This window comes from Microvirga sesbaniae (assembly GCF_025460805.1).
Lineage (GTDB): Bacteria > Pseudomonadota > Alphaproteobacteria > Rhizobiales > Beijerinckiaceae > Microvirga > Microvirga sesbaniae.
In genome coordinates this window covers 1-55,096 of sequence record NZ_JAMXFJ010000013.1, presented here as the reverse complement: position 1 = coordinate 55,096, position 55,096 = coordinate 1, and the positions used below count along the sequence as shown (strand labels likewise).

The window sequence follows — 55,096 nt, the reverse complement described above, 5'->3', positions numbered from 1 at the left end:
ATCGGCGGGCCCCTGCGCAGCGTCGGCTGGTTCGTGGTCGCGCTGATCGTCGGCAGCGTGGTGGGCGGCTATGTGGCCCTGGCGTCCTTCGTGGTCGACCAGGCGGTGGGCATTTCCATCGTGATCGCCCTGCTGATCCTCGGCATCGCATTCGCCGACGAGTTCATCGGCGGCTCCCTGCGCGGCCAGACCCGGCTCGCCACGGCGCTCCAGGCCAATACGGGCCTGCGCCGCCGCTCCCTGGAGCAGATCGGCATCCTGGCCAGCGGCATCATGCGGCTGGCCCTGATCGTCATCGCGGTCCTGCTCGTGCTGCTGCCCTGGGGCATCGAGTCGGCCGACGTGACGGGATCGCTCCGGGCCCTGTTCTTCGGGTTCAACGTCGGCGACGTCACGATCTCCCTGTCGTCGATCCTCATCGCGGCCGTGCTGTTCGCCGCGGGCTTCGCCGTCACGCGGGTGATCCAGCGGTGGCTCAACAACACCTTCCTGCCGGCGACCGAGCTCGATGCGGGTCTGCGCAACTCGATCAGCACGGCGGCGGGCTATGTGGGCATCATCATCGCGGGCATGATCGCCTTCACCTATCTGGGCCTCAGCCTGGAGCGGGTGACCATCGTGGCCGGCGCCCTGTCGGTCGGTATCGGTTTCGGCCTGCAATCCATCGTCAACAACTTCATCTCCGGCCTCATCCTCCTGTGGGAGCGCCCCATCCGGGTCGGCGACCTCGTGGTCGTCGGCGACGGAGAGGGCTATGTCCGCCGGATCAACGTGCGCTCGACCGAGATCCAGGCCTTCGACCGCTCGACGATCATCGTGCCGAATTCGAACCTCATCTCCGGCATCGTGCGCAACCGCGTGCGCAACGACCGCGTGGGCCGCGTGCTCGTGTCGATCCCCGTGCCCCGGGCGTCGGATCCGGACCAGGTGGCGGAGATCATGCGCAAGGCGGCCCTCGCGCACCGGGAGGTGATGAGCGAGCCGGCGCCCCGGGTCCTGTTCAAGAAGGTGACCGAAAACACCATCGATTTCGATCTCATCTGCTTCGTGGACGATATCGATGCGGCCGGGCGGGTCTCGAGCGACATCTATTTCGAGATCTTCCGCGGCCTGCGGAAGGCCGGCGTCGGGGTTCCCGCGCCGGCTCCCGCGCCCGAACCGGCCGAGGAGCCGCAGGACAAGGCCGCGAAGGCGGAGGAGAAAGAGGACGAAACCTTAACCCTTCTCAAGGATAAGACGCCCGCATGAAGCGTCTCATCCTCCTGATCCTTCCCGCCCTCGCTCTGTCCGCCTGCCAGAGCGAGAAGCCCGTCCAGCGCAGCCAGACCCCGAGCTTCTACGTGTCGATGGCCCGGGCCGACGCGGTCGTGGACGCCGCCATGGCCCGCGACATGATCGGGGCGTATCGCGGCAACAACGGCCTGCGGCCGCTCACCCTCGATCCCGACCTGCAGGCGGCCGCCCAGGCGGAGGCCGACGCCATGGCCCGGGCCGACAAGCCGAGCTCCGCCGAGGCCTTCAAGGCCCGCCTTGCCTCGGCGGGCTTCACGGGGCCGGCCGCCAACCTGTCCGCCGGCTACCACACCCTGGCCGAAGCCTTCTCCGGCTGGCGCGAGAGCCTGCAGCACAACCGGGTGCTCCTCGATTCCAGGGCGACCCGGATCGGGATCGCCACGGCCTATGCGCCGAATTCCAAGTACAAGGTCTATTGGGCTCTGGCGGTCGCGGCCGACCGCCGCTGACCGCTGCGGCGCTCCGGACAGGGGTCGGATCGGAACTTAACGTATGTGAACGCGCTTTAGCTTGAGGAACTCTCAAGCTCACCGAGTACGCGTTCGACCGATGCCGGATTTCGATCCCAAACTGGGCAAGCAGCTGCCCCCGCCGCCAGCGGTGGGGAGCGATCAGGAGGTCGGTCCCGGCCAAGGCGCCACCCTGGCGAAGGAGGCCGCCATCGCGGCCGCCCATCCTCCCGAGCCGCCCCATGCGCAGGAAATGGCCCCGAGCATCCTCCGGGAGCTGTATCAGCTCTTTCGCGACATGCTCCGGAACGGGAAGGGCTGGCCCATGCTGCGGCTGGGGGCGGCCATCCTTGTCATCCTGGTCGGCAACATGTTCGGCCAGGTGCGTCTCAACCAGTGGAACGGCGCCTTCTTCGATGCCGTCGAGAAGCGGGATTCAGCCACCTTCTTCCATCAGCTCCTGGTCTTCCTGGTCATCATCGCGGTCCTTCTGGCCCTCGTGGTGGCGCAGACCTGGCTTCAGGAGCGGCTCAAGATCCGGTTGCGCCAGCGCCTGACGCAGGTGCTGCTCGACATCTGGCTCATGCCGAACCGGGCCTACCAGATGGGCTTCATGGGCGAGAACAGTGCCCAGCCCGACCAGCGGATGCAGGAGGATTGCCGCCTTTTCTCCGAACTCTCGACGGAGCTCGGGGTCGGCATGCTGCAGGCCTTCCTGCTGCTGGTCAGCTTCATCGGCGTCCTGTGGGCGCTGTCGGGGCCCGTGAGCTTCACGTTGGGCGGCCGCGAGATCACCATCCCGGGCTACATGGTCTGGGTCGCGGTCGGCTACGCCGGGATCGGATCCGGGCTGACCTGGCTCGTCGGGCGTCCGATGATCCGCCTGAACACCCTGCGCTATGCCCGCGAGGCGGAGCTGCGCTTCGCGCTCGTGCGCGTGAACGAGAGCGCCGAGAGCGTCGCCCTCTACAACGGCGAGCCGGACGAGCGCCGAAACCTCGACGAGTTCGTCGAGGCGGTCCTCAAGGCGTCGCGGCGCCTCTCCGGCGGCCTGGCGCGCCTGACCTGGATCACCTCGGGCTATGGCTGGCTCGCCATCGTGGTGCCGATCCTCGCGGCCGCGCCGGACTATTTCGCGGGACGCCTGTCCTTCGGCGAGATGATGATGGTGGTCGGCGCCTTCAATCAGGTGCAGTCGGCTCTGCGCTATTTCGTCGACAACTTCCCGAAGATCGCCGATTGGCGCTCCGCCGTCCTGCGCGTCGCGACGTTCCGGCAGGCCGCCATCGATCTCGACGAGGTCACGGCCGAGAGCCGCAAGATCGAGATCGGCCCCCACCCCAAGGGCTGGCTGAGCTTCGAGGCCGTCTCGATCGCGCTCAACGACGGCAGCATCCTCATCGAGGATGCGACGGCCGAGATCCGGCCCGGCGAGCGGGTGCTGATCATGGGCGAATCGGGCGCCGGCAAGAGCACGCTGTTCCGGGCCATTTCCGGCCTCTGGCCCTGGGGCTCCGGCCGCATCCGCATCCCGAAGCCCGAGGAGATGATGTTCCTGCCGCAGCGGCCCTATCTGCCCTTGGGATCGCTCAGAGCCGCCATCAGCTATCCGGCCTCGCCCGAGACCTTCGAGGATGCCGATGTGCGCAAGGCCCTCGAACGCTGCGGCCTGGGCGAGTTCGTCGAGATGCTCGACAGGCACGAGCGCTGGGACCGGAGCCTGTCGCTGGGCCAGCAGCAGCGGGTGGCCTTCGCCCGGGTGCTGCTGCACAAGCCCCGGTGGGTGTTCATGGACGAGGCGACCTCGGCCCTCGACGAGGAGAACCAGGCGTCGATGCTGGCCTTGTTCGAGAACGAGCTGAACGGGGCGAGCGTCCTGTCGATCGGGCACCGGCCCGGCCTCGAGGAGTTCCACACGAGAACCCTGCATATCCGCAAGACGAAGGAAGGGGCCATTCTTCTGGCCCGGCCCCGGTCGCGGGGGAGCGAGCGCTCGTCGAAGCTCGGGCCGAAATGGATCGGGCGCTTCCGCCGGAGCCTGAAGCCGGCGAGGAGCCGCGCATGACGGGACACGGTTCGGGACCTTTCGGCTTTTCAAGCGGGTTGAAGTACGCGACATCCTTTGGAGTTCGCTTCGTTCGCAGGTAGATCCCCATGCGGCTGATCAGGCTTTACATCCGTGTCCTCGGCCAGCTCGGGTCCGACCTGAGGGTCGGCGCGCTGCTCGCCCTGGCCAATATCGCGCTGGCGATCTCGGCTTTCGCCGAGCCCATCCTGTTCGGGCGCATCATCGATGTGCTCACCCGCGCGCAGATGCCGAACGCCGCACCCGTGACCTTCGGGACCCTCACGCCCCTCATCCTCGCCTGGGTGGCCTTCGGGCTGTTCTCCATCGGGGCCGGCGCCCTGGTGGCGCTCCATGCGGACCGGCTGGCGCACCGGCGGCGGCTGGCCGTGGTGGCGAGCTATTTCGAGCACGTGCTCGAACTGCCGCTCGCCTTCCACACCTCGACCCATTCCGGCCGCGTGCTGAAGGTGATGCTCGAGGGCTCGGGCGCCATGTCGTGGCTCTGGCTCGGCTTCTTCCGCGAGCATCTGTCGGCCCTGATCGCCCTCGTCGTGCTCCTGCCGCTGACCGTGTTCCTGAACTGGCGCCTGGGCCTGCTCCTCGTGGCGCTGGTCGTGGTCTTCGCGTTTCTCACCGCCATCGTGCTGCGCAAGACGGAAACCCTCCAGGGCTCCGTGGAGCGCTATCATTCGAGCCTCGCCGAGCATGCCTCGGACGCGCTGGGCAACGTGCCGGTGATCCAGTCCTTCACCCGCGTGGAAGCGGAGAGCCGCTCCCTGCGGACCATCATCCAGCAATTGCTCCAGGCGCAGAACCCGGTGCTGTCCTGGTGGGCGCTCGCCTCCGTGGCGTCGCGCGCGTCGGCGACGATCACCGTCACGGCGATCTTCCTTCTCGGCACCTGGCTTCATCTGAACGGATTGGCGACCATCGGCGAGGTCGTCATGTTCATGAGCATGGCCACCATGCTGATCGGCCGATTGGAACAGGCGGTGAGCTTCATCAACCAGCTCTTCATGCAGGCGCCGAAGCTGCAGGAATTCTTCGAGATCCTGGACACCGCCCCGGTCGTGCACGACCGCGCCAATGCCCGGAACGTGGAGCGCTACCGGGGCGACGTGGTCTTCGACACCGTCAGCTTCTCCTATGACGGCAAGCGCTCCGCCGTGCAGGACGTGTCCTTCACGGTGCAGGCCGGCGAGAACGTGGCGCTGGTCGGCGCCACCGGATCCGGCAAGTCGACGACGCTCGGGCTGCTGCACCGGGCCTTCGATCCGCAATCGGGGTCCATCCGCATCGATGGCCTCGATATCCGCGACGTCACGCTCTCGTCCCTGCGTCGCAATATCGGCGTGGTGTTCCAGGAGCCGATGCTGTTCGCGCGCACCATCCGCGAGAACCTGCAGGTCGGACGCCCGGACGCCACGGATCAGGAGATGATCGAAGCCCTGGAGCGGGCGCAGGCCATCGAGTTCATCTCGCGACAGGCGGAGGGGCTCGACACCGTCATCGGCGAGCGCGGGCGCTCGCTGTCGGGCGGCGAGCGTCAGCGCCTGTCGATCGCCCGCGCGCTCCTGAAGAACCCGCCGATCCTCATCCTCGACGAGGCGACGAGCGCGCTCGACGCCGCCACCGAGCGCAAGCTGCAGCTCGCCCTCGACGAGGTGATGAAGGGACGCACGACTTTCGTGATCGCCCACCGCCTCGCCACCATCCGCAACGCCAACCGGATCCTCGTGTTCGATCAGGGCCGCGTCATCGAGACCGGCACCTTCGACGACCTCGTGGCGAAGGGCGGCCGGTTCGCCGAGCTCGCCCGGGCGCAGTTCATGGCCTCCGAGGAGCCGCCGCCGAAGCGCGTGAAAGTGTCGGCCCACGCATGACCCGGAGCTTCGATCCCGAGACGACGGGCAGCCGCCATCGGGTCGGCGCCGTGACCCTCCATGCGGTGGAGGCGGGCCCCGAGGATGGGCCGCTCGTGATCCTGCTCCACGGCTTTCCCGAGTTCTGGTGGGGGTGGCGCTCCCAGATCGGCCCTCTCGCGGAGGCCGGGTTCCGCGTGCTCGCGCCGGATCAGCGCGGCTACAATCTCAGCGACAAGCCCGCCGGCCGGCGGGCCTACGACCTCGACATCCTGGCGGGTGACGTGGTCGGGCTGGCCGATGCGCTCGGGCGTGAAACCTTCTCCGTGGTCGGCCACGACTGGGGCGGGCTCGTCGCCTGGTGGACGGCGTCCCGCCATCCGGACCGCGTCGAAAAGCTCGTGGTGCTCAATGCGCCCCACCCGAGCGTCGCCGGCGCCTATATGCGCGCGCATCCGAGCCAGATGTTCAGGAGCCTCTATGTGGGGTTCTTCCAGATCCCGCGCCTGCCCGAGGCGATGCTGTCGGCGAACGGTCATCGCAGCCTGAAGGATGCCCTTCGGCGCACGAGCCGTCCCGGCACGTTCTCCGACGAGGATCTGGCCCGTTACGAGACGGCCTGGTCCCGGCCGGGCGCGCTCACCGCCATGCTCAACTGGTATCGCGCGCTGCCGTTCAGGCCGGACATGAAGGATCCTGCGGTCCTGCCGCCGACGCTCGTGGTCTGGGGCACGGGCGACCGGTTCCTCGAACGGGGGTTGGCGGAGGCGAGCCTTGCCCTGTGCCGCTCGGGCAGCGTCCGCTGGATCGAGACCGCCACGCACTGGGTCCAGCACGAGGAGCCCGATGCGGTGAATGCGGCGCTGGCGGACTTCTTGAAGGGGTGACCAGCCGATCTTCCGGTCCATCCCATCTCGTCATCACCGGCCTCGTGCCGGTGATCCCGATCCAGGAGGCGCCGCGCCTCTCCGCATCGGGATGGCGGGACAAGCCCGGCCATGGCGGGCCTGGTTCACCCGGATCCTACTCGGCCCTCGCCCGAACGGTTGTGAGCGGCGTGATCCTGAGCGCCATGATCCGGTTGCGCGACTTGCGCAGCACCTGGAAGCGGAAGCCGTGGAAGGTGAAGATCTGACCCGTGTCGGGAATGGTCTGGGCCTCGTGGATGACGAGGCCCGCGATGGTGGTGGCCTCCTGGTCCGGCAGGTTCCAGTCCATGGCCCGGTTGAGGTCGCGGATCGGCACGGAGCCGTCGACGTTGACCGAGCCGTTCGGCTGAGGCCGCACGCCCTGGACCGAGAGATCGTGCTCGTCCTTGATGTCGCCCACGATCTCCTCGAGGATGTCCTCCAGGGTCACGAGGCCCATCACCTCGCCGTATTCGTCGACCACGAGGGCGAAGTGGGTCTTCTTGGCGAGAAAGGCCTTCAATTGGTCGCGCAGCGACGTGGTGTCGGGCACGAACCAGGTTTCCAGCGCGATCGCCTCGACCTTGAGCCTGCCCGCGTCGCCCCCGACCGCATCGAGCGCCCGCAGCAGGTCCTTGGCATGGAGCACGCCGACGATGTTCTCCTGGCTCCCGCGCCAAAGCGGCATGCGGGTATAGGGCGAGGACAGCACCTCGCGCACGATCTCCTCGGACGAGAGATCCGCGTTGATGGTGCGCATCTTGGTGCGGTGGACCATCACCTCCGAGACCGTCAGGTCCTCGAGGTCGAGGAGGCCGCCCAGCATGTCGCGCTCCACCTTGGCGACGCCGCCCTCCTTGTGCAGCAGGGCGACCTGTCCGCGGATCTCCTCGCTGGCCGAGAGGATCGGGGTGTTCGCCCCGATCCGGATGCCGAAGGGGCGCAGCATGAGCCGCACGATCCGCTCGATGGCGATGGCGAGCGGCCCCAGAAACGCCACCGCCCAGGTCATGGGCCGCGAGAGGGCGAGCGACACGGTCTCGGGTGACGAGATGGCGACGGTCTTCGGCAGCACCTCGGCGAAGACGATCACCAGGACCGACATGATCACCGTGGCGTAGATCGCGCCCTCCTGGCCGAAGATCGCCACGAGCACGCTGGTGGCGAAGGCCGAGACGCCGATATTGACGATGTTGTTGCCGATCAGCACCGTGCCGATGAAGCGCTCGCGCATCTCGAGCAGGCGGTTCACCAGCTTGGCGCGCCGGTCGCCGCCCTTTTCCAGCACCAGCATGCGCGAGCGCGACGCGCCCGTAAACGCCGTCTCGCCGGCCGAGAAGAAGGCCGAGAGCAGAAGGCAGAAGACGACGACCAGGGCCGCAAACCAGAGATCGCCGGAGGAATCTTCGATCATGACCGTGACGGTTCGAGTTCGCTGTCCAGAAAGCTGCGGACCTTGTCGGCCTCGATGCCGGGAGCGATGAAGCTCTGCCCGATGCCCCGGGCCAGGATGAAGGTCAGGGCGCCGCCCTTCACCTTCTTGTCCTGGGCCATGGCGTCGAGAAGCGCGTCGACCGTGCCGCAGCCCCCGGGAACATGGGAGAGGCGCGTGGGAAGTCCAGCGGCCGACAGGTGCGCCTCGACGCGCGCGGCATCCGCCGCCGGGCACAGGCCGAGCGCGGCCGAGAAGCGGAACGCCAGGCACAGGCCGATGGCGACGCCCTCCCCATGGACGAGGCGCGCCGAATCGTACCGGGTGATCCGCTCGAGCGCATGGCCGAAGGTGTGGCCGAGATTGAGGAGCGCCCGGTCGCCGTTCTCGTGCTCGTCGCGCACCACCACGGCGGCCTTGGCGCGGCAGCTCTGCGCCACCGCCTCGTCCCGCTCGGGTGAGCCGGCGAAGATGCCCCGCCAGTTCGCCTCGCACCAGGCGAAGAAGCGCGCGTCGTCGATGAGGCCGTATTTCGCCACCTCGGCGTAGCCCGCACGCATCTCGCGCAGGGGCAGCGTGTCGAGCAGGGCCGTATCGGCCAAGACCAGGCTCGGCTGGTGGAAGGCGCCGACGAGGTTCTTGCCGTGACGCGAATTGATGCCGGTCTTGCCGCCGACCGAGGAATCCACCTGGGACAGCAGGGTGGTCGGCACCTGGACGAAGCGTACGCCCCGGCGCGCCACTGCGGCCGCGAAACCCGCCAGGTCCCCGATCACGCCGCCGCCGAGCGCCACCACGAGATCGCCGCGCTCGATCCTGGCGGCCAGCACGGCGTCGCAGACCTGTTCCAGGCTGGCATAGGACTTGGTGGCCTCGCCGGGCGGCAGCGTGGTCACGGACGCGCGCAGGCCCTGAGCCTCCAGGGCTCCGGCCAGAGCCCCGGCATAGAGCGGCCCCACATGCTCGTCCGTCACAATGGCGGCCGCGCGGGCGCCCAAGGCCGCGATGCGCGATCCGGCCGTCTCGACCACGCCGCGCCCGACCAGGATGTCGTAGGCGCGGTCCCCGAGCGGGACCGGAACCGTGATGAGGGACCGGTCGTCCCTCCGGGAGGCGGGACGCGTCATGGCTCGGCATTTCCCTGGTGTTCGCGGGCGAACCAGTCGCCCAGTGCCTTGATGACGTCGGCGACGACCCGGTCGTGCGGGGCCTCGTGGGAATCGATGGTCACGTCCGCCGTGGCATAGACCGGGTAGCGCAGCTCCATCAGGCGGCGCATGGTGCCTTCCGGGTCGGGGTTCTGCAGGAGCGGGCGGGTCGCCCGCTTGCGCACGCGGCGCATGAGGATGTCGAGGTCGGCCTTGAGCCAGAGCGAGACGCCGTGCTCGGCGATGCGCTGGCGGGTCTCCTCGTTCATGAAGGCGCCTCCGCCCGTGGCGAGCACGATCGGCCCCTCCTGCAGGAGGCGGGCGATCACGCGGCGCTCGCCGTCGCGGAAATGGGCCTCGCCATGGATGGCGAAGATCTCGGGGATCGTCATGCCGGCCGCGGCCTCGATCTCGTGATCGGCGTCGCGGAACGGCAGCTTGAGCGTCTGCGCGAGCCTGCGGCCCACCGTGCTCTTTCCGGCGCCCATGAGCCCGACGAGCACGAGCGATCGCGTGCCGAGCTGGCGGCTGATCGGATGGCCGCGCCGGCTTGACTGGTCTTGCCCGCCGACTTCATCGAGCGAATTGAAGCGGCTGATATTGTTCATGGCCTCAGTCCTAGCACGGGCGCGGCGGCCTGTCACAAGGGCGTTATTCCCCTTTCCCTGGCAAACTTAACCGACGTGAGGGACTTGCCTTCGCGGCCCTGGCATGGTTCTAGCGGTTCAACGTCTCAAGAGGCTCACGTGCCCACCCTGTTCCGGTTCCTCCTCGTCGTCGCCATTCTCGCGGGCCTTGGCTTCGCGGCCATGTTTGCGCTCGCGACCTTCGTCGACCCCAATCCGCGCGAGATCACGGTCCCGGTGCCCACCAGCCGCACGCCCTCGTCCTCATGAGCGGCGCGCGCCACGCGAGCCTCTTCCTCGACATGCTGGCCGCCGAGCGGGGCGCCTCCAAGAACACGCTCGAGGCCTACCGGCGCGATCTCGACGACTACCTCGCCTACCTGAAGGAAACCGGCGGCGAGCCGGACACGGCGGGTTCCGCCACGATCCGGGGCTTCATGGCAAGCCTGGAGGAGCGCGGCCTGAAAGCCTCCTCGGCCGCCCGCAGGCTCTCGGCGGTGCGCCAGTTCCACAAGTTCCTCTACGTGGAAGGCTATGCCCCGGCCGACCCGACCGCCGCGGTTTCGGCGCCGAAGCGGGGACGGGCGCTGCCGAAAGTGCTCTCCGTGGCCGAGGTCGACCGTCTGCTGCAGGTGGCCTATGAGGGCATTCAGCACCCGGAGGCCCCACCGTCCGAGCGTCTTCGCGCCGCCCGCATGGCCTGCCTGCTGGAGTTGCTCTACGCCACGGGCCTGCGCGTCTCGGAGCTCGTCGCCCTGCCGCGCAGCGCCGCCAGGTCCCGCGACCGGTTCCTCGTGGTCCGCGGCAAGGGCGCCAAGGAACGGCTCGTTCCGCTGACCGACGCGGCCCGGGATGCGGCGCGCGCCTATCTGGCCCTGCTGGAGGAGCGGACCAAGGCTGCCGGCCCCTGGCTGTTTCCAGCCGACAGCGAGAGCGGCCATCTCACCCGCCAGGCCTTCGCCCGCGACCTGAAGGCGCTCGCCGGGGCGGCGGGCCTGCGAGCCGACAGGGTCAGCCCCCACGTGCTCCGCCACGCCTTCGCCAGCCACTTGCTCCAGAACGGGGCCGACCTGCGCGTGGTGCAGGAGCTTCTGGGCCATTCCGACATCTCGACCACGCAGATCTACACCCATGTGCTGGACGAGCGCCTGAAGAGCATGGTGCGCGATCTTCACCCGCTTGCGGAGGGGGAAGGGTAGCGCTCTTCCGGCCATCCCGGGCTTGTCCCGATGATCCCGTTCGTCTGGAACGCCGAGCCCTACCATGGGGGACGGCCGGCACGAGGCCGGCCATGACGACGGCCGCGCGTATTACCGCCTCTTCAGCAGGAACACGCCCTGGTCGCCGAGCAGGTTCCACACCCACCAGGGCAGGGTCACCCGGATCGGCTGGCCGCCCGCGTTGAGCGCCACGGCCTTCTCCATCTGGGCGCCGACCTCCCGGCACAGCTCCACGAAGTCCCGGATGGTGCAGAAATGGATGTTGGGGGTGTCGTACCAGGAATAGGGCAGGTTCTCGGTCATGGGCATCCGGCCCCGGACGCCGAGATCGAAGCGCACGCGCCAATGGCCGAAATTCGGGAAGGACACGATGGCCCGGCGGCCGATGCGCAGGAGATGCTCCAGCACCACCCGGGGCTGCCGTGTGGCCTGGATGGTCTGGGACAGGATCACGTAGTCGAAGGCATCGTCCGGGTAATCGGCGAGATCGGTGTCGGCATCGCCCTGGATCACCGGCAGGCCCTTGGCCAGGCACGCGTTCACGCCCTCGCGGGAGATCTCGATGCCGCGGCCGTCGACCCCCCGGCGGTCGCGCAGGATCGCCAGGAGCGAGCCGTCGCCGCAGCCGATGTCGAGCACCCGCGAGCCCGGCTCGACCATGTCGGCCACGAGAAGGAAGTCGAGGCGATGGCCGGTCTCGAGATCGGTCGCCGGAAGGGTCGAGGCGATCATGCGATCCCCCGCACCCGCGCGGCCGCATCGATGAAGCCGCGGACGGCGGCGAACATCTCGGGCTCCTCGAGCAGGAAGGCATCGTGGCCCTTGTCGCTCTCCACCTCGACGAAGCCGACGGAGGCCGCCGCGGCGTTCAGGGCGTGGACGATGGCGCGGGAGTCGGAGGTGGGGAAGAGCCAGTCCGACGTGAAGGAGATGAGGCAGAAGCGCGTGGCAGAGCCCTTGAAGGCCTTGGCGAGCGAGCCGCCATGCTCCGCCGCGATGTCGAAATAGTCCATCGCCCGGGTGACGTAGAGATAGGAGTTGGCGTCGAAGCGCTCGACGAAGGAGATGCCCTGGTAGCGCAGGTAGCTCTCGATCTGGAAATCCGCGTCGAAGGAGAAGGTCGGGGCGGACCGGTCCTGGAAGTTGCGGCCGAACTTCCGGTGCAGGGCCATCTCGGACAGATAGGTGATATGCGCCCCCATGCGGGCCACGGCGAGGCCCTTGGAGGGTCGCGTGCCCTCGGTCAGGTAGCGCCCGCCGCGCCATTCCGGATCGGCCATCACGGCCTGGCGGCCGACCTCGTGGAAGGCAATATTCTGGGCGGAGTGGCGGGCAGCGGTCGCGATGGGCAGGGCGGCGAAGACCCGGGTCGAGTAGCTCACGGCCCATTGCAGCACCTGCATGCCGCCCATGGAGCCGCCGACGACGCAGAACAGGCTCTCGATGCCGAGCTTGTCGATCAGGGCCGCCTGGGCCCGCACCATGTCCCGGATGGTGACGACCGGAAAGTCGAGCGCGTAGGGCCGGCCCGTCGCCGGGTCGGTCGAGGCAGGACCGGTGGTGCCCATGCAGCCGCCGATCACGTTGGCGCAGATCACGAAGAAGCGGTTCGTGTCCACGGGCTTGCCGGGCCCGACCATGGTCAGCCACCAGCCGGGCTTGCCCGTCACCGGGTTGTCGTTGGCCACGTGCTGGTCGCCGGTCAGCGCGTGGCAGATCAGAACGGCGTTCGACCTGTCCGCGTTGAGGGTGCCGTAGGTCTGATAGGCGATCTGCCAGGGGGCGAGCGCGATCCCTGAATCCATCATCAGGGGCTCGTGTGCGCCAAACCGCATGACCAGGCTCGACGGGTCGTCGACCTGGCTTCGCGGTTCGGAGGACAGGGGAGCAAATGACATCATTAAACGGAAGAGTTCGTTCTTTCGAACAATCGGTACTGCGGAGCGGCTGCCGCGTCAACGAACATAACGTCTCGTCCGACGGCTCAGGGATCCCGGGGCGCCGAGGTCGCCGCCCGTCCCGGCCACCCTCCGCCCGTTGGGCCACCCTCCGCGTCATCACCGGGCTCGTCCCGGTGATCCCGATGACGTGGAACGCCGCGCTCTTCCGAATCGGGATGGCCGGGACAGGCCCGGCCATGACGTGGAGGGTGAGGTGCGTGCGCGAGGCGCTGTCCGGCTCTGCCATCACACCCACAAGCATCGAGCCGGGCCGCCCGTCGCGTCACCCTCCGCACGTCATGGCCGGCCTTGTGCCGGCCATCCCGATTGCTTTGAGCGCAACGCCTCACAGAAGCGGGATCACCGGGACAAGCCCGGTGATGACGTGAGAGGGTGACCATCGCTGTGGCGCGACCCTTCCGATCGGAACCGCCGGGCACCGTCCGGTCCGTGAGCCTGACGGTGTTCCTGGGGAGTGCTGACCTCCCGGACGACCGGGCGCGTGATCAATGCGCCTCGTCCCAGTTCTGCGCCGCGCGCGCCTCCACGGCGAGAGGGACCTTCAGGGTGATGGCCGGGAAGGGGGCTTCCGTCATCACGCGGGAGATCACCGGCAGGGAGGCGTCGACCTCGTCGTCCGGCACCTCGAACACCAGCTCGTCGTGCACCTGCAAGAGCATGCGGGCGGAGAGGCGCTCCGCCTTCAGGGCGTCCTCCATGCGCACCATGGCCCGGCGGATGATGTCCGCCGCGGTGCCCTGGATCGGCGCGTTGATCGCCTGGCGCTCCACGCCGGCGCGCTCGGACGGGTTGCTCGACCGGATCTGCGGGTAATGGCAGACGCGCCCGAACAGGGTCGTCACGTAGCCCTTGTCCTTACAGAACCGCTTCGTCTCGTCGATATAGGTGCGGATGCCCGGGAAGCGCTCGAAATACTGCTTGATGAAGGTGGAGGCTTCCGCGTTGCCGATGCCGAGGCGCGTGGCGAGGCCGAAGGCCGAGATGCCGTAGATGATGCCGAAATTGATGGTCTTGGCCTGGCGGCGCAGGTCCGGGGTCATCCGGTCGAGCGGCACGCCGAACATGGCGGACGCCGTCGCCGCGTGGATGTCGATGCCTTCCGCGAAGGCCTCCTGCAATTGCGGAATGTCCGCGATATGCGCCAGCAGCCGCAGCTCGATCTGGCTGTAATCGGCCGAGATGATCTTGTGGCCCTCGGGCGCCACGAAGGCCTTGCGGATCTTTCTGCCCGCTTCCGTACGGATCGGGATGTTCTGCAGGTTCGGGTCGGACGAGGACAGGCGCCCGGTCGTGGTGGCGGCGAGCGAGAACGAGGTGTGCACCCGCTTGGTCTCGGGATGCATGTGCTCCTGCAGGGTGTCCGTGTAGGTGGATTTCAGCTTGGAGAGCTGGCGCCATTCGAGGATCTTGGCGGGCAGCTCGTGGCCGGCCTGCGCGAGCTCGTCGAGGAGCGTCGCGGGCGTGGCCCATTGTCCGGACGGGGTCTTCTTCGCGCCGGGCAGGCCCATCTTGCCGAACAGGATGTCGCCGATCTGCTTGGGCGAGCCGAGCGCGAACTTCTCGCCGGCCATCTCGTGGATCTCGTCCTCGAGCCGCGCCAGGGTCTGGGCGAAATCGCCCGAGAGGCGGCTGAGGATCTGCCGGTCGACCATGATGCCGCGCATCTCCATGCGGGCGAGCGTATCGACCATGGGGCGCTCCAGGGTCTCGTACACGGTGGCGCGCCGCTCCGCCACGAGACGGGGTTTCAGCACCTGCCACAGGCGCAGGGTGACGTCCGCATCCTCGGCCGCGTAGGCGGTGGCCTTGGCGATCTCGACCTTGTCGAAGGTCACCTTGTTCCGGCCCGTGCCGGCCACGTCCGAGAAGCTGATCGGCGAGTGGCCGAGATGGCGGCGGGAGAGCTCGTCCATCCCGTGCGAGCCCTTGCCGGCATCGAGCACGTAGGAGATCAGCATCGTGTCGTCGTAGGGCCGCACCTCGATCCCGTGGCGCTTGAACACGACCCAGTCGTATTTCAGGTTCTGGCCGATCTTGAGGATTGCGGAATCCTCCAGGAGCGGGCGCAGGACGTCGAGCGCCTCGCCGACGGGGATCTGGCCCTGGACGAGGCCGCCCCCGAACAGGTTCGATTCGTCCCGGTGCTGCAGCGGCACGTAGCAGGCCTTTCCGGCCTCGAGCGCCAGGGAGACGCCGACGAGATCGGCCCGGTTGGCGTCGAGATCGCTCGTCTCCGTGTCGACCGCCACATGGCCCTGCTCGCGGGCCCGGGCGACCCAGTCCTTCAGGCGATCGAGGCTCGTGACGGTCTCGTAGGCGGTGACGTCGATGGGCACCGACGCGGCTTCCGTCGCGCGCTTCCCGGCGACCTGCGAGGGCGTGCCGATGCCCTCGACGGGTTTGCGCAGGGTCGCCGTCTCCGGCAGGTCGAGGCCCGCGAAGGGATCGACCTCGCCCGCCGCCGCGTCGGCCTTGCCGAAGAACGGCACCGTGTCGTCGGTGGGCGCCGTCACGCCGGTGCCGTCGCCGTCGCGCTCCCAGCGGATCGCCTCGCCGCCGGGCATCAGGCGCGGGTCGGGCTCGATCGCCGAAGGATCGGCGTCGTAGAGCTCGGCGACGCGCCGGGTCAGGGTGTTGAACTCCATGGCCTTGAGGAAGCCGATCAGGGTCTTCGGATCGGGCTCGGGCAGGCGCAGGTCGTCGAGGGGCACGGGCACCGGGGCGTCGCAGTCGAGCGTCACGAGCTTCTTCGACAGGCGCGCGGATTCCGCGTTGGCGATCAGGGTCTCGCGGCGCTTGGGCTGCTTGATCTCGGGGGCGCGCTCCAGGAGCGTTTCGAGATCGCCGTATTCCTTGATCAGCTGGGCGGCGGTCTTGAGCCCGATGCCCGGCACGCCCGGCACGTTGTCGGAGGTGTCGCCCATGAGGGCCAGCACGTCGCCGATCTTTTCCGGCGGGATGCCCTCCCATTTCTCGATGACGGCGGCTTCGTCCAGGTTGCGCTCGGGCCGGTAGCCCGGCTTGCCCTTGGAGCCCGATTCGAAATCGTAGAAGCACACCTTCGGGCCGACGAGCTGCATCAGGTCCTTGTCGGACGAGATGATGAGCACGTCCGCCCCGCGGGCCTTGGCCTGTTGGGTATAGGTGGCGATGAGGTCGTCCGCCTCGTAGCGCTGCAGCTCCACGGGCTCGAGCCCGAAGGCGCGGATCGCCTCGCGCATGATCGGCATCTGGACCTTCAGGTCCTGCGGGGCGTCGGGCCGATGGCCCTTGTAATCCTCGTAGAGCTCCTTGCGGAACGAGCCCTCGGACTTGTCGAGCACGATGGCCAGGTGGGTCGGCCTGAGGCCGGCCGCCCCGTCGCGCATGAACTGCAGGAGCTTGGACACGAAGAGCCGCACCGCCCCGGACGGCATGCCGTCCGACGAGCGGGCATTGTACTTCTGGTCCTGGTTCATGGACTGGAAGTAGGCCCGGAAGATGAAGGAGGAGCCGTCGACGAGGAAGACGTGGTCGCCGGCTTGGACGGGGCGGGATGAGGGCATCGGCTCGGTCGTGGAGAATGGATCGGCCGAAGATATAGCCCCTCCCGCCCCCCGGGGCTAGCGCCGACGCGGCGACCAGCCACAGACAGGGGTGCAAAACGAGGCCGGGCAAGGGTTTGCGGGGGAGATGGCGCAGCAGACGAGCAGCCGGAGGGCTGACCTGTCCGTTTTCAGTGGAGCAATCGAGGACAACGTCCTCGACTCGTCGACGCAGCCGCCGCACCCCTCCGTGAGCGCGTTCGCCGATGGATCATTCAACATGACATACGACATCGACGGAGTCGGATTCGCTCGATATTTCGGTTCCGCATGGTCGCTGACACCGACCTCATCGACCATGCAAGCGACGTGGTGGTCGAGACTCTCAAGCTCGCCGACGGCAGCGTGGCGACCCATGCCTTTGTAGGAGCAGGCAAAGACACGCTCGAAGGCGGCACGGGCTCGGACAGCCGCGACCGGTTCGTCTTCGACACCAAGATCTCGAAGAGGGACTACAAGGCCAACAAGGACGTCATCAAGGATTTCGGTTCGACGTTCGACGACATCTCTCTCGACCACAACGCCTTCACGAACAAGACGATCGCGGGCTTCCTCAAAAAGAAGCACGGCGCTTCCCTGGACAGGGCCGTGAAGCTCGATGCCCGCTTCGTCAGCCTGGACGGGAAGGCGCATGACGGCAACGACTTTGTCCTGGTCAAGCAGACCAATTCCAGGACGGCGAAGACCTCTTTCGACCAGGATGGAAGCGGCCGCAAATACGCCGCCCTGGAAATCGCCACCGTGACGCTCGCCACCAAGGAGGGAGCGCATCTGACGAAGGCGGATTTCTGGTTCATCTGAGCCCGGCGATCCCGCGCCGTCGACGTTCCAACGGCGGGATCAGGCCGCCTTGAGGCGCGCGAGATCCAGGTCGAGCTCGCGCAGGGCCTGCATGACGACGCCCTCCGTCAGCAGGTCCATGGAGGATTCCACCACATGGATGGCGGCGAGCGCCCGCAGCTCGGGAATGGTCTGCGAGTCGAGCGCCGCCTCGAAGGAGGGGCGCAGCAGGTCCATGGCCCGGGTGCCCGGGCCGCAGATGACGATGTGGTCGGGCTCGAGCGTCTGGATCAGGATCCCGACCGCATCGCCCAGAACCTCGCCGGCGGCCTGGAACAGGTTGAGGAGGGCGGGATCGCCCGCCCGGGCCTGCGCGACGATCGCCCCCATGGCGCCCTCGCTCGGCAGCAGCAGGGTCGGGGCCGGGCGATGGTCGATGAGCTGGGCGTCCCGGTGCAGGGCGTAATCGGCGAGATAGGCCTCGATGCAGCCACGCCCGCCGCAGCGGCATTGCGGGCCGCTGCGGCGGAGCCGCACGTGGCCGAACTCGCTGCCGCCGAACCGGGCCCCGCGGTAGAGCTCGCCCTGGATGAGAAAGCCGAGGCCGACACCGTCGCCCACCATCAGGCAGGCGGTGCGTCCGGACCGCAGGTCCGAGTTCCGTTGCGTGATGGCGAACGCCATGGCGCTGGCGTCGTTCTCGATGAGGACGGGCTTGCCGAGCCGGTCCCCGAGGCCCGAGGCGAGCGGCAGATCGCGGGCGCCGAGGACCGGGCTCCAGGCCACGATGCCGTCCTTCGTGTCCACGTAGCCCTGGCAGGCGAGCCCCACGGCCTTCACGTCGCGGGCCCCGGTCTCCTCGGCGAAGGCCGTGATCGTGCCGGCCAGCACGTCCATCAGCTCCTCCGCCCCGAGACTGCGCAAGGGGCGCTCCACATGGCGGCTGGCGCGGTTGCGCCCGGCGCTGTCCACGAGCCGCAGTTCGATACGATTGAACCCGGTCCAGACGCCGATCACCGAGCCCAGGGTCTCGGCGAAGTACAGGCGGGTCTTGGGCCGGCCCCGAATCAGGCCGGAGGCCGGATCGGCCGTCTCTTCGGCCACCAGGATCCCCTCGTCGAGCAGGCTCGCGGTCAGGTCCGAGACGCTCGCCGGGCTCACGCCCAGGTGCTGGCCGATCTCCACCCGGGCCATGGGGCCCTCCCGGCGCAAGGCGTCGAGCAGGCGCCGGCGCGCCGTTTCGCGGGGGGAGAGGGGGAGCAGGGTCATCGCGGTCATTTCTTCGATCTATGAATAAAACAACTTCCGTACCGATGGGTATCAGACGAAAATATAACCCGATCGGTGCTTGAAGCTGCCAACGGCTGAGATAATTATTTCCGCGCTCGAAATATAACGCATGGCAGAGCGAGCCATTCCGTCGATCCGCTCGGATCGACAGCCTGTCATGAGCGAGGGGCCTGCAAGGGAACGCAAGGTCCAGGAGGAAGCCGATGCTATCGAAGAAACACGCACTCATCTCTCTTGCCGCCTTGGCGCTGTCCGCCACCGCCGCCTTCGCCCAGAAGGGCCCGGTCGTGGGCGTCAGCTGGTCGAACTTCCAGGAAGAGCGCTGGAAGACCGACGAGGCCGCCATCAAGGCTGCGGTCGAGAAGGCCGGCGGCACCTATGTGTCGGCCGATGCCCAGTCCTCGCCGGCCAAGCAGCTCACCGACATCGAGAGCCTCATCTCCCGCGGCGCCAAGGCGCTGATCGTGCTGGCCCAGGATGCCGACGCGGTGCGTCCGGCGGTCGAGAAGGCTGTCGCCGAGGGCATCGCGGTGGTCGGCTACGACCGTCTCATCGAGATTCCGCAGGCCTTCTACCTCACCTTCGACAATGTCGAGGTCGGCCGTCTTCAGGCCCGCGAGGTGCTGAAGGTCAAGCCCGAGGGCAACTATGCCTTCATCAAGGGCTCGGGCTCGGATCCGAACGCCAACTTCCTGTTCCAGGGCTCGATGGAGGTGCTGAAAGGCGCCATGGATTCCGGCAAGATCAAGAATGTCGGCGAGGCCTATACGGACGGCTGGCTCCCGGCCAATGCGCAGCGGAACATGGAGCAGTTCCTCACCAAGAACAACAACAAGATCGACGCGGTGATCGCGGCCAATGACGGCACCGCCGGCGGCGCCATCGCGGCGCTTGCCGCGCAGGGCCTTGCCGGTTCCGTGCCGGTCTCCGGACAGGACGCCGACAAGGCGGCCCTGAACCGGGTGGCGCTCGGCACGCAGACCGTCACGGTCTTCAAGGACGCCCGCGAACTCGGCCGCAACGCCGCGGAGATCGCCGTCCAGCTCGCCGGCGGCAAGAAGCTCAGCGAGATCCAGGGGGCGAAGCCCTGGAACCTCGGCCCCAAGAAGCAGAACATGACGGCTCTGTTCCTCACCCCCGTGGCGATCACGAAGGACAATCTCGACGTGGTCATCAATGCCGGCTGGGCGACGAAAGACGTGGTCTGCCAGGGCGTGAAGGCAGGCAGCGTGAAGGCCTGCAACTGATCTGACGCTGTCATTCCGGGGCGCGCCTGTCGCGAGCCCGGATCCCCTGACCGCCGGGATCGATGGATCAGGCGCACGATCGCGCCTTTCCTCGAAACCTCGTGCTCATGGGTTCCGGGTTCCGCGTCGCGGCTCCGGAATGACGTTTTTTGCAGAACGAGTGATTTCCATGACCGCACCCGTCGCCACCGCCGCCCCGCCGCCGAGCGCCGCTTCCGGCTCGCTCCTGTCGAAACTCGAGATCGACGTCCGCATGCTCGGCATGCTGGCCGCGCTCGCCGTCATCTGGATCGGCTTCGACATCCTGTCCGGCGGCGTCTTCCTGACCCCGCGCAATCTCTGGAACCTGTCGGTCCAGACCGCGTCCGTCGCCGTGATGGCGACCGGCATGGTGCTCGTCATCGTGACCCGCAACATCGACCTGTCGGTCGGCGCGATCCTGGGCGTCGTCGGCATGATCATCGGCGTCGCTCAAGTGCAGTGGCTGCCGGCCTATCTCGGACTCGAGCACTGGCTGACCGCGCCGCTCGCCGTGCTGATCGCCCTCGTGGCCGGCGGGCTCATCGGCCTGTTCCAGGGCTGGCTCATCGCCTATCTCGGCATTCCCTCCTTCATCGTCACGCTCGGCGGACTGCTGGTCTGGCGCGGCGCCGCCTGGTGGGTCACGACGGGCCAGACCGTCGCGCCCATGGACACCCGCTTCAAGGCTTTCGGCGGCGGCGTGGAGGGCGCGCTCGGCGCCACGACCACCTGGATCATCGCGGCGGTCGCCTGCGGCCTCATCATCGTGGGCCTGGGCCTGACCCGCCGCCGTCGTCTGCGCTTCGGATTCCCGGTGCGCCCCGGCTGGGGCGACGCGGTGATCGCCGTCGTGGCCTGCGGGGCCGTCCTGGCGACCGCCGCGATCTTCAATGCCTATCCGATGCCCATGGGTTCCGCCCGGACCTGGGCCGAGGCCCGCGGCATCGCCTGGCCCGAGGGCGGCCTCTTCATCTCGCAGGGCGTCGCCCTGCCGGTGCTGATCGCCATCGTGGTGGGGCTCGTCATGACCTTCATCGCCACGCGCCGGCGCTTCGGGCGCTACGTGTTCGCCATCGGGGGCAACCCGGAGGCCGCCGAGCTCTCGGGCATCAACACCCGCTGGACGCTGATGAAGGTGTTCGGCCTGATGGGCCTGCTCTGCGGCATCTCCGCCTGCATCTCGACCGCGCGCCTCAATGCGGCGACGAACGCGGCCGGCACCCTCGACGAGCTCTACGTGATCGCCTCCGCGGTGATCGGCGGCACGTCGCTCGCCGGCGGCATCGGCACCATCGCGGGCGCCATGCTCGGCGCCCTCGTCATGCAGTCGCTGCAATCGGGCATGGTGCTGCTCGGGGTCGACACGCCGCTGCAGAACATCGTGGTCGGGGCGGTTCTCGTGCTGGCGGTCTGGGTCGACAGCCTCTATCGCCGCCGCATCAAGTAAGGAAAGCGCATCATGCACACGAATGGAACGACGCCTCTCGTCGAGATGCGCAACATCTCCATCGCGTTCGGCGGCATCAAGGCCGTGGACGGCGTCTCGGTCGACCTGCGTCCCGGCGAGGTGGTGGGCCTGCTCGGCCACAACGGCGCCGGAAAGTCGACGCTGATCAAGATCCTGTCCGGGGCCTACCGGCCGGATGCGGGCGAGATCTACGTGAACGGCGAGCACGCCGACATCGCGACGCCCCGCGACGCGAAGCGCTACGGCATCGAGACGATCTATCAGACCCTGGCGCTCGCCGACAACATCGATGCCGCCGGCAACATCTTCCTGGGCCGCGAGGTGCTCACGCCCTACGGGACCCTGGACGACGCCACCATGGAGGCGGAGACCCGCAAGGTCATGGCGCGCCTCAACCCGCATTTCCGCCGCTTCAAGGAGCCCGTGAAGGCGCTCTCCGGCGGCCAGCGGCAATCGGTGGCGATCGCGCGGGCGATCTATTTCAACGCGCGCGTGCTCATCATGGACGAGCCGACCGCGGCGCTCGGCCCGGCCGAGACGCAGCAGGTCGCCGACCTCGTGCTGCAGCTCAAGAAGGAGGGCATCGGCATCTTCCTCATCAGCCACGACATCCACGACGTGTTCGGCCTCGCCGACCGCGTCAGCGTGATGAAGAACGGCAAGCTCGTGGGTTCGGCCAACGTGCAGGACGTCACCCAGGACGAGGTGCTCGGCATGATCATCCTCGGCAAGTGCCCGCCGGGCGCCACGCCGGGGCCGGGCGCGAGCTGACGGGAGGCCCCCGGCCCGCACCTCGCCGGCGGGGCATGTGAACAGGCGCATGCGATCCGTCATGGCCGGCCTTGTGCCGGCCATCCCGACCATGTAAAGCGCCGGGCCTTCCCAGACCGGGATCACCGGCACAGGGCCGGTGATGACGTGGGAGAAAGTATCAACGGGGCACATCGTGCGAACAGCTTCGGCTTCGTGAGCCTCTTCTATTCCTCCCCGCACGGGGGAGGGACGACATCCAAGACAAGAGTGAGAGAGATCCATGACCCAGACGATTTACGGCTCCCTGAAGGGCAAGACCGTTCTCATCACCGGCGGCGCCAGCGGCATCGGCGAGAGCATCGCACGCTCCTTCCATGCGCAGGGCAGCAAGGTGGCGATCCTCGACTACAACGCCGAGGCCGGCCAGGCGCTCGCGAAGGAACTCGGCGAGCGCGTGCATTTCGAGCACAGCGACGTGCGCGACATTCCCGCCTTCCAGGCGGCGATCCGGCGTGCCAGCGACGCGCTCGGACCGATCACGGTCCTGGTCAACAACGCGGCCCGCGACGACCGCCACACCATCGACCAGGTGACGCCGGAATACTGGCGCGAGCGCTTCGCCACCAATCTCGATCACCAGTTCTTTGCCGCTCAGGCTGTGCTGCCCGACATGGAGAAGGCGGGCGGCGGCTCGATCATCAACATGGGCTCCACGAGCTACATGGTGAGCGACGATTCCTTCGCCGCCTACAAGACGGCGAAATCCGCCGCGGTCGGCCTCACCCGCGCTCTCGCCCGTGAGCTCGGGCCGAAGAACATCCGCGTCAACTGCCTCGTGCCGGGCTGGATCATGACCCAGCGCCAGATCGATCTGTGGCTCACGCCGGAAGGCGAGAAGGAACTGCTCAAGCGCCAGTGCGTGAAGCGCAAGCTCGTGCCGCAGGACATCGCCAACTTCACGCTCTTCCTCGGCGCGGACGATTCCAGCGCCATGTCGGCCCAGACCTATCTCGTGGACGGCGGCTGGGTCTGATCGCGGCCGTCTGACCAGACCGTCATCGCTGGGCTTGCCCCAGTGCCGCCGCGGAGACCGGACATCCGGCCGGCGCCAACCTTTCCACGTCATGGCCGGCCGGTCATCGCCCGCCTCCCGCCGACCATCCCGATCCTGTGGGCCGCGGCGCTTCTCTTTGTCGGGATCACCGGCACAAGGCCGGTGATGACAGGGGGGTACGAAACCCCTTCAAGCCCTCGTGCCGGCACCCGCCGGCACGGCGGCCAACTCGTCCGCGGCGCGTCTCTCTTCGACCACCTTCATGGTGTCACGGCGTATGATGAGGCACAGGATCACCAGCGGTATGGCGATGGCGGCCGTGCCGGTGAAGAGGGCAGGGTAGCCGTAGGCCTCCACCACGGCACCGGATGCGCCGCCGATCAGCTTGCCGGGCAGAGCGTAGAGTGAACTCAAGAGCGCGTATTGCGTGGCCGCAAACCCTGGCGACGTCAGCCCCGACATGTACGCCACGAGGGCCGCGCCTGCGAAGCCGCCAGCGAAATTGTCGACGCTGATGGAGAGCGTCAGGCCCCAAAGCGTTGCATTGCCAGAGGCGAGCCAAGAGAACATCAGGTTCGATCCCGCGGCCATCACCGCGCCGATGAGCACGGTCCACCACAGGCCGATGCGGGTGAGCGCAAGCCCGCCCGCGAAGGCCCCGATGATGCCGATCCAGACGCCGTAGAGCTTCGAGATATTCGCGATGTCGGCCTTGCTGAAGCCAAGGTCGATATAAAGCGGATTGGCCATGATGCCGCTTGCATAATCGGGAATGCGATAGCAGGCGATGAGCGCCAGGATCGGAATCAGCATGAGGCCCTTGCGCCGGAACAGATCCGCAAGCGGTTCCACGATGGCCTTGACAAAAGGGAGGTGCTGCCGGGCCGGGCCCTCGTCGATCCGAGGGGCGAGCAGGGTGCCGATCAGGCCCACGCCCATCAGCGCGGCCATAGCGAGATAAGCGCTGTGCCAGTTGACGAACTCGGCAATGTAGAGCGCGCCTGCACCCGCCGTGATAAGGGCGAGCCGGTAGCCGAGCAGCAAGGCAGCCGCCATCATGCCCTGGCGTTCGGTGGGGGCCGCATCGATGCGCCAGCCGTCGATGACCACATCCTGGGTCGCCGACGCGAAGGCCACCAGAACCGCGAAGATGATGGTGAGGGGCAGGCCGGCCTGCGGGTTCGTCGAGGCCATGCCGATCAGGCCAGCCGCGACCCCGAGTTGCGACAGGACCATCCAGCCGCGGCGTCGTCCCAGCAGACGGGAGAGAGCCGGCACGTCATAGCGATCGACGAAGGGGGCCCAGAGGAATTTCAACGAATAGGCCAGTGCCACCCAACTCATCAGTCCGATGACCGTCAGCGAGATGCCCGCCTCGCGCAGCCAAGCCGACAACGTGCTGAAAACGAGCAGGAAGGGCAGACCCGACGAAAAGCCCAGGGGCAGCATGAGGGCGATGCGCCCGTCGGTCAGAACGTCGCGAAGGGACAGACGGCGTTTGGGTGCGGCGGCCATGGGATCATCTTGGAAGCGAAAAGGGCCGCCACATTGGCACAACGCGAGGCCGAAGCACAATCAGGGGCAGGCCGGGTCCTCTTCGACAGCCTTGTGAAGCTTGGCCAGGAAGGTCTCGAGCGCTTGTTCGGGCTTGCACTCCTTCTCGGTCAGGACCTGCAGGCCCCATTGTTCCAGAACCGCCTGCTCCACCGGGTTGGGGCGCAGCATGAACACATAGGATTGCGGCCGGTCGCGCTCGTAGCCCGAATCCGCCCAGGTCTTCCAGAGCCGGTGCATGAGGAAGCGGATGTTGAGGTCCGTCATGCTGTAGCCGATGAACAGGATCGTCTTGCCGAGCGCGTCGGAGCGGAACTTGATGTCGAGGGGCGATTCGAACGAGAGGCGCTCCAGGTAATCGGTTTCCGCGATGACGATGGAGCCGTCGTCGTCGAAATCGCCATGGTATTTCACGATCTGCGTCACGTCCTCGTGGATTCGGGCCACGTCCTTGGCGTTGACGATCTTGACGTACTCCTTCCCGTAGAGGTCGTAGGAGTTTTCCAGGTTGCGGTCGAAATTCGTCGTGTAGATGATCGGAAAATCGAGCTTGCAGATGAGCTCGTGCACGCGGGACGTCTTCAGGGCCTTCTCCGGTATGGTCCAGTTCCGGTCCATCCAGCTGCGCAGGGGGCCGATGCTGCCCTGCTTCAGCCGGTAGAATTCCGCCAGCGTGAGATAGTTGAGGTCCGTGCCCCGGAAGTCGGTCAGGTCGATCTCCAGCTCCTGCGCGATGTGTTCGATCAAGGTGCTCCAGGAGGGCAGGCCGACCGTCATGGACACGCCGGCTCCGGCAAACAGAATGGCCTGTCTCTGCCTGATGGCCGCAACCAAACCTTCCAGCACGCAACGCTCCTTCACGACAGCAATCGGGCCCGAGACCCGCTTCCGCTCCCGAGATCTCATCGAGGCCTGCTCTTAACGCACGAAGGCGCCACTCTGCTTCAGCGGGGCTTGAGGGATAACTTTCGGCGGCTCGCGTGTTGTCTTAGGCTTTTGGCATCATCGAACGGGGAAAACGGCACGTGGCAGGCTACCGGATCCGACAGGTCGAAACCCTCTATGACGGCTGGCGCAAGCTTCTCAAGGTCACGGTCGAGATGCCGGACGGCCGGACGATGGCGCGCCAGATCCTCAACAGCTCCGATGCGGCCGCGGTGCTCCCCTACGACCCGCAGGCCCGCACGGTCATCCTGGTCCGGCAGTTCCGCGCGCCCGTCATGCACGTGGAGGGCCGCCCGGGCTTCCTGGAGGCCGTGGCGGGCCTGCTCGACGAGGACGCGCCGGAGGTCTGCGCCCGGCGCGAGGCCTTGGAGGAGGCGGGCCTTCGCATCACCGCCCTGGAGCCGGTCGGGACGGTCTGGTCGGCGCCCGGCATGACGACGGAGCGGCTGCACCTGTTCCTGGCGCCCTATAGGGCGGCCGACCGGGTCGGGGAGGGCGGCGGGCTCGCGGAGGAGCACGAGGAGATCGAGGTGCTGGAGCTCGGCCTCGGCGAGGTCATGCGTCTGCTGGAACAGGGCGCCATCGCCGACATGAAGACCCTGACCCTGATCCAGGCGCTGCAGCTCCGGCACCCGGAGCTGTTCGGCAGCGGCTGAGGCGGCTACGGCCCCAGGCGCTCCGCGTGCCAGCGCAGGTGGTCCTCCATGAAGGTCGCGATGAAGAAGTAGGAATGGTCGTAGCCGTCCTGCATCCGCAGGGTGAGGGGCTGGCCGGCGCGCGCGCAGGCCTCCTCCAGGAGCTGGGGCTTGAGCTGGCTGTCCAGGAAGCCGTCGGCCGTGCCCTGGTCCACCAGAAGGTCGGGGAGGCGCGCGCCGTCCTCGATCAGCGCGCAGGCATCGTAGGCGCGCCAGGCCGCGCGGTCGGGCCCGATGTAGTGCGTCAGGGCCTTCTCGCCCCAGGGGCAGTGCATGGGCGACGCGATGGGGGCGAAGGCCGAGACGGCCTTGAAGCGTCCGGGATCGCGCAGCGCCAGGGTGAGCGCCCCGTGGCCGCCCATGGAGTGGCCCGTGATGCCCTGTCGGGCCATGTCGGCCGGGAGGTTCTCAGCCACCAGGCCCGGCAGCTCGCGCTCGAGATAGGAGCGCATGCGGTAGTGCCTCGCCCAGGGCGCCTCCGTGGCATCCAGGTAGAAGCCCGCGCCCAGGCCGAGATCGTAGGCGCCCTCGGGATCGTCGGGCACGCCCTCGCCCCGGGGGCTGGTGTCGGGGGCAATCAGGATCAGGCCGAGCTCCGCGGCGACCCGCTGCACGCCCGCCTTCACGGTGAAGTTCTCCTCCGTGCAGGTGAGCCCGGAGAGGAACCACACCACCGGCACCTTGCCGTTCTCCGCCTGCGGCGGAACGAAGACGGCAAGCCGCATGGGCGTGCCGGTCTCCCGCGATGCGTGACGGTAGACGAACTGCGTGCCGCCGAAGCAGCGCGATTGCGAGACGGTCTCGAAACTCAACGATCCTGTCCCCATCAGTACACGATGACCGAGCGGATCGACTTGCCCTCGTGCATGAGATCGAAGGCCGTGTTGATCTCCTCGAGCGGCATGGTGTGGGTGATCAGGTCGTCGATGTTGATCTTGCCCTCCATGTACCAGTCGACGATCTTCGGCACGTCCGTGCGTCCGCGCGCGCCGCCGAAGGCCGTGCCCTTCCAGACGCGTCCGGTGACGAGCTGGAACGGCCGGGTGGCGATCTCCTTGCCGGCTTCCGCCACGCCGATGATGATGCTTTCGCCCCAGCCGCGGTGGCAGCATTCGAGCGCCTGGCGCATGACGTCCGTGTTGCCGGTGGCGTCGAAGGAGAAGTCCGCGCCGCCGCCGGTGAGGTCGACGATCGCCTGCACGACCTTGTCGTTGCCGACCTCCTTCGGGTTGATGAAGTCGGTCATGCCGAACTTCTCGGCCATGGCGCGCTTGGCCGGGTTGATGTCGACGCCGATGATCTTGTCGGCGCCGACCATGCGGGCGCCCTGGATCACGTTGAGCCCGATGCCGCCGAGGCCGAACACCACCACGTTCGCGCCGGGCCAGACCTTCGCCGTGTAGATCACCGCCCCGATGCCCGTGGTGACGCCGCAGCCGATGTAGCAGATCTTGTCGAAGGGCGCGTCCTCGCGCACCTTGGCGAGGGCGATCTCCGGCAGCACGGTGAAGTTCGCGAAGGTCGAGCAGCCCATGTAGTGGAACACGGTCTCGCCGTCGCAACGGAAGCGCGACGTGCCGTCGGGCATGAGGCCCTGGCCCTGCGTGGCGCGGATCGCCGTGCAGAGATTGGTCCGGCGCGACAGGCAGGATTTGCAGTTGCGGCATTCTGGCGTGTAGAGCGGGATCACATGGTCGCCGACTTTGAGCGTGGTGACGCCGGGCCCGACCTCGCGCACGATGCCCGCGCCCTCGTGGCCGAGGATCGCCGGGAACTTGCCCTCGGAATCGAGGCCGGACAGCGTGTAGGCGTCCGTGTGGCACACGCCCGTCGCCATCACCTCCACGAGCACCTCGCCGGCCTTGGGACCCTCGAGGCGGATGGTTTCGACGGTGAGCGGCTTGCCAGCCTCCCACGCCACGGCGGCCCTGGTTTCCATGCTCTTGTCCTCGCTGTGATTCGGTGCCGGGACTATGTGAAGCCCCGTGAGGGAAGGTCAAGGGAAGCGGCTTCCCAGACCCGGTCTCAGGGCCTATGTGTGCATCACGCCCAAGAAGGAGCCCACCGTGCCCGATATTCGCGCCGCCATCATCCCCGTGACGCCCTTCCAGCAGAACTGCACGCTGCTGTGGTGCGACAAGACCAAGAAGGCCGCGGTGGTCGATCCCGGCGGCGATGTGGACCAGATCCGCGAGGCCATCGCGCAGACCGGCGTGAGCGTGGAGAAGATCATCCTCACCCACGGCCACATCGACCACGCGGGCGGAGCGGCCGAGCTGCGCGAGGCCCTCGGCGTGCCGGTCGAAGGCCCGCACCAGGCGGACCGCTTCCTGCTCGACCGGCTCGCGGAGCAGGGGCAGGCCTATGGCTTTCCCGCCCGCGCCGTCACGCCGGATCGCTGGCTCGACGAGGGCGATACGGTCACAATCGGCGATCTCACCCTCGACGTGCTGCATTGCCCCGGCCACTCGCCGGGCAGCGTCGTGCTCGTCTCTCCCAAGGACCGCTTCGCACTGGTGGGCGACGTGCTGTTCCAGGGCTCCGTCGGCCGCGTCGATCTTCCCGGCGGCGACGGCGAGGCGCTGATCGCCTCGATCAAGGACAAGCTGCTGCCGCTCGGCGACGACATCGCGTTCATTTGCGGCCACGGTCCCATGAGCACCATCGGGCAGGAGCGCCAGACCAACCCGTTTCTTCAGGGCGAGGGACTGCTCTGACGCAGGATGTCTCCCGCGTCGTCACCGGGCTCGTCCCGTTGACCCCGATCCCTCCATTGTCATCACCGGGCTTGTCCCGGTGATCCCGGTTGTTTGGAATGCCGAGCCCTTCCAATCGAGATGGCCGGGACAAGCCCGGCCATGACGTGGAGGAGGGTGTATCGGCCTCTTAGGATGAGGCTTTGCGTTCTGCGATCCTGGAAAAACGAAAACGGCCCGGGATCGCTCCCGGGCCGCTTCATGTTTGCCCCTACGGCTTATGTTCATTCCGCTGTTTATTCGGCTGCCTGGATCATCACGGCGCCCTTGAGGCCCATGCGGTCCGCCACGCCGAGGCCGTAGGCCTTGTCGGCGAGGTAGAAGTGCACGATCTGGCGCTTCACGATGGCTTCCGGGACGCCCTGCATGGCTTCCGCGATGTTGTCCATGAGCCGGTCCTGCTCGTCCGGTGTCATGAGGCGGAACAGGTCGCCCGGCTGCCGGTAATCGTCGTTGCCGGCGCGGTGATCGTAGCGGTCCGCGTCGCCCGAGATCTTCAGCGGCGGCTCGGCGGCGCGCTGCGTCTGCATCGGACCGTTGAAGGAGTTCGGCTCGTAATAGGCGTCGCCGCGGTTGGGCACGTCGAACAGCATCGCGCCGTCCGCATGGTAGTGATGGACCGGGCAGCGCGGACGGTTCACCGGCAGCGCCTCGTAATGGGTGCCGACCCGGTAACGGTGCGCGTCCGCATAGGCGAAGATTCGGCCCTGCAGCATCTTGTCCGGCGAGAAGCCGATTCCGGGCACGATGTTCGACGGCGAGAACGAGGATTGCTCCACTTCCGCGAAGTAGTGCTGGGCATTCCGGTTGAGCTCGAGGATGCCGACCTCGATCAGCGGATACTCGGCATGCGGCCACACCTTGGTGACGTCGAACGGATTGTAGGAGGTCTTCTCCGCATCCGTCTCGGGCATGATCTGGACGCAGAACTTCCAGCGCGGGTAGTCGCCGCCCTCGATGGCCTCGTAGAGGTCGCGCTGGGCGCTCTCGCGGTCCTTGGCCACCACGGCCTCGGCCTCCCGGTTGGTCCAGGTCCTGATGCCCTGCATGGACTTGAAGTGGAACTTCACCCAGAAGCGCTCACCGGCCTCGTTGATGAACGAATAGGTGTGCGAGCCGAAGCCGTGCATGAACCGGTAGCCCTGCGGCAGGCCGCGGTCCGAGAACAGGATGGTGACCTGGTGCAGGGTCTCGGGGCTGAGCGACCAGAAATCCCACATGGCGGTGGTCGAACGCAGGTTCGTGGCCGGGTGGCGCTTCTGCGTCCGGATGAAGTCGGGGAACTTCACGGGGTCGCGCACGAAGAACACCGGCGTGTTGTTGCCGACGATGTCCCAGTTGCCCTCTTCCGTGTAGACCTTGAGCGCGAAGCCGCGCACGTCGCGCTCGGCATCGGCCGCGCCGCGCTCGCCGGCGACCGTCGAGAAGCGCAGGAAGACCTCCGTCTGCTTGCCGATCTCGGAGAAGACCTTGGCCTTGGAATACCGGGTGATGTCGTTGGTGATGGTCAGGGTGCCGTAGGCGGCCGAGCCCTTGGCGTGGACCACGCGCTCCGGAATGCGCTCCCGGTTCTGGTGCGCGAGCTTCTCGATCAGCTGGTAGTCCTGGAGCAGCAGCGGCCCGCGGGCTCCGGCCGACAGGCTGTTCTGGTTGTCGGCGATCGGCGCCCCGGCCGTGGTGGTCATGGTTGTTGTTTTCGTCATGGTCGTCCCCAATGAGTGCCGCGCACGATGCCGATGGGGCCCGATAAGGTCCAATTGTATTGATTACGGAACGCGATCAGATATTCTTATCGCATGGTGACCCTACGGCAGCTACGTTACTTCGAAGCCCTGTCTCGGACGAGGCATTTCGGCCTGGCGGCCGACCAATGCGCGGTCACGCAGCCGGCGCTGTCCATGCAGATCAAGGAGCTTGAGCGGGAGCTCGGGGTGGAGCTCGTCGAGCGCCGGGGCAGCGCCATCGCGGTGACGCCAGCCGGCCAGGAGATCGCCGCGAGGGCCGAGGTGATCCTGAACCAGGTGCGGGAGCTCTCCGATTTCGCCCGCCAGCATCAGGGCGTCCTGACGGGCGCGTTGCGCCTCGGGATCATCCCGTCGATCGCCCCCTATCTGCTGCCGGCGATCCTGACCGAAATGGCCCGGCAATACCCGGCCCTCGACCTCCAGATCCGCGAGACGCAGACCGGGGCGCTGGTCGAGGAGCTGATGCGGGGCGATCTCGATGCGGCTCTTCTCGCGCTGCCGATCCAGCAGCCGCAGGTGGAGACCATGGCGCTGTTCGACGACCGATTCCTGATCGCCGTCCAGAGCCAGGCCGCCCAAGACTGGGCGACCGGCGACCTGCGCACCCGCATCGGCCAGGAGCGCCTGCTCCTCCTCGAGGAGGGCCATTGCCTGAGGGACCAGGCCCTGCAGTTCTGCCACATCGCCAACATGCAGGCCCGCAAGGCCCTCGGGGCGGCGTCGCTCACCACCATCATGCAGATGGTGGCGGCCGGCCACGGCATCACGCTCCTTCCCGAACTCTGCGCCCAGGCCGAGGTCGACCGGCAGCGGGTCGCGCTCATCGAGTTCCCCGAGGACGCGCCCATGCGCACGGTGGGGCTGGCCTGGCGCCGCACCTCGACCCGGAAGAACGATTTCATCGCCCTGGGCCACCTGATCCGCTCGCTCAAGCAGCCGAAGGCGGATTCAGGACGGCCTGCCGCTCCCTGATGCGATGGGGCCGAGACCCGCTCGGCCCTTCGCCGATCAGCAGCCGGTGAGCTTCACCCGCTCCACCTCGAGGCCGAAGAGCGGGCGCAGGCGCGTGCCGAGGACGTTGCCCGCAAAGGCCGCCACGAGCCAGACCCAGCCATGGAGGCTGCCGGACGCGATGCCCGAGAAATAGGCCCCGATGTTGCAGCCATAGGCGAGCCGCGCGCCGTAGCCGAGGAGGAGACCGCCAACGACGGCCGCGACGGCGGAGCGCAGCGGGACCTTCCAGGTGGGCGCGAAGCGGCCGGCGAGAGCCGCGGCCAGAAGCGCCCCGAGGATGATGCCGAAATCCATCACGGTCGTGACGTCGTTGAAGATGCTGGCGTTGAGCGCGGCCCGGTTGGCCGGGCTCGACCAATAGGGCCAGCTCGCCACGTCGAAGCCGATGGCGGCCGCGATCTTCGAGCCCCAGAGGGCGAAGGCCGAGGTCACGCCCCAGGGACGGCCCGCGAGATAGAGCGTCACGAAGTTCAACAGCGCCAGGGCGACCGCGCCCGTCACCAGGGGCCAGGGCCCGCGGGTGAAGCGTGCAAGCCCGTGGCGCGGGGAGGGAGCCGGCTGAACGAGCTGGCCGTGGCGGCGCTTCTCGAGGACCACGGTCACGGCCGCGATGATCGCGAAGACCGCGAGCTGCACGGCCAGGGCCGGCCAGGGCCCCCAGGCCTTGACGATCGAGATCGCCGGCAGGCTCGGAAGCGCGGTCCACCAGTGCAGATGCGCGGCCCCGATGGCGGAGCCCGCGATGAAGGCCGCAAGCGTGATCAGCATGCGGGTGGAGCCGCCGCCGACCGTGTAGAGCGTGCCCGACGCGCAGCCGCCGCCCATCTGCATGCCGATGCCGAAGATGAAGGCGCCGAACACCACGCCGATCCCCGCCGGCGATACGTTGCCGGCGACCGGCTGTCCGAAGAGGGTGCCGGAGGCGAGCACGGGGAAGAACAGGATGGACGCGATGGCCAGCATCACCATCTGGGCCCTCAGGCCCTCGCCGCGCCGGTCCGCGATGAAGACCCGCCAGGCCGAGGTGAAGCCGAAGGCCGCGTGGTAGAGCACGAGCCCGAGCGCCGCGCCGAGCACGTAGAGCGCGGCCTGGCGCGGATTGATGGCGGCGCCCAGGAGGGCCGCGCCGCCGAGGATTCCGGCTGCGGCGGCCAGGGAGGCCGGGGCGTTGATGGTCAAGCTTGCACGGTTTCCGACGGAAAGAGGTGAAGCTACGGCAGAGCTGGACATGGTCGCTCCTGAGCTTTCGTGAACGGGTTAAGGGGTGACAAAGGCATGAGAGCCTGGCCGAATCGAATCTTCCACGTCATCACCGGCCTTGTGCCGGTGATCCCGATCGATTGCAGCGCTGCGCCTCTTCGGATCGGGACGGCCCGGATGAGCTCGGTCATAACAAGGTGTTTGTTGTTCACGGCCGCCATCTCGGGACTCCGTCAGGCAGACAATGTGGTTCGGTATAAAGAACGTCAAGGATTGTGTTTTCTTTTTTAATCACATAAATTGGTTGTGAATATAGCCCGTGAATTGCCAGGCTGATGGGTTTAAACCCGTTCTTCCATCCACCGACGACTTCTCGCACGCCAGGGAGTGCCATGACCATCCAGCCCGACGTTCCCGCCGCCATCGGCAACACGCCCCTGATCAAGCTCCGTCACGCGTCCGAAGCGACCGGATGCACCATCCTGGGCAAGGCCGAGTTCATGAATCCCGGCCAGTCGGTGAAGGACCGGGCCGCCCTGTTCATCATCGAGGACGCGGTGAGGCGCGGCGCATTGCGCCCGGGCGGCGTGATCGTCGAAGGCACGGCGGGCAATACCGGCATCGGCCTGGCGCTGGTCGCCAACGCGCTCGGGTTCCGGACCGTGATCGTGATCCCGGACACGCAGAGCCAGGAGAAGAAGGACATGCTGCGGCTCGCGGGGGCCGAGCTCATCGAGGTCCCGGCCGTTCCCTATGCCAATCCCAACAACTACGTGAAGGTCTCTGGGCGGCTCGCCGAACGCCTCGCGGCGTCCGAGCCCAACGGGGCGATCTGGGCCAACCAGTTCGACAACGTGGCGAACCGGCAGGCGCATATCGAGACCACCGGGCCGGAGATCTGGGAGCAGACGTCCGGCCAGGTCGACGGCTTCATCTGCGCGGTCGGCACGGGCGGCACGCTGGCGGGCGTCGGCATGGCGTTGAAGGCGCGCAACCCGAACGTCCGGATCGGCCTTGCCGACCCGATGGGCGCGGCCCTCTACAGCTACTACACGACCGGCGAGCTCAAGGCCTCGGGGTCGTCCATCACGGAGGGGATCGGTCAGGGGCGCATCACGGCCAACCTGGTCGATGCGCCCATCGACGTGGCGTACCAGATCCCCGACGAGGAGGCGGTGCCGATCGTCTTCGACCTGCTGCAATACGAGGGCCTGTGCCTGGGCGGATCGTCGGGCATCAACGTCGCGGGCGCGATCCGCCTCGCCCGGGAGCTCGGGCCCGGGCACACCATCGTGACCGTCCTGTGCGATTACGGCACGCGCTACCAGTCCAAGCTGTTCAACCCGGATTTCCTGCGCGCGAAGAACCTGCCCGTTCCCGCCTGGCTCGAGCGGCCGAGCACGATCGATCCGGGACTCGTGTAGACCGGAGCATCAGGGGACGGGCGCCGCGTCCGAGAGGCTTCGGACGCGGCGGGTGACGCGGTCAGGCCGCCGAGGAGGTGGCCGTTTCCGAACCCGTCGGCGGCGTGGTGCCGGACGAGCCTTGCGACGAGCCGGTCTCGTCGGAGCGCTGCTGCGGCCGGCTGAGATTGGCCGGGGAGCGATTGGCGGTCGTCGACGGCGACACGGCCGGTTTGTGATTGACCGCGTGGAGGTCGGCCTGGATGCTCTCGATCAGGTCGGCCAGCCAGGTCTCGCCGTTCTGGAGGCGCTCCCGAAGCGCCGACCGCGCGATGTCGAGCTTGGCGGAAATCTCCATGGTGGTGCGTGACGGCAGGCCGCTGAAATCCTGCTCGATGGCGGCGAGCTCGCGCAGGAGCTCGTCACGCAGCCCGCGCTGCTCGTCGGCCATGATCAGCGGCGAGTTCAGCATGCCGCGCAGGGCGGCCCATCGCAGGCCGAGGGCGCTGACCGATTGCGTTCCGTCGAGTCCTGAGAGGTGTTGGGATTCGGCCACGAGCATTTCCTTTTCGCGAGACTTGAGAATCGAGACGTCGCAGGAAGGAGCATGGTTGTGGCGTCAATCGGGCAGCCGCTTCCAAAAGGCCGCCCGACCGCGGGCTATTTCGCATATGGTTAGCGAATTCAGCGGATAAAGAAATACAGTGTCAGGGCCGCGCCGACCGCGATGACGAGCCAGCGGATGACGCCGGCCGGCAGGCGGCGGCCGAAGACCACGCCGAGATAGCCGCCGATCACCGAGGCTGCCCCGACGACGAGGGTCTCGGGCCAGCTCACGAGGCCGGCCGCGATGAACAGCACCACGGCCACGAGCTGGATCAGCGTCGAGCACAGGTGCTTGGCGGAGTTGATCAGGTGGAAATCGTCGCCTTCGGTGATGGCGAGCGCGGCCAGCATGACGATGCCCATCCCGGCGCCGAAGAAGCCGCCATAGATCGCGACGCCGGTCTGGAACGCGAGGCCTGTGGCCCAGGCCTTCGTGGACGGGTGATGCCCTTCCTGCTTGCCGATGGCGCGCGCGAGCGCCACGATCTTCGGGCTCGCGGCGAAGAGCAGGGTGGCGAACAGGAGAAGCCACGGCACCAGCTGCCGGAAGGCGTCGTTGTTGGTGACCGTGAGGATGTAGGCGCCGATCACGCCGCCCACGAGGCTGACGATGCCGAGCGCCGCGAAGCGCCGCGCATTGGCGGCGAGCTCGCGCCGGTAGGCCCAGGCGCTCGCGAGATTGGCCGGCGTGACCGCGACCGCGCTCGTGGCATTGGCGACGACGGGCGGCAGGCCCGCGGCCACGAGGGCCGAGAAGGTGAAGAAGGTGCCGCCGCCCGCGATGGCGTTGACGAGGCCGGCCGCAAGGCCCGAGGCGGCGAGGAGCGCCGCAGTCGATAGGTCCATGATGGTGATCTGACGGGAGTGCCAAGCAGGAGGGTTGAGGCCCGGCCATAGCATGGCGGACGCGCGCAAGCCCATTGGGCCAAGGTCTACACCGTCCGTGCGCGGGGAGATCAGCTTGCGGCGATCTGCTTGTAGAACACGGTGGTGTCGCAGAACCCGCCCTTCGGCCACAGGGCATAGTTCGGGATGATTCCGGACCGCGTCCAGCCGGCGCGCTCGTAGAGGCGCTCCGCGTCCCCGCCCGTCACCGTGTCGAGCACGAGCACGGTCTTGCCGGCCGCTCGGGCCGCGTCCTCGGCGGCCCGCATGAGGGCCGCGCCGATGCCGCGCTTTCGCGCCCCGCTGTGGACGAGCATCTTGGCGATGTCGGCCCGGTGCGGCTGGTTCTCCGGCTGCCTGAGCACGACCTGCACGGTGCCGACGATCCGGCCCGACGCCTCGTCCTGGGCGACGAGCAGGATGCGCTCGCCGGCCGCGACCCCGTCGGCGACGCCCTGCCAGAAGACGTCGGCTCTCTCCTGCGTCAGGGGCGACATGAAGCTCACCGAGGCGCCGCCCTCGACGCAATCGATCAGGACGGCCGACAGGGCGCCGATCTGCTCCCGGGCGTCCTGCGGTGAGAGGGACACGATGATGGTCGGCACGGTCATGGGGCTCCTCGGCGCGGAAGGGCGGATGCGGATCCGGCGCGCCCGTCCGTGGCGAGCGCCACCACGTAGCGGGCGGGCCGATCGGCATGGTTGCGGAAGACGGTCGGCCGGCCGAGGCGCATGGACAGGCAGTCGCCGGTCGCCAGATGATGGGTTTCGTCGCCCAGGGTCAGGTCGATCGCGCCCTCGACGATCCAGATCTGCTGGTGCACCGGCGCGGCGCGGTGGCCCGTGTCGTAGGCCACCCGCGCGCCGGGCGGAAGGACCACCTCGACAAGCTCGATCGGCGAAGCGAAGCCGGGCGCCGACAGGTTGCGGCGGGTATAGCCGCTGTCCGGGTCGCGCCACACGCGCTGATCGGCCCGACGCGCGAGGGGCGACGCGTCGGCGCTGTCCTGTTCGGCGAAGAGGGACGCCAGGGTGACGCCGAGGCCTGCGGCCAGCCGGTCGAGCACGGCCGCCGTCGGGCTGCTCTCGCCGCGCTCGATCAGGGAGATCATGGACCGGCTCACCCCGGTGCGCTCGGCGAGCCCATCCATGGTCAGGCCGCTCGCCGCGCGCAGGCTGCGCAGGCGCTCGGCCAGGTGGGCGTTGAGGATGGAGGTTTGATCCATCAAAATAGATTAGATATCCAATATATTGGAGTCAAGAGTGACGCTTCAGCGTCCGGCAAGCCTCCGTCGCTAAGACAGACGTCCCGACGCGACGCGCGGCGGGCCCGAAGGCTGCGGTTTGCTGTGGATCATGCCCGGACGGTCCATTGCCCTCGGCGGAACAAAAGAAGATTTTCAGAGCATGTCGAACGTGATCCCTCTCGCTCCGCGCCTGAAGCCAGGACGCCCCGCCGCCGCGGAGGCCGAGGAGAGGGCCGCGCTCGCCGCCGACCTGATCGACCTGATCGACCGGGTGAGAGACCTGACCGAACACGTGGCCGGCCTGCCGGGCCCGGCCCTGCAGATCCAGCAGACCGCCCAGCAGCTGCTCGATGCCGGCACCGCCCTCGAGCGGGCCGTCGATTCCCTCACCGAGGGCGGCGAGTGGGTGCCGTTCTAGAGCATCGGACGTGAACCGCGGACCCACTTTTGGGATCGGGGCCGCAGCATGTCATGGCCGGGCTCGTCCCGGCCATCCCGATCGGAAAGGCGCCGCGCTTCACCGTATCGGGATCACCGGGACAAGCCCGGTGATGACGGGGAGAGATGGAGCAAGCTCCAACGCTCTCATGCCCTATTTCAGCGCCTCCAGCCGCTCCCCGGCCTGGGCGACGCCCATGGCGCGGGCGCGGGCATAGAGCTCCCGGGCCCTGGCGGCATCGCCCCGGATCCCCAGCGCGCCCAGGCGGGTCAGCACGTTCGGATCGAAGGTTTCGGCCAGCACGAAGGCTGCGCGGGGATTGGCACCGTCCAGGGCGCGCTCGAGAAGCAGGCGGGCGCCGCTCACATCGCCCTTATGGAACAGCTCCTCCGCGCGCAGGATCAGGCGCTCGTCCGGGTTGGCCGGCGCCGCGGCCGTTGCGCCCGGACCCGTGGCGGGGCTTTGCGCCTTCGCCGGAGGCGCCGCCGCGGCGCCGAGCGGCAGGGGCTCGATCCCGTCCGGCAGAGCCGCGACCACCACGGCGGGCGGCTGCTTCGGCGATACGGCCGAGGTGACGTCCAGCAAAACCCGCCCGGCCTCCGCCCATGACGGCCTCGACTCCGCGGCCGGCGGAGATGGAGGAGCCGGGGGAGCCTGAGCGGGCGTTTCCGGGGCAGGCAGGGCAAGGGGAGGCACGGCAGAGAGAGCCAGGGCAAGCGGCGGCTCGGTCCCCGTGGCCGCGAGGCGGAACACCACCGGGGTGGCGCTCGGACGACGGGGCTCCTGGAGCGTGTCCAGCGCCTCCGCCGTGTCCAGCAGTTCCTGGGTCAGCATGTCGCTGCGGGTCCGGGCCCAGGCCAGGGCCTTCTCCAGCTCGGCGGTCCGGCGGGCCTCCGCGGCAATCCTCTCGTCGCTGGCGGCCTGCAGGTCGCGCAGCTTCTTGTGGGCGCCGGCGAGCTCGCGCTCGACCCTGTCCCTGCGCTCCCGTTCCTGACGCAGAAGCGCGTCCCGCTCGGACGCGGTCGCGGCCACGGAAGCCCTGTCCTGCTCCAGGGCGTCCTGCAGGGAGCGGATCTGCTCCCGAAGTCCGTCCGCCTCCAGCCGGGCGGCCTGGCTCCGGTCGTGCTCCCTCTGCAGATCCTGCTGCACCCCGGAGGCGGCGAGCGCCTGGGAGTCCTGCTCCTGCTTCAGGCGCGCCTCGAGAGCGCCGTGCTCCTGCATGAGGGACGTCAGGGATTGCGAGACCGTGGTGCTGAAGGAGCGTTCCTGGTCCAGGGCCTCCTGCATGTCGGCGAGGTTGACCGGGACCGGCCCGGCAGGGACCGGACAGGATGGCGCGGCCGTGGCCGGTTCCGCGGCGGCCGGTTCCGGCGCAAGCTTCGCTTCGCCCCGGATGCCGAGCCCCTGCAGGGTGGCGACGAGGTCCGGATTGTTCAGGTGGTCGACGAGAACGATCGCCAGGGTGCCGACCTCGATGGCCGAGTTGAGCGTGTCCTCGGCCCTCTTCCGGTCGCCGGTGCGGATGGAGGTTTCGAGCTCCGCCGCGAGCTGCCGCCGGTCCGGCGAGGTCAGGAGCAGCGGGAGAAGGGTCATGAGGTTGTCCGATCCGTCCGCCGCCGGACCGGCGGTGTTCGGGATGCCCTGTGCGGATGCGGGCCCGAGAAGAGCCGCGCCGATCAACGTGGTGGCCAGCAGCTCGGCGGTGAACGATTTCAAATCAAATGTCTTGTGCCCAATCATGTCGGACCTCCTTCGGTGGCCGCCAGAGGCTGCGTGCCCGGCCTCTGGCTTCGGTCCTGCCTTGGTGTCTCGGCGCACCGTGCGCAAAGTGGCCCAGGTTTTCGCATCGAACGATGCGCCGCTGAGGAACCGAGCATCGGATCGATCCTGAAAGTGCCTGCCACGTTCAGGTCCGCTGCTCAGTCTTGCCGGGTGACGCGACGGGCGGATCGTTGCCGATCGCTCTGCCAGGCGAGGAATTCCCGGAACAGGACCTCCCGCTGCTCGGCCGAGACGTCGATGCCTCTACCCTTCAGGAAGCTCTCGAAGCTCTGGCCCTGGGGCGAGGGCTTGCTGGCGGTGGCAGCCCGGTCGAGCCAGGCCTGGGCGGGCCTCACCCGCTCCCAGCCGGGCACGTCGGCCGCGAGATTGACCTCCTTCCACTTGGGATGCCGGCCTGGCTGCAGGAACTCGTCGAACCGGGAAAAGAAAGCGTCGACGAAACGCTTGACGCGGTTGTAGCGGTCGGAGTTCTCGGGCCAGTTGAACACGGCCAGCAGGCTGCCGACCGCCAGGGTCTCGACGGGTTTGTCCTTGTCGACGAGCTGCGGATAATCGGCGTTCGCGAAGCGCGCCGGGAAATAGCTTTCCGCGATCTCGCCCTCAAACGGGATCGACAGAAGGTGGAAGCGGCCGTCGGTCTGGAACTCGGCGATCGCCCGGACCGGGCGTCCGGCCACGTAGACGGCCGCCTGGATTTCACCCGACTTGAGCTTCGCATAGGACGAAGCCTGGTCGAAGGTGGTCATCTCGGGCTTGATCCCGAGCTTGTCGAAGATCAGCCGGGAGGTCAGGTTGGTGCCGCTGCCGACCTTGTCGATGTTCACCTTCTTGCCGTCGAGCTGGCGGATGTCGGTGATCTCCCGGTCGGCGATGATGTGGACCTCCTCGTTGTAGAGGCGGGTGATGAAGCGCAGGCGCCGCACCGCGTCGTTCTGGAGGTTCTCCGCCTTCAGCTGCTCGCGCGCGTCCATCTGCACGATCCCGATGTCGACCCCGCGCAGGAACATGATGTCGCGCAGGTTCTGCAGCGAGCCGCGCCCGATCATCGGCAGGACCCTCAGGTCCTCGCCGTCGAGCACGTTGGCGAGATCGGCCGCGATGCGGATATAGGTGCCGTCCGCCCCGCCCGAGATCACCCCGAGCGTGCCCGCATTGGCCCGGGCCGGGTTGAACGCCGGCGCCGGCTGGGCCGGTGCCGTCTGGGCGGGCGCCGCGAGGGTGCCGGACACGAGCGCGGCCGCCACGACGGCGGCCCGGAGAGAGAAATGGCGGAAAAATCTGCCAACGGGAGACCAGGTGTTCACGCGACCCGACATTCTTCATCCTCCCCTGGATGAGCCTTGCGGCGGCTTGTCGATCCGATCGTTCTGTGCTCGTCCCTATCGATGAAAATATGCGTTAAGCAACGATGAAACAAAACGAAAGAAATCTCATCGTATGCTCCTCAATGGGTTGGTCAATTGAGCTTTGAGGACGGAGTAATACTCAATAAGTGCTATGCGATAATCAAAAAGAGATATGTTTTATCTTTATATTCCTTGAAGGGGCGGAAGTTCTCATCTGGGCCTCAGGGTTTACCCGGATTCCCCCGCAGGATTCCCGCAGATTCGCAGCCCAGGCCGGCCCGCAAAATTGTAAGCGCCCGGCGCCACTTTTAACGGTCCGTTAACCATAAACGGTCGAAATCATGGGGAATTAAAGGAATCTGTACTCCCGTGACCATTGCCGTTCGCAACCGTCCTTCTCTTCGCTTCCGTGGCAGGTCCTTCATGGCCCTGGTCCTCGCGCCCGAAGTGCCGCTGAGAGACTGGCTCGAAGATCTCGACGCCGTATCGGAACGTTCGCCCGGCTTCTTCACCGGGCGGCCCATCATCGCCGACGTCTCGTCGCTGAAGCCGTCGAAATCCGAGCTGAAGTTCCTCCTGGCCGCGTTCAAGATGCGCAACATCCGCATCATCGGCCTCGAAGGCGCGGCTCCCGAGAACGTCGATGGCGACATGCCGCCCCCGATCACCGGCGGCAAGCCGACAGGCGAGATCGACGTGCCGGATGCCGCCAGCGCGGCGGTCGCGGCCGCCGGCACGCCCTTCGCCGACGCGCCCGTGCCCGAGAAGTCGCTGCTCATCGAAGGCTCCGTGCGGTCGGGCCAGTCGATCCTGCATCCCGAGGGCGACGTGACGGTGCTGGGCTCCGTCGCGTCCGGTTCGGAGATCGTCGCGGGCGGCTCGATCCATGTCTACGGGTCCCTGCGCGGCCGCGCCATCGCGGGCTGCACGGGCAACGGCCGCGCGCGCATCTTCTGCCGGAAATTCGAAGCCGAATTGATTGCGATCGATGGGCTCTACAAGACCGCTGACGATCTGGGAGGCAAGTTCCTCGGTCAGCCTGTGCAAGTGAACCTGGATGGCGATTCGATCATCCTGAAAACAATGGATTGAGAGAAAGAGGGCGACAATGGCCAAAGTCTTGGTCGTAACTTCCGGCAAGGGTGGCGTTGGCAAGACAACGTCTTCGGCGGCACTGGGCGCGGCGCTGGCGCATGGCGGCGAGAAGGTCGTGGTCATCGATTTCGACGTCGGCCTGCGCAACCTGGACCTCGTCATGGGGGCCGAGCGCCGCGTGGTGTTCGACCTCATCAACGTGGTGCAGGGCGACGCGAAGCTCAATCAGGCGCTCATCCGTGACAAGCGGATGGAGAACCTCTCCCTGCTGCCCGCCTCGCAGACCCGCGACAAGGATGCGCTCACGGAAGAGGGCGTGGCGCGCGTCCTCAACGAGCTGCGCGAGAAATTCGACTGGATCATCTGCGACAGCCCGGCCGGCATCGAGCGCGGCGCCACCATGGCCATGCGCCACGCGGACGTTGCGGTCGTCGTGACGAACCCGGAAGTTTCTTCCGTCCGCGATTCCGACCGCATCATCGGCCTGCTCGATTCCAAGACGGAATTGGCCGAGAAGGGCGGGCGCATCGAGAAGCACCTGCTGCTCACCCGCTACGATCCGGCCCGCGCCGAGCGCGGCGAGATGCTGAAGGTGGAGGACGTGCTGGAAATCCTCTCGATCCCGCTCATCGGCATCATCCCCGAGAGCGAGGAGGTGCTGCGCGCCTCGAACGTCGGCTCGCCGGTGACCCTCAACAATCCGGCCAGCGCGCCGGGCCGGGCCTATTTCGACGCCGTGCGCCGCCTCAAGGGCGAGACCGTCGAGCTGACCATCCCGACCGACAAGAAGGGATTGTTCGGCAAATTGTTCGGACGGAGGGCTGCATGAGCCTTTTGAGCTTCTTCAACCGGCGCACCTCGGCGCCCGTCGCGCGGGAGCGATTGCAGATCCTGCTCGCGCACGAGCGCGGCATCGTCGGCGGCAAGCCCGATCTGGTGGCGCAGCTGCGGGAAGAGATCCTGGCCGTGGTCCGCCGCCACGTCATGGTCGAGCAGGACAACGTTCAGGTGAAGATGAACCGCGATTCCGACATCTCGACCCTCGAGATCGAGATCGAGATCCCGGCGCCGGCCGGGGCGACCGCCTGACATCCATGAGCATCGGCTGATCGGCCCCCGCCTGCGCGGGGGCCGTTTTCGTTGGAGCATCGGAATCGATCCCAAAAGTGGACACCACTTTTGGGATCGATTCCGATGCTCAATCCCTTGAGGGGCGCACCGTTCGACGCGAAAAACCGGGTCCACTTTTTCGCACGGTGCGCTAGGGCTGCTGCTTGCCCCAGACGCCGATCTTCGCTTCGCGGGCCTTCTCGGCCGCGGCCTTGAGCTCGGGCGTCGCATCGTCGGTCGGCCGCCCGCCGCCGTTGAACAGCACCACGCGGGACAGGTCCTGTCCGCCGACCTGGCAGCGGTAGACGTCGTTTCCGCCCACCTGATCGCAGGCCACTTCGCGGCCGTTGAGGTACTGGGTCAGGTCCTCGGGCTTGCCGGCGCCGGGCGCCCATTCGACCCCGAACAGGCGCACTACTTCCCCGTTCAGGGACAGGGTCGCCGTATCGATCACGTCCGGCACCCCGCGCAGCGCCCCCGTGGATCCGGTCGAGCCGGTGCTCGAAGGCTCCGGCTCCCGGATCGGGCTCGCCGCTGCGGCGGTGGCTGCGGCGGACGCGCCCGCGCCGGCCCGGGGCGCGGGCGCGTCCTCGCCCCGGAACAGGACGGCGCCGACCCCCAGGAGAGCGAGAACGGCCACCGCGCTGAGCGCGAGGGCGGGCCGCTTCCAGGAACGGGTGCGCATGTCGCCGAAGACGATCCGCTCATGCTCCTCCGCGACCGGGACCGGATGGTCGTCCGCCGGGCTTGCAGCGCCGTGATCGGCGGCGCCGTCCGCCTTGAGTGTCCCGGGCGTGCCGCGCGGCCATTCCGCCGACGGCAACCTGGGGCCTTGATCGTCAGGGGCGGGTTCCGGCCGCGCCGGGGGCTCGACCGCCTCCTCCGGTGCCAGGGCCGCCTCGGCCGCCGGCGGCTGCTTGGGGTCGAGGCTCATCCAGTCGCGCTTCGGCTTCTCGCGGGGCCGGGGCGGTTCTCCCTCGGCCGCGAGCGAGGCCGCGTCGGGCTTCGCCGGCCGGAACAGCACCGGGTATTTCAGGCGCAGCTCGTCCACGAGATCGTGCAGCGTGAACTCCGCCGTCTTCCCGTCCCTCTCGATCGTGCGCGGCCGGCCCTCGTGATCGATGATGGTGAGCTTGAGCGCGCCGTCCGCCTCGGACGGGCGCACGGAGGATTCGATGATCAGCTCGAGCGCGCGGCGGGCGTCGTCGGTGGGATGAAACCGGTCGAGCTCCCCGTGGATGGTCTCGCGCATCCTGTCGCGCATGCGGGCCCAGTTGCGGCGCGGCTCCGCCTTCGGATCGCGGGTCATGGTGTCGTCATTCATGCAAAGCGCCCTCCGAGGCACGGTTTCGGCGGCGGTCCTGGCCGAGCAGCGTGCTGTGCTCCGCCACGATGACCGGCTTGTCGCCGATGAACTGAACGATGAGCTGAAGGGCGCCGGTGCCCTGCGAGACGCGCCGCCGCTTGGGCGAGGAGGCGGTGAAATCGAACACCGCATGCACGGTGCAGATCTCGCCGGCCGGGTTGCACACGGTCCCGATCCCGTCCGGGCGCGGGCGGTAGTCGCGCTCGGGCCAGCGCCGCACGAAGCGCCGCTTCTCGTTGAAGAGCCTCTGCATGGTCACCTCGCGACCATGGAAGAGGATCCGGGGCGCATAGAAGGCCGCCGTGGCTTCCAGCGCGACGTCGTTCGAGGCCGACCAGGACTGGAGGTAATCGATGGCGAAGTTTTTCGCCACGGACGCCCGGTCGCCGCGCTTGTCGGCATCGGGGTCCTTCTGCGGCCGCGCCGTGACCGTGGGAGCCGACGGGGTCGCCGCGGGCGGCGGCTCGGCCTGCCGGACAGGCGGCGCGTCAGGCCGGGCGACCGGCTCCTGGGGTTGCGCCGATCGGGTCGGCGGGGCCTCAGGGGCGGGAAGCGGTGCGGGGGGCGGTGTCGCGGCCTGCGGGGCCGGGGCGGCCGGCAGTGGGGCGGCCGGCGCTGGGCTCGCGGGCGGGGAGGGCGGCGGGGAGGCCGCGCCCGCGGCCGGGGGATCGACCCAGGTCCGACCCGTCTGCGCCATAGCCATGGGGGGCGCGGCCGTCAGCAGCGCCAGGAGGGCAGTGATCGATGTCAGCGGCCGACCGATCTGCATGCGTTTCCAATTGGCCTCTTCTTCAAGAAAGGGTGACCGGGGAAAAGCCACCCGAAGGCTTCTCGGTTCCATCAGCCGCCCGGACAGGAGGGTTCCGGCCCGGGCAGCGTGCAACAGCTCAGTTTGACGATGATTCGGTGATGAAAAAACGGCAGGCTTCGGAGCCGCCGTCAGAGCTGCGCGACGTCGACGGAGCCGACCCCGGAGAGCCCGATGGCCTGCGCGGAGGCTTTCGACAGGTCGATGACGCGGCCATGGGCATAGGGACCACGATCATTGATGCGAACCACCACGGACTTGCCGGTCTGCCGGTTCACGACCCGCACCCGCGTGCCGAAGGGCAGGGTGCGGTGGGCGGCGGTCAGATCGTTGGTGTTGAAGGTTTCGCCGCTCGCGGTGCGCCGGCCGTGGAAGCCCGGTCCGTACCAGGAGGCGCGGCCGCTCTGGATGACCTTGCTGGACGATGCGTCAGGGTCCGCATGAGCGGAAGGAGACAAGACAATCGTCGATCCGGAGATGAAGAGACTGAAGAGCGCGAGCGTTACCTTACGTTGATCCACAATGCATTCCCTTGATTGTTATCGATGGGACGCAAAATGGAGGCTAATAGGGCAACATTAAGACGATATAATCATTCGCATTATCGGGTGTATAGCCTCAGTATCGAACTGCGCTATGCAATTGATCTATGTTGATAGTGTAACGGTCAAGCCGATAGGCAAATTGAACGCAAACAACATCTCGCGTGATTGCTTGGCCTCGTGTGCCTGCTTACTGGGATGCGTCCGGCCCAGCTTTGCGCGGCGGAAGAGTCGTGAGCCAGAGGGCAAGAACGAGCGCCACCGCGAGCAGGAGGGTCACCAGGGCCGCCACCCCGGGCCAGCCGCCGTGAATCCAGAACACGCCGCCCAGGGTGCCGATGGCGCTGGAGCCCAGATAGTAGCAGAACAGATACAGGGCGGAGGCCTGGGCCTTCCCGGTCAGGGCCCGGCTTCCGACCCAGCTGCTGGCGACGGAATGCGCGCCGAAGAACCCGAAGGTGACGGCCACGATCCCGGCCAGGATGAGCGCCATGTGGTGGAAGAGGGTGAGGGCCACGCCGGCGAGCATGATCGCGATCATCGCCCACAGAACCCGCCTGCGGCCCAGGCGTCCGGCCAGTTCGCCGATCCAGGCGGAGCTCAAGGTTCCGATCAGGTAGGCGGAGAAGATCGCCCCGATGGCGGTCTGGCTCAGGGAATAGGGCGCCTCCGTCAGGCGGTAGCCGAGATAATTGTAGATCGTCACGAAGCCGCCCATGAGGAGGAAAGCTTCGGCAAACAGGGCTCGCAGGCCGGGATCGCGCAGGTGCTCCCTGAAGGAGCCCAGCAGCTCCGCCGGACGGGCCGGGCGGGGTTGGAAATGGGCGGAAGCGGGCAGACTCCGCCAGGCCGCAACCGCCGATGCAAGGCCCACGGCTCCGATCAGCCCGATGGCGAGCCGCCAGGAGCCGAGATCCGTCAGCCATCCGCTGACGATCCGCCCCGCCATGCCGCCGACCGCATTGCCGCCGATGAAGAGCCCCATGGCGAGCCCGATGGATTTCGGATCGACTTCCTCGCTCACATAGGCCATGGCGACGGCCGGAAGGCCGCTCAGGGTGACGCCGATGAGCATGCGGGCGACGAGGAGGCTGGCCCAGTTCGGGGCGGCCGCCGAGAGAAGGGTCAGCAGCGCCGAGGCGAACAGCGAGGCCACCATGACGGGCTTGCGACCCCAGACGTCGGACAGGGATCCGGCCGCCAGCATGGCCACGGCGAGAAGACCGGTCGAGAGCGACAGGGACAGGCTGCTGACGGCGGCGCTGACATGGAATTCCTGCGAGAATTCCGGCAGCAGGGGCTGTACGCAATACAGGATGGCAAAGGTCGAGAATCCGGCTGCGAACAGGGCGAGGTTCAGCCGGCGAAAGGCGGGGGTCCCGCTCACCAGACGGCTTGGTGTCTCCGGCATCTGCTCCTGCATGAACTCATTCCGCATGCCTGCTCGATGGACAGGCTTGCCACACGATCCAGGCACCAGGCTCTTCGAGGCTTCCATGCTTAGAGCGCAAGTGTCAGCCCGTCGATTGATCGACCCATTCCCCAGAAGCATGGACTATCTGCCGAGTTTGCACTTCTCGGCACGCCAAAACAGTATTCTATCCGCATTCATATCCTCCAAACTCGAGACCTTCAGGCTCGTCGCTTCGCCGCGCGAGCCTCATTTTTTGAGCTCTTCATGACCTCCGACCCCGTTGCCCGGACGAACCCGGCTCCGCCTGTGCCCTCCGGCGCGCCGGCCTCTCCGTTGCGGGGGATCCTGTTCCTGATCGCCTCCACGATCGTGTTTTCCGTGGCTGACGTCATCACGAAGCAGCTCGCTTCCACCCTGCCGCCGCCGGAAGTGGCCTGGATGCGCTATGTCACCTTCGCGCTCGTCATCATCCCGGTCGTGCTGATCAAGGGCGGCGCCACCCTGCTGCGCTCTCGGCGGCCGGGCCTTCAGGTGCTCAGAGGTCTGGGCATGGTGGGCTCGTCCATCATGTTCATCCAGAGCCTGCCCCATCTGCCCGTGGCCGATGCGACGGCGATCTTCTTCGTCTCGCCGATCCTGATCATGGCGCTCTCCGTGCTGTTCCTCGGCGAGACCGTCGGCTGGCGGCGCTGGAGCGCAGCGGCGATCGGCCTCATCGGGGTCATGATCGTGGTGCGTCCCGGCGCGGGCACCTTCCAGCCGGCGGCCTTCCTGCCGATCATCAGCGCGTCGAGCTGGGCCATCGGCGCCGTGGTGACCCGCAAGATCAACGGTGACCAGGCTCTCACGACGCTCGCCTATTCGGCCTCGGTCGGCAGCCTCGTTCTGAGCGTGCTCATGCCCTTTCACTGGGTGACTCCCAACGGAACCGAGATCGCGCTCGGCCTGTGCATGGGCGTCCTGTTCGCGATCGGCCACGGGTTCGTGGTGCTGGCCTATCGCCACGGCAATGCGTCTCTGATCGCGCCGTTTTCCTATGTCCAGCTGATCTGGGCCGGCACGCTCGGCTATCTGGTCTTCGGGTCGCTGCCGGACTCCTGGACGGTCACCGGGGCCTGTCTCATCGCCGTGAGCGGCTTCTACACGGCTTACCGGGAGCGCGTCCGCGCCCTGCAGAAGAGATTTTCAGCCTGACCGCCTCAGGTCCCCGAATGCACGACGCGCAGACGCGGGCGGGCGGTGCGACTGTAGAAGTTGAGCTCCACAAATTCCCCATCGGCCGGGCCTTCGACGAGCCGGTAGCCGAACTGCTCCACCAGGGCACGCACCTGGCCCAGATTCTCGTTGGAGATCCTGCGTGTGAATTCCGTCAGATCCTGGCTCATCAGTGCGGCGACGATCCCGATCTCGACGCCCTGGTCGAAATCGGCGCTGCGCGCCGGAAAACGAAGCCGCATACCCTCAGCGAGATGGATGTGGTGCATGGGATCCTGGACAGTTCACGCCTACAACTGGCAGCGTTTATCCGGCACAAGATCCTACCGGTTGCTTAAAGTCCCGCAGCCCGGGGGCGGAGGGCAGGGGTGTGGTTAATCCTTCGTGCAGAGGCATGCCATGGATCCCGGACGGCAGCTTTGCAGTTATCCCGGGAGGGCAGTGACGTAACGGCCTGGTGGGTTCGGCACCGCCGTCTCTTGCAACAGGAGTGAGGCGCAGCATGACGCGGCTTTTGATGGGGATCATCCTGGCAACCGGTCTGATCGGGTCCGCCGCCCAGGCGGCCGATGTAAGGACGACCACACGGTTCGAGACCGGCCGGCTTCAGCCCGGCCGCGCGATCGCCCGACTCGCCGACCAGGGGCTGGGCTATTCCGTGCTGCATGACGCGCCGAGCGGCCCGCAGGGCTTCTACCGGGTGCACGTGACCTGCGCCATCGACGAGACCTTCATGCAGACCTACTGCCCCACGCCGGCCTATGTCTCCGCGTGCCCCCGGGCCCGGATCGCCTGCGCGGACGGCGGCGGGAGCGTCCGGGCGTTGCGGCTGAAGTACTGAAACGAACCCCGTGACGGTCCCGATCGATCACCCTGCTCCGGGCTTTGCCGGAGCGGGTGGCTCGTTCTCGGCAATCCTGCCTTGTATTCGCCGCATCGAGGCCCTAGATAGCTCCTATCGACATTTGGCCGGACAATCGGGCCGTTACGCCTTGGCCTTCCAGGCGCACGTTCAGACACTCTTCCCAAACATCGACGAACCCGAGCGCGAGGTCGTGCGGTTGCACGCCCTTGGCTCACGTGCATATCAGCCTTACCAAGGATACTCCCATGATTTCGGGCACTGTTAAGTTCTACAACGACCAGAAGGGCTTCGGCTTCATCCAGCCGGACGACGGCAGCAAGGACGTGTTCGTTCACGCCACCGCGCTCGAGCGCGCCGGCATCCGCGGCCTGCGCGAGGGCCAGAAGGTCTCCTTCGACACCGCCGAAGACCGCCGCTCCGGCAAGGTCGCCGTCAACAACATTCAAACGGCGTAATGTCGCTTGACCAGGCTTGGCCTCTGCGCCGCCTCCCGAAGCCGCCCCTCAAGGGCGGCTTTTTGCTTATTCTCGAAAGGAGTCTCCCGTGAGCCACAAATATTCCATGGGGCAACTCGTTCATGCCGCCGCAGCCCATTTCGCGGATCGCACGAGCGGAACCTATGAGATCGTTCGCCTGATGCCGGAGAACAGCGCTGGCGAGCTGGGCTATCGGATCCGCGACACCCTGAGCGGCACTCAGCGTGCGGTCGGAGAATCGGAAATCCGGGCCGTCGGGGCAAAGCAGACCGGCCGCACTCATTGAGTCTTACCTTCCGGATCGCGGCATATTAAGAACGCCGGCGTTCAGCGTGGGCTCGGTGACCTTGCAAGACACGAAACCAAGCGGCGTCTATGGGACGCCTCCGGGCGAACTGGCCGACGTTCCGGCTGGAGCCATCCAGTTCTCGCCTCTGATCCCCGGTTCCGGATCGCTGGAACGGCAGGAGGATGGCTCTCTCGACCGCATGGTCGTCCTGGCCCCGCCTGGAACGGTGGAACGGCGCTACACCGTCGCCCTGGCCCTGCGGGCGCTTGCCCCGGGCGGGTCCCTGACGGTTCTGGCGCCCAAGGACAAAGGCGGTTCGCGGATCCGCAAGGAACTCAACGGTTTCGGCTGTGACGTCGCCGAGACGTCCCGTCGTCATCACCGCATCTGCACCGGTGCACGGCCTGCACGTCCGGTCGGACTCGAAGATGCCCTGGCCGAGGGCAGCCCCCGGGTCGACGACGCCTTGGGGCTCTGGACATGGCCCGGCGTCTTCAGCTGGAACCGCCTCGATCCCGGCAGCGCCCTCCTGGAGCAGACCCTGCCGTCCTTGAGCGGTCGGGGAGCGGATTTCGGCTGCGGCATCGGTATTCTCGCCCGGACGGTCCTGGCCTCCCCGGCGGTGGAACGCCTGACCCTGATCGACATCGACCGTCGCGCCGTCGACATGGCCTGGCGCAACGTGGAGGAACCGCGGACTGAGGTCCGCTGGGCCGATATCCGCAGCGGCCTCGACCTGAAAGGCCTCGATTTCGTGGTGATGAATCCGCCGTTCCATGATGGCGGCGCCGAGGATCAGAGCCTCGGGCAGGCCTTCATCCGCCGGGCCGCGGAGGCTCTCCGACCGGGCGGGGTTCTCTGGCTCGTCGCCAACCGACACCTTCCCTACGAGGCCGTGTTGAAAAGCCTGTTCAAGCGCGTGACGCCGAAGGTCGAGGCGAACGGCTACAAGATCTACGAGGCCGCCCGATGAGCAAGGTTCCGACGCTGCGTCTCGACCGGCTCCTGGCCAATATGGGCTATGGCTCGCGCCGGGAGGTCCAGTCGCTGGTCGACGCGGGTCTGGTCACTCTGGACGGGGTCGAGATCGAGGATTCCGATCGGCGCATCGCCGTGACGCGCGACCTCTCGGAGCGGATGCGCATCCAGGGCAAGCCGCTCGACCCGCCTCCCGGTCTGGCCCTGATGCTGCACAAGCCCCTGGGCATCACCTGTTCGCACAAGGAGGCCGGCCCCTTGGTCTACGGCCTGCTTCCCGAGCGCTGGCGCCGGCGCGATCCGGCCATCTCGACGATCGGACGGCTCGACAAGGACACGTCGGGGCTGCTGCTCATGACCGACGACGGCGCTCTGCTGCACCGGATCATCTCGCCCCGGGCCAACATCTCCAAGCGCTACCGCGTGACGCTCGACCGTCCCCTGCGAGGCGACGAGGCGGAGATCTTCGCGGCCGGGACCCTGATGCTGGAGGGCGAGGACAAGCCCCTCCTGCCGGCGCGGCTGGAGGTCATGTCCAGCACCAGCGCCACCCTGACCCTGACGGAAGGCCGCTATCATCAGGTCCGGCGCATGTTCGCGGCGCTCGGCAACCATGTCACGGCCCTGCATCGCGACCGGATCGGCGGTCTGGCCCTGCCGGAGGACCTGGAGCCGGGGCGGTACCGCCTGCTCGGCGAGGCCGACCTCGCCCAGGTCCTGCCGCGTGCCGCAGGCGGCTGAGGCTGGTTCCGCCCGCGCGGCTCAAGGCGTCGCCGCGGCGATGAGCCCGGCGGTGTCGTAATATTCCTCGAAATCGACTGCCTTCCCGTTATGGAACCGCCAGATGTCGACCTTGCGGGTGTCGGCCACCTTGCCAGTGCCCTTATGGCGCCAGACCGCCCGCCCCACCACGGCCACACGGTCGTTCTGGGCAATGAAATCGTCCATGGCGTGGGAGATCATCTCCCAGTCGCGCATCAGGTCATCGAGATAGGCGCGCACGCCCGCCTTGCTGGTCCGGCGGGCCGTGAAGGGCACTTGCGGCGAACCTTCCGCGAGGGAGCCGAGGGTGACATCATCGGCAATGATGTTCATCCAGCATTCGCAATCGCGGCCTCTGCTCTCCACCCATCGGGCATAGGCTTCACGAAGAAGGGAAACATGGTCGTTCGGGGCTGCCATTGAGCTCTCCTATGGAAAGCGATTCTGAGCGGGTCGCCCGGACGGCATCTTGAGGCAGGATCTGCCGTCGGCGCAATGTCTCTTCAGGCGCAGCTCAAGCGTGACGGGCTTGGAGCGGACCTCGTATGCGCCCGCTTCGGTTGCTCTGAGGCCTCCGATCGGGTTAGGGAGAGAGGTTGCCCGCCATGGAGTACCATTCGCTCGGATGAACAGAGCATTGGCCCGACCCCGCGTCTCGTTCGCCATCGTGCAGGCGTTGCTTGGACTGATGTTCCTGGCGTGGCTGCCGGCGATCGATCATGCGGGTGCGGAGACCTCCTTTCCCCTTCAGCTCGAGAAAGCTTTTCTGCTGATCGATGGCTCCGACAGCGGAGAGACGGAGCGGGAGAGCGGTCCGGAGGAATGGAGTGACGGCGACGGAACCTCAGAGGTTTTTGCGCCGGCAGATGGGGCTTGCCCCCTCCTGATCAACGCCCGAGGGGCAGGGGCTGGCATCGACCCCTGGCGGTTCATCAACTTCAACCTTCTCGGATCCCTGCGTGCGACGGGGCCACCCGCCCTTTGATCGCAGCCTGGCTTGTCCGGAAGCCAAGTCCGCATGTTTCCGGTCGATTGCGTCATGCGCCTGATACGGCGCTCCCCTGTTATTCGAGAACGGCTTTCAACCGCATTTCGCCCCTGCATCGGCCGTCGCCGGTGGGCGGGCGAACCTCCGTTGCCGCTGAGCTCGACCGTCATTCAAGTTCCCCGTCATGGAAGCCCTTTTCCCTCAAGTTCTCAAACTGCTCGGCATCATCTGGATCAACGTGATCCTGTCCGGTGACAACGCCGTGGTCATTGCGCTCGCCTGCCGCGGCCTGCCGGAAGACAAGCGCCGGATCGGCATGATCCTCGGCGCCGGCGTCGCCGTGGGCCTTCGGATCGTCTTTACGGTCCTGGTCGCGGCGCTCCTTGCGACGCCGTTCCTGAAAATCGTCGGCGGCCTCCTCCTCCTCTGGATCGCCGTGAAGCTCCTGAAGGGAGACGAGGACGAAGGCGGCGTCAGGGAAACCGACCGCCTCTGGCATGCGGTCTGGACCGTGGTGGTCGCCGACGCGGTCATGAGCCTCGACAACGTTCTGGCGATTGCCGCGGTGGCGCAGGATTCCACAGCCCTTCTCGCCATCGGCCTCGCCATTTCCATCCCGCTCATCGTGGCCGGGGCGGCTCTCATCATGGCCCTGCTGGACCGGATGCCCCTTCTCGTCTGGGCCGGGGCGGCCCTCCTGGGCTGGGTGGCCGGGGAGATGCTGATCTCGGATCCGTGGCTGATCGAACGGCTCGGTCAGGACCTTAGCCACAAGGCCGAGATTCCCACCGCCATCGTGGGGGCCGCCCTGGTGCTCGCTCTCGGCTATGTCTCCCGGCAGCGGGCCGCCACTGACGAGACCTGACGCCACGCGGGCTGGATCCTGCGGCCTTCTCGCGTCGCGGCCGTCCCTGCTCCGGGACGGCCGCATCTGCCTCTGTCGGCAGAGGTTGCCCTCCGGGCCGTTATCGGGTAGGGAAGAAACAGGCCCATCGCCGCAAGCACCCGTAGCTCAGCTGGATAGAGCGTTGCCCTCCGAAGGCAAAGGTCACACGTTCGAATCGTGTCGGGTGCGCCATTCATTTTCAATGACATAGCTGTAGAAGCTGTATGTTTCCGATGGCTTCGGGTAAGCAACAGGTGACCGAGCGAGGCTGCTTCGATGATTGGCTTCGGCCCGTCATCGCGATTTCAGCCCAAGCCCGACCTCCGAAAACGACGATTATGTTTCGAATTATTCCTCCCATCGCTGCTCTGTCGGCTTCATTTGGCACCGATGCCGCGAATCTCATTCGCGGCACAAGCAGGACGGGACCAGAGGTCGTCCTTGCTCTCGGCACTGAGAGGCGTCTCGACGACGGGTCAGCTTCCTACATTCCGAGTTCGTGGTCGATATGGAGCCCTGTGCGCCAGAAGGTAAGTTCGGACTTTCTCGGCCCACGGGGACTGCGGATCTCGTGAAGATCGTCGGTCTGTGGCGGGAGCTCGGTGACCACTTGGGCGGCGTAACCAGACACTGTGTCAACCCAAAGGAGAATGCATTCTCCAGCGACTTCGATGGTTCAACCGAAGGTGTTTGATCCCGGGGTTTGGCGGTGCGATAGTTCAAGGAGGCTATGGCTCGATCCTGAGCCTCCTTGATAAGATTGATCGTTAGATGACGAAGAAGTCGGCTGCGGTCATCTTGAGGTTCTTGGAGAGCGTGGCGATCTGCGCCTGGAGCGAGCTGCCAGTGCCATCCTGATCGTAGTACAGGATGCCCTTTTTCCTGTCGTAGATAATGCGGTCGGAGGCATCGTGCGCCGCCTCACCGATCCAGAACATCTCTTTCGACAGCTTCGACGGCTTAGCCTCTGTCCCCTTCTTGCCCAAGGCCTTGAAGGCACTGTTCTCGACCCAGATCGTATCGTCCTTGACGTTGAAGTCGACAATCTTATCCCAATTGATGTTCTTCGCATTGCTCTTGGCTTCGAACACGAAGATGTCATGCCCTGAGCCGCCCTTGAGCTTATCCTTGCCAGTTCCACCCCAGAGCCGGTCGTTGCCGCCGAAGCCGTTGATGGTATCGTTGCCCGCTCCGCCGTTGATGACGTCGTTGTTGGCGGACGTTCCGTTCAGAACGTCGTTGCCGCTCGTGCCGGTGAGGCTGCCGCCCGGCGTCGGGGACGGAGTGGGCGTCGGGGACGGAGTGGGCGTCGGGGACGGAGTGGGCGTCGGGGACGGCGTGGGCGATGTCGTCGAGCCCGGAGTCCAGTCCGGAAGGTCCGCACCGGTCTCCAGCGAGAGGTTCTTGACCTGCACGGCCAGGGTCTCGGGCGCCGTGCCGCGGTAGATGCCGGTCTTCCACAGATAGGCGGTCTGGTCGTAGTAGCCGACCTTGCCGTCGTAGTTGACCACCTGCTTGTCGT

Annotated in this window: 54 protein-coding genes and 1 tRNA gene (1 of these 55 cut by a window edge); 29 read left to right on the top strand and 26 right to left on the bottom strand. The window is 67.3% G+C overall.

Features of this window, described 5'->3' with window-relative positions; genetic code table 11:
* From OCW50_RS18020 to OCW50_RS18000, 5 genes are all read left to right on the top strand, one after another.
* Window positions 1-1,248, top strand: the 3' portion of a protein-coding gene (locus tag OCW50_RS18020; RefSeq protein ID WP_262298519.1) for a DUF3772 domain-containing protein. 1,287 nt of this gene lie to the left of the window's left edge; the window shows 1,248 of its 2,535 coding nt (coding positions 1,288-2,535); its start codon lies beyond the left edge, outside the window; its stop codon occupies window positions 1,246-1,248.
* On the top strand, window positions 1,245-1,742 hold the full coding sequence (locus OCW50_RS18015) for a CAP domain-containing protein (protein ID WP_262298518.1): 498 nt from the start codon (window positions 1,245-1,247) through the stop codon (window positions 1,740-1,742). Before OCW50_RS18020 ends, OCW50_RS18015 begins: the two co-directional genes overlap by 4 nt.
* A gap of 100 nt (window positions 1,743-1,842) precedes the next feature.
* A complete protein-coding gene (locus tag OCW50_RS18010; protein WP_262273438.1) occupies window positions 1,843-3,807 on the top strand; it encodes an ABC transporter ATP-binding protein/permease in 1,965 nt (654 codons plus the stop codon).
* A gap of 89 nt (window positions 3,808-3,896) precedes the next feature.
* Window positions 3,897-5,693 carry a glucan ABC transporter ATP-binding protein/ permease gene (locus OCW50_RS18005; protein ID WP_262298517.1) on the top strand — a complete coding sequence of 599 codons (1,797 nt, stop codon included), beginning with the start codon at window positions 3,897-3,899 and terminating at the stop codon, window positions 5,691-5,693.
* Window positions 5,690-6,559: an alpha/beta fold hydrolase gene (locus OCW50_RS18000; RefSeq protein WP_262298516.1), complete on the top strand. Its 870-nt coding sequence runs from the start codon at window positions 5,690-5,692 to the stop codon at window positions 6,557-6,559. The genes OCW50_RS18005 and OCW50_RS18000 overlap by 4 nt, the downstream gene beginning before the upstream one ends.
* A 136-nt stretch (window positions 6,560-6,695) precedes the next feature.
* On the opposite strand, the gene OCW50_RS17995 is transcribed toward OCW50_RS18000, so the two are convergent.
* Genes OCW50_RS17995 through OCW50_RS17985 form a run of 3 tightly spaced genes read right to left on the bottom strand, consistent with a single transcriptional unit; the run spans window position 6,696 to window position 9,768 of the window.
* Entirely contained in the window at window positions 6,696-7,994 is a 1,299-nt protein-coding gene (locus OCW50_RS17995; RefSeq protein ID WP_262298515.1) for an HlyC/CorC family transporter, read from the bottom strand.
* Entirely contained in the window at window positions 7,991-9,139 is a 1,149-nt protein-coding gene (aroB, locus tag OCW50_RS17990; RefSeq protein WP_262298514.1) for a 3-dehydroquinate synthase, read from the bottom strand. The genes OCW50_RS17995 and aroB overlap by 4 nt, the downstream gene beginning before the upstream one ends.
* Window positions 9,136-9,768 (bottom strand): shikimate kinase, encoded by a 633-nt coding sequence (locus tag OCW50_RS17985; RefSeq protein ID WP_262271100.1) that lies wholly within the window; start codon window positions 9,766-9,768, stop codon window positions 9,136-9,138. The genes aroB and OCW50_RS17985 overlap by 4 nt, the downstream gene beginning before the upstream one ends.
* A 138-nt stretch (window positions 9,769-9,906) precedes the next feature.
* On the opposite strand from OCW50_RS17985, the gene OCW50_RS17980 reads away from it, so the two are divergent.
* Together OCW50_RS17980 and xerD are read left to right on the top strand one after the other, a co-directional pair.
* Window positions 9,907-10,056, top strand: coding sequence for a histidine kinase (locus tag OCW50_RS17980; protein ID WP_262298513.1), 150 nt, complete (start codon window positions 9,907-9,909; stop codon window positions 10,054-10,056).
* Window positions 10,053-10,985 carry a site-specific tyrosine recombinase XerD gene (gene xerD / locus OCW50_RS17975; protein WP_262298512.1) on the top strand — a complete coding sequence of 311 codons (933 nt, stop codon included), beginning with the start codon at window positions 10,053-10,055 and terminating at the stop codon, window positions 10,983-10,985. Before OCW50_RS17980 ends, xerD begins: the two co-directional genes overlap by 4 nt.
* Window positions 10,986-11,096: 111 nt before the next feature.
* Here xerD and metW read toward each other — a convergent pair whose 3' ends face one another.
* From metW to polA, 3 genes are all read right to left on the bottom strand, one after another.
* Window positions 11,097-11,738 carry a methionine biosynthesis protein MetW gene (gene metW, locus OCW50_RS17970; protein WP_262271102.1) on the bottom strand — a complete coding sequence of 214 codons (642 nt, stop codon included), beginning with the start codon at window positions 11,736-11,738 and terminating at the stop codon, window positions 11,097-11,099.
* Window positions 11,735-12,907, bottom strand: coding sequence for a homoserine O-acetyltransferase MetX (gene metX / locus OCW50_RS17965; protein ID WP_262298511.1), 1,173 nt, complete (start codon window positions 12,905-12,907; stop codon window positions 11,735-11,737). The genes metW and metX overlap by 4 nt, the downstream gene beginning before the upstream one ends.
* Before the next feature lie 545 nt (window positions 12,908-13,452).
* Window positions 13,453-16,512, bottom strand: a complete 3,060-nt coding sequence (gene polA / locus OCW50_RS17960; protein ID WP_262298510.1) for a DNA polymerase I — start codon at window positions 16,510-16,512, stop codon at window positions 13,453-13,455.
* Between the two features lie 309 nt (window positions 16,513-16,821).
* On the opposite strand from polA, the gene OCW50_RS17955 reads away from it, so the two are divergent.
* Window positions 16,822-17,352: a hypothetical protein gene (locus tag OCW50_RS17955; RefSeq protein WP_262298509.1), complete on the top strand. Its 531-nt coding sequence runs from the start codon at window positions 16,822-16,824 to the stop codon at window positions 17,350-17,352.
* Between the two features lie 39 nt (window positions 17,353-17,391).
* Here OCW50_RS17955 and OCW50_RS17950 read toward each other — a convergent pair whose 3' ends face one another.
* A complete protein-coding gene (locus tag OCW50_RS17950; RefSeq protein ID WP_262271106.1) occupies window positions 17,392-18,600 on the bottom strand; it encodes an ROK family protein in 1,209 nt (402 codons plus the stop codon).
* 224 nt (window positions 18,601-18,824) lie between these two features.
* On the opposite strand from OCW50_RS17950, the gene xylF reads away from it, so the two are divergent.
* From xylF to OCW50_RS17930, 4 genes are all read left to right on the top strand, one after another.
* A complete protein-coding gene (xylF, locus tag OCW50_RS17945) occupies window positions 18,825-19,868 on the top strand; it encodes a D-xylose ABC transporter substrate-binding protein (RefSeq protein ID WP_262271107.1) in 1,044 nt (347 codons plus the stop codon).
* A 169-nt stretch (window positions 19,869-20,037) separates the two neighbouring features.
* Window positions 20,038-21,336 carry a sugar ABC transporter permease gene (locus tag OCW50_RS17940; RefSeq protein ID WP_262298508.1) on the top strand — a complete coding sequence of 433 codons (1,299 nt, stop codon included), beginning with the start codon at window positions 20,038-20,040 and terminating at the stop codon, window positions 21,334-21,336.
* Between the two features lie 12 nt (window positions 21,337-21,348).
* Entirely contained in the window at window positions 21,349-22,128 is a 780-nt protein-coding gene (locus OCW50_RS17935; RefSeq protein WP_173946391.1) for an ATP-binding cassette domain-containing protein, read from the top strand.
* Between the two features lie 262 nt (window positions 22,129-22,390).
* Entirely contained in the window at window positions 22,391-23,143 is a 753-nt protein-coding gene (locus OCW50_RS17930; protein ID WP_262271109.1) for an SDR family NAD(P)-dependent oxidoreductase, read from the top strand.
* A gap of 210 nt (window positions 23,144-23,353) precedes the next feature.
* On the opposite strand, the gene OCW50_RS17925 is transcribed toward OCW50_RS17930, so the two are convergent.
* Entirely contained in the window at window positions 23,354-24,679 is a 1,326-nt protein-coding gene (locus OCW50_RS17925) for an AmpG family muropeptide MFS transporter (protein ID WP_262298507.1), read from the bottom strand.
* Window positions 24,680-24,739: 60 nt separating this feature from the next.
* Window positions 24,740-25,564, bottom strand: a complete 825-nt coding sequence (locus OCW50_RS17920; RefSeq protein ID WP_262298506.1) for an SIR2 family NAD-dependent protein deacylase — start codon at window positions 25,562-25,564, stop codon at window positions 24,740-24,742.
* Window positions 25,565-25,743: 179 nt separating this feature from the next.
* On the opposite strand from OCW50_RS17920, the gene OCW50_RS17915 reads away from it, so the two are divergent.
* Window positions 25,744-26,319: an NUDIX domain-containing protein gene (locus OCW50_RS17915; RefSeq protein ID WP_262298505.1), complete on the top strand. Its 576-nt coding sequence runs from the start codon at window positions 25,744-25,746 to the stop codon at window positions 26,317-26,319.
* Window positions 26,320-26,324: 5 nt separating this feature from the next.
* Here OCW50_RS17915 and fghA read toward each other — a convergent pair whose 3' ends face one another.
* A complete protein-coding gene (gene fghA / locus OCW50_RS17910) occupies window positions 26,325-27,170 on the bottom strand; it encodes an S-formylglutathione hydrolase (RefSeq protein ID WP_262298504.1) in 846 nt (281 codons plus the stop codon).
* 14 nt (window positions 27,171-27,184) lie between these two features.
* Window positions 27,185-28,297 carry an S-(hydroxymethyl)glutathione dehydrogenase/class III alcohol dehydrogenase gene (locus OCW50_RS17905; RefSeq protein WP_262298503.1) on the bottom strand — a complete coding sequence of 371 codons (1,113 nt, stop codon included), beginning with the start codon at window positions 28,295-28,297 and terminating at the stop codon, window positions 27,185-27,187.
* A 127-nt stretch (window positions 28,298-28,424) separates the two neighbouring features.
* Between OCW50_RS17905 and OCW50_RS17900 the strand changes: the two genes are divergently transcribed.
* Complete coding sequence (locus tag OCW50_RS17900) at window positions 28,425-29,075, top strand: MBL fold metallo-hydrolase (protein ID WP_315974448.1); 651 nt, start codon at window positions 28,425-28,427, stop codon at window positions 29,073-29,075.
* A gap of 275 nt (window positions 29,076-29,350) precedes the next feature.
* Here the strand turns inward: OCW50_RS17900 and OCW50_RS17895 are convergent, their stop codons facing one another.
* Window positions 29,351-30,817 carry a catalase gene (locus tag OCW50_RS17895; RefSeq protein WP_262271115.1) on the bottom strand — a complete coding sequence of 489 codons (1,467 nt, stop codon included), beginning with the start codon at window positions 30,815-30,817 and terminating at the stop codon, window positions 29,351-29,353.
* Between the two features lie 93 nt (window positions 30,818-30,910).
* Here OCW50_RS17895 and OCW50_RS17890 point away from each other — a divergent pair, with 93 nt between their 5' ends.
* Entirely contained in the window at window positions 30,911-31,831 is a 921-nt protein-coding gene (locus OCW50_RS17890; RefSeq protein WP_262298502.1) for a hydrogen peroxide-inducible genes activator, read from the top strand.
* Between the two features lie 36 nt (window positions 31,832-31,867).
* Here OCW50_RS17890 and OCW50_RS17885 read toward each other — a convergent pair whose 3' ends face one another.
* Window positions 31,868-33,103, bottom strand: coding sequence for a YeeE/YedE family protein (locus OCW50_RS17885; RefSeq protein WP_262298501.1), 1,236 nt, complete (start codon window positions 33,101-33,103; stop codon window positions 31,868-31,870).
* A gap of 362 nt (window positions 33,104-33,465) precedes the next feature.
* Here OCW50_RS17885 and OCW50_RS17880 point away from each other — a divergent pair, with 362 nt between their 5' ends.
* Window positions 33,466-34,497, top strand: a complete 1,032-nt coding sequence (locus OCW50_RS17880; protein ID WP_262298500.1) for a cysteine synthase A — start codon at window positions 33,466-33,468, stop codon at window positions 34,495-34,497.
* Window positions 34,498-34,558: 61 nt separating this feature from the next.
* Here the strand turns inward: OCW50_RS17880 and OCW50_RS17875 are convergent, their stop codons facing one another.
* The 4 genes from OCW50_RS17875 to OCW50_RS17860 form a co-directional block, all read right to left on the bottom strand.
* Window positions 34,559-35,032, bottom strand: coding sequence for a hypothetical protein (locus OCW50_RS17875; RefSeq protein WP_262271119.1), 474 nt, complete (start codon window positions 35,030-35,032; stop codon window positions 34,559-34,561).
* A 128-nt stretch (window positions 35,033-35,160) separates the two neighbouring features.
* On the bottom strand, window positions 35,161-35,928 hold the full coding sequence (locus OCW50_RS17870) for a sulfite exporter TauE/SafE family protein (protein ID WP_262271120.1): 768 nt from the start codon (window positions 35,926-35,928) through the stop codon (window positions 35,161-35,163).
* Window positions 35,929-36,038: 110 nt separating this feature from the next.
* Window positions 36,039-36,578, bottom strand: a complete 540-nt coding sequence (locus OCW50_RS17865) for a GNAT family N-acetyltransferase (RefSeq protein ID WP_373371469.1) — start codon at window positions 36,576-36,578, stop codon at window positions 36,039-36,041.
* Window positions 36,575-37,192 carry a helix-turn-helix domain-containing protein gene (locus OCW50_RS17860; RefSeq protein ID WP_262298499.1) on the bottom strand — a complete coding sequence of 206 codons (618 nt, stop codon included), beginning with the start codon at window positions 37,190-37,192 and terminating at the stop codon, window positions 36,575-36,577. Before OCW50_RS17860 ends, OCW50_RS17865 begins: the two co-directional genes overlap by 4 nt.
* A 181-nt stretch (window positions 37,193-37,373) precedes the next feature.
* Between OCW50_RS17860 and OCW50_RS17855 the strand changes: the two genes are divergently transcribed.
* The gene (locus OCW50_RS17855; RefSeq protein ID WP_262271122.1) at window positions 37,374-37,631 is read left to right on the top strand and encodes a hypothetical protein; all 258 of its coding nucleotides are present in this window, start codon (window positions 37,374-37,376) and stop codon (window positions 37,629-37,631) included.
* A gap of 174 nt (window positions 37,632-37,805) precedes the next feature.
* On the opposite strand, the gene OCW50_RS17850 is transcribed toward OCW50_RS17855, so the two are convergent.
* Window positions 37,806-39,392 (bottom strand): hypothetical protein, encoded by a 1,587-nt coding sequence (locus OCW50_RS17850; RefSeq protein ID WP_262298498.1) that lies wholly within the window; start codon window positions 39,390-39,392, stop codon window positions 37,806-37,808.
* A gap of 179 nt (window positions 39,393-39,571) precedes the next feature.
* Window positions 39,572-40,750, bottom strand: a complete 1,179-nt coding sequence (locus OCW50_RS17845) for a TAXI family TRAP transporter solute-binding subunit (RefSeq protein ID WP_262298497.1) — start codon at window positions 40,748-40,750, stop codon at window positions 39,572-39,574.
* Window positions 40,751-41,203: 453 nt separating this feature from the next.
* Here OCW50_RS17845 and minC point away from each other — a divergent pair, with 453 nt between their 5' ends.
* The 3 genes from minC to minE are packed head-to-tail and all read left to right on the top strand — an operon-like array spanning window position 41,204 to window position 42,964.
* Complete coding sequence (gene minC, locus OCW50_RS17840) at window positions 41,204-41,872, top strand: septum site-determining protein MinC (protein WP_262271125.1); 669 nt, start codon at window positions 41,204-41,206, stop codon at window positions 41,870-41,872.
* Window positions 41,873-41,888: 16 nt separating this feature from the next.
* Window positions 41,889-42,704, top strand: coding sequence for a septum site-determining protein MinD (minD, locus tag OCW50_RS17835; protein WP_173946374.1), 816 nt, complete (start codon window positions 41,889-41,891; stop codon window positions 42,702-42,704).
* Window positions 42,701-42,964 (top strand): cell division topological specificity factor MinE, encoded by a 264-nt coding sequence (gene minE, locus OCW50_RS17830; protein ID WP_262271126.1) that lies wholly within the window; start codon window positions 42,701-42,703, stop codon window positions 42,962-42,964. Before minD ends, minE begins: the two co-directional genes overlap by 4 nt.
* Window positions 42,965-43,136: 172 nt before the next feature.
* On the opposite strand, the gene OCW50_RS17825 is transcribed toward minE, so the two are convergent.
* The 4 genes from OCW50_RS17825 to OCW50_RS17810 form a co-directional block, all read right to left on the bottom strand.
* Window positions 43,137-44,309, bottom strand: a complete 1,173-nt coding sequence (locus OCW50_RS17825) for a hypothetical protein (RefSeq protein ID WP_262298496.1) — start codon at window positions 44,307-44,309, stop codon at window positions 43,137-43,139.
* On the bottom strand, window positions 44,302-45,120 hold the full coding sequence (locus OCW50_RS17820; RefSeq protein WP_262298495.1) for a hypothetical protein: 819 nt from the start codon (window positions 45,118-45,120) through the stop codon (window positions 44,302-44,304). Before OCW50_RS17820 ends, OCW50_RS17825 begins: the two co-directional genes overlap by 8 nt.
* 170 nt (window positions 45,121-45,290) lie before the next feature.
* Complete coding sequence (locus tag OCW50_RS17815) at window positions 45,291-45,623, bottom strand: septal ring lytic transglycosylase RlpA family protein (protein WP_262271150.1); 333 nt, start codon at window positions 45,621-45,623, stop codon at window positions 45,291-45,293.
* Between the two features lie 268 nt (window positions 45,624-45,891).
* A complete protein-coding gene (locus OCW50_RS17810) occupies window positions 45,892-47,139 on the bottom strand; it encodes an MFS transporter (protein ID WP_262298494.1) in 1,248 nt (415 codons plus the stop codon).
* 240 nt (window positions 47,140-47,379) lie between these two features.
* Here OCW50_RS17810 and OCW50_RS17805 point away from each other — a divergent pair, with 240 nt between their 5' ends.
* Window positions 47,380-48,309, top strand: coding sequence for a DMT family transporter (locus tag OCW50_RS17805; RefSeq protein ID WP_262298493.1), 930 nt, complete (start codon window positions 47,380-47,382; stop codon window positions 48,307-48,309).
* Between the two features lie 5 nt (window positions 48,310-48,314).
* Here OCW50_RS17805 and OCW50_RS17800 read toward each other — a convergent pair whose 3' ends face one another.
* Window positions 48,315-48,599 carry a hypothetical protein gene (locus OCW50_RS17800; RefSeq protein ID WP_262271131.1) on the bottom strand — a complete coding sequence of 95 codons (285 nt, stop codon included), beginning with the start codon at window positions 48,597-48,599 and terminating at the stop codon, window positions 48,315-48,317.
* A gap of 233 nt (window positions 48,600-48,832) precedes the next feature.
* On the opposite strand from OCW50_RS17800, the gene OCW50_RS17795 reads away from it, so the two are divergent.
* The 5 genes from OCW50_RS17795 to OCW50_RS17775 all read left to right on the top strand — a co-directional run bounded on the left by OCW50_RS17795 (window position 48,833) and on the right by OCW50_RS17775 (window position 51,679).
* Entirely contained in the window at window positions 48,833-49,171 is a 339-nt protein-coding gene (locus tag OCW50_RS17795; RefSeq protein WP_262271132.1) for a hypothetical protein, read from the top strand.
* Between the two features lie 269 nt (window positions 49,172-49,440).
* Window positions 49,441-49,650 carry a cold-shock protein gene (locus tag OCW50_RS17790; RefSeq protein ID WP_009763033.1) on the top strand — a complete coding sequence of 70 codons (210 nt, stop codon included), beginning with the start codon at window positions 49,441-49,443 and terminating at the stop codon, window positions 49,648-49,650.
* Between the two features lie 88 nt (window positions 49,651-49,738).
* Window positions 49,739-49,957, top strand: a complete 219-nt coding sequence (locus OCW50_RS17785) for a hypothetical protein (RefSeq protein ID WP_262298492.1) — start codon at window positions 49,739-49,741, stop codon at window positions 49,955-49,957.
* A gap of 61 nt (window positions 49,958-50,018) precedes the next feature.
* Window positions 50,019-50,933 (top strand): class I SAM-dependent methyltransferase, encoded by a 915-nt coding sequence (locus OCW50_RS17780; RefSeq protein WP_373371473.1) that lies wholly within the window; start codon window positions 50,019-50,021, stop codon window positions 50,931-50,933.
* Window positions 50,930-51,679, top strand: a complete 750-nt coding sequence (locus OCW50_RS17775; protein ID WP_262298490.1) for a pseudouridine synthase — start codon at window positions 50,930-50,932, stop codon at window positions 51,677-51,679. The genes OCW50_RS17780 and OCW50_RS17775 overlap by 4 nt, the downstream gene beginning before the upstream one ends.
* 21 nt (window positions 51,680-51,700) lie before the next feature.
* On the opposite strand, the gene OCW50_RS17770 is transcribed toward OCW50_RS17775, so the two are convergent.
* Window positions 51,701-52,120 (bottom strand): nuclear transport factor 2 family protein, encoded by a 420-nt coding sequence (locus OCW50_RS17770; RefSeq protein ID WP_262298489.1) that lies wholly within the window; start codon window positions 52,118-52,120, stop codon window positions 51,701-51,703.
* 217 nt (window positions 52,121-52,337) lie between these two features.
* Here OCW50_RS17770 and OCW50_RS17765 point away from each other — a divergent pair, with 217 nt between their 5' ends.
* The 3 genes from OCW50_RS17765 (at window position 52,338) to OCW50_RS17755 (ending at window position 53,766) form a co-directional block, all read left to right on the top strand.
* Complete coding sequence (locus OCW50_RS17765) at window positions 52,338-52,685, top strand: hypothetical protein (RefSeq protein WP_262271137.1); 348 nt, start codon at window positions 52,338-52,340, stop codon at window positions 52,683-52,685.
* 187 nt (window positions 52,686-52,872) lie between these two features.
* Window positions 52,873-53,553, top strand: coding sequence for a TerC family protein (locus OCW50_RS17760; RefSeq protein WP_262271138.1), 681 nt, complete (start codon window positions 52,873-52,875; stop codon window positions 53,551-53,553).
* A 136-nt stretch (window positions 53,554-53,689) separates the two neighbouring features.
* Window positions 53,690-53,766 (top strand) — tRNA-Arg (locus OCW50_RS17755).
* Between the two features lie 575 nt (window positions 53,767-54,341).
* Here the strand turns inward: OCW50_RS17755 and OCW50_RS17750 are convergent.
* Window positions 54,342-55,096 (bottom strand): calcium-binding protein (locus OCW50_RS17750; protein ID WP_315974445.1); only part of this gene is annotated, 755 nt, incomplete at its 5' end.

Excerpts from the sequence above, each read along its gene's own strand:
- OCW50_RS18015 (WP_262298518.1), top strand. The coding sequence starts at position 1,245 with ATGAAGCGTCTCATCCTCCTGATCCTTCCCGCCCTCGCTCTGTCCGCC.
- OCW50_RS18010 (WP_262273438.1), top strand. The coding sequence starts at position 1,843 with ATGCCGGATTTCGATCCCAAACTGGGCAAGCAGCTGCCCCCGCCGCCA.
- OCW50_RS18005 (WP_262298517.1), top strand. The coding sequence starts at position 3,897 with ATGCGGCTGATCAGGCTTTACATCCGTGTCCTCGGCCAGCTCGGGTCC.
- OCW50_RS18000 (WP_262298516.1), top strand. The coding sequence starts at position 5,690 with ATGACCCGGAGCTTCGATCCCGAGACGACGGGCAGCCGCCATCGGGTC.
- OCW50_RS17995 (WP_262298515.1), bottom strand. The coding sequence starts at position 7,994 with ATGATCGAAGATTCCTCCGGCGATCTCTGGTTTGCGGCCCTGGTCGTC.
- aroB (WP_262298514.1), bottom strand. The coding sequence starts at position 9,139 with ATGACGCGTCCCGCCTCCCGGAGGGACGACCGGTCCCTCATCACGGTT.
- OCW50_RS17985 (WP_262271100.1), bottom strand. The coding sequence starts at position 9,768 with ATGAACAATATCAGCCGCTTCAATTCGCTCGATGAAGTCGGCGGGCAA.
- xerD (WP_262298512.1), top strand. The coding sequence starts at position 10,053 with ATGAGCGGCGCGCGCCACGCGAGCCTCTTCCTCGACATGCTGGCCGCC.
- metW (WP_262271102.1), bottom strand. The coding sequence starts at position 11,738 with ATGATCGCCTCGACCCTTCCGGCGACCGATCTCGAGACCGGCCATCGC.
- metX (WP_262298511.1), bottom strand. The coding sequence starts at position 12,907 with ATGATGTCATTTGCTCCCCTGTCCTCCGAACCGCGAAGCCAGGTCGAC.
- polA (WP_262298510.1), bottom strand. The coding sequence starts at position 16,512 with ATGCCCTCATCCCGCCCCGTCCAAGCCGGCGACCACGTCTTCCTCGTC.
- OCW50_RS17955 (WP_262298509.1), top strand. The coding sequence starts at position 16,822 with ATGGTCGCTGACACCGACCTCATCGACCATGCAAGCGACGTGGTGGTC.
- OCW50_RS17950 (WP_262271106.1), bottom strand. The coding sequence starts at position 18,600 with ATGACCCTGCTCCCCCTCTCCCCCCGCGAAACGGCGCGCCGGCGCCTG.
- xylF (WP_262271107.1), top strand. The coding sequence starts at position 18,825 with ATGCTATCGAAGAAACACGCACTCATCTCTCTTGCCGCCTTGGCGCTG.
- OCW50_RS17940 (WP_262298508.1), top strand. The coding sequence starts at position 20,038 with ATGACCGCACCCGTCGCCACCGCCGCCCCGCCGCCGAGCGCCGCTTCC.
- OCW50_RS17935 (WP_173946391.1), top strand. The coding sequence starts at position 21,349 with ATGCACACGAATGGAACGACGCCTCTCGTCGAGATGCGCAACATCTCC.
- OCW50_RS17930 (WP_262271109.1), top strand. The coding sequence starts at position 22,391 with ATGACCCAGACGATTTACGGCTCCCTGAAGGGCAAGACCGTTCTCATC.
- OCW50_RS17925 (WP_262298507.1), bottom strand. The coding sequence starts at position 24,679 with ATGGCCGCCGCACCCAAACGCCGTCTGTCCCTTCGCGACGTTCTGACC.
- OCW50_RS17905 (WP_262298503.1), bottom strand. The coding sequence starts at position 28,297 with ATGGAAACCAGGGCCGCCGTGGCGTGGGAGGCTGGCAAGCCGCTCACC.
- OCW50_RS17895 (WP_262271115.1), bottom strand. The coding sequence starts at position 30,817 with ATGACGAAAACAACAACCATGACCACCACGGCCGGGGCGCCGATCGCC.
- OCW50_RS17890 (WP_262298502.1), top strand. The coding sequence starts at position 30,911 with ATGGTGACCCTACGGCAGCTACGTTACTTCGAAGCCCTGTCTCGGACG.
- OCW50_RS17885 (WP_262298501.1), bottom strand. The coding sequence starts at position 33,103 with ATGTCCAGCTCTGCCGTAGCTTCACCTCTTTCCGTCGGAAACCGTGCA.
- OCW50_RS17880 (WP_262298500.1), top strand. The coding sequence starts at position 33,466 with ATGACCATCCAGCCCGACGTTCCCGCCGCCATCGGCAACACGCCCCTG.
- OCW50_RS17870 (WP_262271120.1), bottom strand. The coding sequence starts at position 35,928 with ATGGACCTATCGACTGCGGCGCTCCTCGCCGCCTCGGGCCTTGCGGCC.
- OCW50_RS17865 (WP_373371469.1), bottom strand. The coding sequence starts at position 36,578 with ATGACCGTGCCGACCATCATCGTGTCCCTCTCACCGCAGGACGCCCGG.
- OCW50_RS17860 (WP_262298499.1), bottom strand. The coding sequence starts at position 37,192 with ATGGATCAAACCTCCATCCTCAACGCCCACCTGGCCGAGCGCCTGCGC.
- OCW50_RS17855 (WP_262271122.1), top strand. The coding sequence starts at position 37,374 with ATGTCGAACGTGATCCCTCTCGCTCCGCGCCTGAAGCCAGGACGCCCC.
- OCW50_RS17850 (WP_262298498.1), bottom strand. The coding sequence starts at position 39,392 with ATGATTGGGCACAAGACATTTGATTTGAAATCGTTCACCGCCGAGCTG.
- OCW50_RS17845 (WP_262298497.1), bottom strand. The coding sequence starts at position 40,750 with ATGTCGGGTCGCGTGAACACCTGGTCTCCCGTTGGCAGATTTTTCCGC.
- minC (WP_262271125.1), top strand. The coding sequence starts at position 41,204 with ATGGCCCTGGTCCTCGCGCCCGAAGTGCCGCTGAGAGACTGGCTCGAA.
- minD (WP_173946374.1), top strand. The coding sequence starts at position 41,889 with ATGGCCAAAGTCTTGGTCGTAACTTCCGGCAAGGGTGGCGTTGGCAAG.
- minE (WP_262271126.1), top strand. The coding sequence starts at position 42,701 with ATGAGCCTTTTGAGCTTCTTCAACCGGCGCACCTCGGCGCCCGTCGCG.
- OCW50_RS17825 (WP_262298496.1), bottom strand. The coding sequence starts at position 44,309 with ATGAATGACGACACCATGACCCGCGATCCGAAGGCGGAGCCGCGCCGC.
- OCW50_RS17820 (WP_262298495.1), bottom strand. The coding sequence starts at position 45,120 with ATGCAGATCGGTCGGCCGCTGACATCGATCACTGCCCTCCTGGCGCTG.
- OCW50_RS17810 (WP_262298494.1), bottom strand. The coding sequence starts at position 47,139 with ATGCGGAATGAGTTCATGCAGGAGCAGATGCCGGAGACACCAAGCCGT.
- OCW50_RS17805 (WP_262298493.1), top strand. The coding sequence starts at position 47,380 with ATGACCTCCGACCCCGTTGCCCGGACGAACCCGGCTCCGCCTGTGCCC.
- OCW50_RS17800 (WP_262271131.1), bottom strand. The coding sequence starts at position 48,599 with ATGCACCACATCCATCTCGCTGAGGGTATGCGGCTTCGTTTTCCGGCG.
- OCW50_RS17795 (WP_262271132.1), top strand. The coding sequence starts at position 48,833 with ATGACGCGGCTTTTGATGGGGATCATCCTGGCAACCGGTCTGATCGGG.
- OCW50_RS17790 (WP_009763033.1), top strand. The coding sequence starts at position 49,441 with ATGATTTCGGGCACTGTTAAGTTCTACAACGACCAGAAGGGCTTCGGC.
- OCW50_RS17775 (WP_262298490.1), top strand. The coding sequence starts at position 50,930 with ATGAGCAAGGTTCCGACGCTGCGTCTCGACCGGCTCCTGGCCAATATG.
- OCW50_RS17770 (WP_262298489.1), bottom strand. The coding sequence starts at position 52,120 with ATGGCAGCCCCGAACGACCATGTTTCCCTTCTTCGTGAAGCCTATGCC.
- OCW50_RS17760 (WP_262271138.1), top strand. The coding sequence starts at position 52,873 with ATGGAAGCCCTTTTCCCTCAAGTTCTCAAACTGCTCGGCATCATCTGG.